Consider the following 49,307-nt stretch of genomic DNA (forward strand, 5'->3'; position numbering starts at 1 on the left):
GCCGGCCCGACGCGGTCGACCCCTCGGGGACGTACGGCGGGCTGTACCAGTTCGACACCCGCACCTGGCACGGCCTCGGCGGCAAGGGCCGCCCCCAGGACGCCTCGGCGGAGGAACAGACGTACCGGGCGAAGAAGCTGTACATCCGGCGGGGGACGAGCCCCTGGCCGCACTGCGGGGCGAGGTTGCGGGGCTAGGGGCACCCGGGCCGAGTCCTCGGCCGCGGGCGCCTGGCGAACCCGGCACCCGCACCCCCGTACCCTTGTCCCGTGAGCAGCCCCACCCCCGACTCCCTCCTCGGCCCCGCCGACATCCGCGAGCTCGCGGCAGCGCTCGGTGTCCGTCCCACCAAGCAGCGCGGCCAGAACTTCGTGATCGACGCCAACACGGTCCGCCGTATCGTCCGTACCGCCGAGGTCCGCCCCGACGACGTGGTCGTCGAGGTCGGCCCGGGGCTCGGCTCGCTCACCCTCGCGCTGCTGGAGACCGCCGACCGCGTCACCGCCGTGGAGATCGACGACGTACTCGCCGCCGCCCTCCCCGCGACCATCGCCGCGCGCATGCCGGACCGCGCCGACCGCTTCGCGCTGGTCCACTCCGACGCGATGCACGTCACCGAGCTGCCCGGCCCGGCGCCGACGGCCCTGGTGGCCAACCTGCCGTACAACGTCGCCGTCCCCGTGCTGCTGCACATGCTCGACACCTTCCCGAGCATCGAGCGGACGCTGGTGATGGTGCAGGCCGAGGTCGCCGACCGGCTCGCCGCCGCGCCCGGCAACAAGGTGTACGGCGTGCCGTCCGTGAAGGCCAACTGGTACGCCGACGTGAAGCGGGCCGGGGCCATCGGGCGCAACGTCTTCTGGCCCGCGCCGAACGTCGACAGCGGACTGGTGTCCCTGGTGCGGCGGGCCGAGCCGATCAAGACCACCGCCTCCAAGGCCGAGGTCTTCGCCGTCGTCGACGCGGCCTTCGCGCAGCGCCGCAAGACCCTGCGGGCCGCGCTCGCCGGCTGGGCCGGGTCCGCGGCGGCGGCCGAGGCGGCCCTGGTCGCGGCCGGGGTCTCGCCGCAGGCGCGCGGCGAGTCGCTGACCGTCGAGGAGTTCGCACGGATCGCGGAGGCCGCGTCATCGCGGGGGGCGGCCCGCGCACCCCGGAACCAGGAGAGCGGCAAGTGAGCGTCACGGTCCGTGTCCCCGCCAAGGTCAACGTGCAGCTCGCGGTGGGCGCCGCCCGCCCCGACGGGTTCCACGACCTGGCCAACGTCTTCCTCGCGGTCGGCCTGTACGACGAGGTGACGGTGACCCCCGCCGACGAACTCCGGATCACCTGCGAGGGCCCGGACGCCGGACAGGTGCCCCTCGACGACACCAACCTCGCCGCGCGGGCCGCCATCGCCCTCGCCGGGCGAAGGGGCATCGAACCGAAGGTCCACCTCCACATCGCCAAGGACATCCCCGTCGCCGGTGGCATGGCGGGCGGCAGCGCGGACGGCGCGGGCGCGCTGCTCGCCTGCGACCGGCTGTGGGGTACGGGTGCGTCGCGGGCGGAACTCCTCGCCATCTGCGCCGAGCTGGGCAGCGACGTGCCGTTCAGCCTGGTGGGCGGGGCGGCGCTAGGGGTCGGGCGCGGCGAGCGGCTCACGGCCCTGGAGGTAGGCGGCACCTTCCACTGGGTGTTCGCGATGGCCGGGCGGGGGCTGTCGACGCCGGCGGTCTTCCGCGAGTTCGACCGGCTGGCCGAGGGGCGGGAGATCCCGGAGCCGGTGGCGTCGGCGGAGCTGCTGGAGGCGCTGGCGAAGGGGGACGCGGACGCGCTGGCCGCCGCCGTCTCGAACGACCTTCAGCCCGCGGCGCTGTCGCTGTTCCCGGAGCTGGCGCAGACGCTGGAGGCGGGACGCGGGGGCGGTGCGCTGGCCACGCTGGTCTCCGGGTCGGGCCCGACCACGGCCTTCCTCGCGCGGGATGCCGACGCGGCGGAGAAGGTGGCCGAGGCCCTGCGGGCGTCGGGGACGTGCAGGGCGGTGCGGGTGGCGGCGGGGCCGGTGGCGGGGGCGACGGTGCTCTGACGGCTGGACACCTCAGAGGGAGTCGATCTCCGTCAGGTCGATGTCGATGTCGAACGGGACGGAGACCTTCAGCCGGTCGTGATGGATTCCGGTGACCGTGTAGCTCTTGGTCAGCGGATCACGCTCGTACACGTAGACGACCGGCCGCTCCTCCTCTCCCACCATCTCCACGAGCCAGAAGTGGTCGATCCCCGCGGCGGCGTACTTGCGCGGCTTGGTGTCACGGTCGCGTGACTCCGAATCCGGCGAGACCACCTCCACGGCGAGGACGACATCGGCGGCCGGGAACGACGTCTGGCTGCGGCTGGCTACCGCCTCAGAGCGGAGCACGGAGACGTCCGGCTCGGGCCCGTTCTTGCGGTCGATGACGACGGTCATCTCGCGGCGGACCTTGAAATTCGTAGGCACTGTACGGCGGAGGCCACTCACCAGCAGGTCGATGACAATGCTGTGGAAATCCCGCTGCGGGCTCACGAAGACCAGGCTCCCGTCGATCAACTCGGTGTGCGGCGGGAGGCCGGGCAGGGTGAACAGGTCGTCCACGGTCCAGCCGTCCGCCGGAGGCACCGGCCACCGCGAGGTCGGCTCGTCGTCGGGCGCAGCGGCCTCGGAGATCGGCTCGGCAGTCATGGTTCCTCCCATGGACGGGATCCTGCGGCCTGCCTTCCCACCGTAGCGGCCCTTTCCCGATCACGTCATCACAAAGAGTGACAACCCCCTCGCGCCCCGCCCCCACCCCCGCAGGCCCTACGCTAGAAGGCTGACCCACGCGGCGGAGCCGCACGTCGAAACAGCCCCGCGCACAGGAGTGAAATGGCCGTCAACCTGGTCAATGTCGAGAACGTCAGCAAGGTGTACGGCACCCGTGCCCTGCTGGACGGTGTCTCGCTCGGTGTGCAGGAAGCGGACCGGATCGGAGTCGTCGGACGCAACGGCGACGGCAAGACCACCCTCATCCGGATGCTCGCCAAGCTGGAGGAGGCCGACACCGGACGCGTCACGCACTCCGGCGGACTGCGGATCGGCGTGCTCACCCAGCACGATTCCCTCGACCCCGAGGCCACCGTGCGGCACGAGGTCATCGGTGACATGGCGGACCACGAGTGGGCCGGGAACGCCAAGGTCAGGGACGTACTGACCGGGCTGTTCGGCGGGCTGGACCTGCCGGGCTTCCCGAAGGGGCTGGACACCGTCATCGGTCCGCTGTCCGGCGGCGAGCGGCGCCGTATCGCGCTCGCCAAGCTGCTCATCGAGGAGCAGGACCTGCTCGTCCTGGACGAGCCCACCAACCACCTCGACGTCGAGGGCATCGCCTGGCTCGCCCGGCATCTGCAGAACCGGCGCTCGGCGCTGGTGTGCGTGACGCACGACCGGTGGTTCCTGGACCAGGTGTGCACGCGCATGTGGGACGTGCAGCGCGGTGACGTGTACGAGTACGAGGGCGGCTACTCGGACTACGTCTTCGCCCGTGCCGAGCGCGAGCGGATCGCGGCGACCGAGGAGACCAAGCGGCAGAACCTGATCCGCAAGGAGCTGGCGTGGCTGCGGCGGGGCGCCCCCGCCCGGACCTCCAAGCCGCGCTTCCGCGTGGAGGCCGCCAACGAGCTGATCGCGGACGTGCCGCCGCCCCGGGACAGCAGCGAGCTGATGAAGTTCGCCTCCTCCCGGCTCGGCAAGACCGTCTTCGACCTGGAGGACGTCACCGTGCAGGCCGGGCCGAAGGTGCTGCTCAAGCACATCACCTGGCAGCTCGGCCCGGGTGACCGGATCGGTCTCGTCGGGGTCAACGGCGCCGGGAAGACCTCGCTGCTGCGCGCCATGGCGGCCGCGGCCCGCAGTGGGGGCGAGGAGCAGCCGGCGGGCGGCCGGATCGCCGTCGGCCGGACCGTCAAGCTCGCCTATCTCTCCCAGGAGGTCGCCGAACTCGACCCGGCCTGGCGGGTGCTGGAGGCCGTGCAGCGGGTCCGGGAGCGCGTCGACCTCGGCAAGGGGCGCGAGATGACGGCCGGGCAGCTGTGCGAGACGTTCGGCTTCACCAAGGAGAAGCAGTGGACGCCGGTCGGGGACCTCTCCGGTGGTGAGCGGCGGCGGCTCCAGCTGCTGCGGCTCCTGATGGACGAGCCCAACGTCCTCTTCCTGGACGAGCCCACCAACGACCTCGACATCGAGACCCTCACCCAGCTGGAGGACGTCCTCGACGGCTGGCCCGGCTCGATGATCGTCATCTCCCACGACCGGTTCTTCGTGGAGCGGACGACGGACCGGGTGTTCGCCCTCCTCGGCGACGGCACGCTGCGGATGCTGCCGCGCGGCATCGACGAGTACCTGGAGCGGCGGCAGCGGATGGAGGAGGCGGTCGCCACGCAGGCCGCCGCCGCGGCGCCCAAGCCGGTCACGCAGGAGAAGAGCGCCGCCGACCAGCGTGCCGCGAAGAAGGAACTCCAGAAGATCGAGCGGCAGTTGGACCGGATCTCCGAGAAGGAGTCCAGGCTGCACGCCCAGATCGCCGACAACGCCACCGACTTCGCGAAGGTCGCCGAACTCGACGCCCAGTTGCGGGAACTCGCCGGTGAACGCGAGGAACTGGAGCTGCGCTGGCTGGAACTGGCGGAGGACGCCTGATCCCTGACGCCCGCTCGCGGAAGGGGCGCGTGCTCCGGGTGAAGGGGGCGTGAAGGCGCGTCACGGCGGCATCACGGGCCGGTCGTCCCTTGGGAACAGGGGAAGGCACGGCCCCGTGTGCTGTCTGTACCGGGTGATAGAAAGAGCCGTCTGAGAACTGTCTGAGAACGACCTTGAGTCCGTCACGAACCTCAGGGCGTGGCTAAAAATCAGTGAACGAGGGGGAAGAGCGCTGATGACCCAGCCGCCCAACCAGCCGCCGCACGGCGGATTCGGACCACCGCAGGACGAGCCGCCCGGCGCCCGGCCTCCACAGGACCAGCCTGCGCAGGCCGGCGGTTTCGGCCCGGCCCCGCAGACGCCGCCGGCACAGGGCGGTTTCGGTGCCGCCCCCCAGAACCCGCCGGCGCAGGGCGGTTTCGGTGCGCCCCAGCCGCCCGCCGGTCCTCCGCAGCAGCCCCCGCAGCCCCCGCCGGGCTACGGCTATCCGCAGCAGCCCCAGCAGCCGGGCCTGTACGGCTCCGCCCCCGGTCCCTACGGCTACCCGCAGCAGCCCGGCCCGTACGGCGCCCCGCAGCCCGGCTACGGCCACCCGCAGCAGCCGCCGTACCCGGGCATGCCCGGCGCCGCGCCCGGCGGGCCCTTCGGCGGAAAGCCGGCCTCCCGGAAGAAGACCGCGCTGATCATCGGGTCCGCGGTGGCCGCGCTGCTCGTCATCGGCGGCACGGTGTTCGCGGTCACCGGCAGCGACAGCGGCGGCAAGAAGAAGCCGGTCGCCCAGCAGAGCGACGACTCCAGGAACTCCGCCACCGCCTCGCCGACCACGTCCGGCGGCGGCGAGGACCCCGAGAACCTCAACAAGGACCGCCGGCCCGGCGAGGCGAAGGTGCTCTGGTACAAGCCGGCGCCGGACGCCCCGGCCTCCGGCGCCGACGCGCCCGGCATGTGGATCACCGGCGACACGGCGGTGAAGGCGGCCTACAAGCAGGTCTTCGCCTTCCGCACCGGTGACGGCGGCACCGCCTGGGCGCCGCTCGCCCTCCCGCAGAAGATCTGCGCGGTCACCCCGCGGAAGTCGGCCGACGACAAGATCGTCGTGGCGTACATGAGCGGCGGCGGCGACCGCGCCAAGTGCAACCAGCTCCAGCAGCTCGACCTGCGCACCGGCGCGAAGGGCTGGAGCACCGAGGTCGCCGACGGCGGGCTGTTCGACAGCGCGCTCACCGTCGAACTGACGGTCAGCGGCAGGACGTTGATGGTGGGCCGTTCGCAGTCGGGCACGGCGTACGACATCGACAGCGGCAAGAAGCTGTACGACAAGAAGAAGTACGGCGCGGCCTGCTTCCCGGCCGCCTTCGCGGGCGGCACCGGCCGGCTGATCCAGGTGGCCTCCTGCGGCGCCGGCACCGCCAAGGAGCACGAGGAGATCCAGGAACTCGACCCGGCGACCGGCAAGGTGCGCTGGACCCAGACGGTCAAGAAGGGCTGGGAGGTGACCCGGACCTACTCGGTCGACCCGCTCGTGGTCTACCTGACCAACCGGGACAAGAAGACCTGGAACATCTCCACGTTCACCAAGGACGGCAAGTTCCGCTCCGAGGTGAAGGTGAACGAGAAGTTCGCCCCCCGCTGCGGCTGGGCCGTCCTCGAACGCGAGTTGCAGGGCTGCCAGGGCGTCGCGGTCGACGCCGACACGCTCTACCTGCCCACCGACTCCACCGTCAGCGCCAACGAGATCGTCGCCATCAGCCTGTCCGACGGCAAGGCGAAGTGGCGGGTCAAGTCCCCGGTGGACCAGCCGATGGCACCGGTGAAGGTCGAGGGCGGCAAGCTCATCGCGTATGTGCAGCCGTCGTACGACGCGGGCGGCCAGGTGGTGTCGGTGCCGGTCACCGGCTCCTCCCACAGGACGACCAGGCTCCTGCAGAACCCGCAGGGCGCCGCCGAGGTCGAGGACACCTTCTACGACGGGGTCGTCGACTGGACCGACGGGCGGTTCTTCATCTCCTCGGGCCGGCTGTCCGGCGACGACGACTCGAAGGAGAAGCTCATGATGGCCTTCGGCAACTGAGCCCGGCGCACCGCCCCGGCCGGCCCCCGTGCCGGCCGCGGTCCGTCCTTCCCGAGTCCCCTGCGCCGTACGGCCTTCCCAGCGTCACCGAGGTACCCGCGCCATGACACAGCCGCCCCCGCCACCCCCGAACCAGCCGCCGGCGCAGCCCCCGCAGCCGGGCTACGGCTATCCGCCGGTCCCGCCCCCGCAGCCCTCGCAGCCGCCGCAGCCCGGTTACGGCTACCCCGGCGCGCAGCACAACCCGTACGCGCAACAGCCCCCCGCCCCCACCGCCCCGCAGCCCCTCGGCTACGGCGCCCAGCCGCACAACCCCTACGCCCAGCCCACGCAGCCGGTGCAGGGCATGCAACCGGGCTACGGCTATCCGGGCCAGGGACAGCCGCCGACCGTGCCGATGGCGCCCCAGCCGGGGGCGGGCGGCGGCGGGCGGAACAACACCGTGCTGTTCATCGTCGTCGCGGCGGTCGTCGCCATCGCGCTGATCGTCGGCGGCGGCATCTGGTACGCCAAGTCCTCCGGGGACGACGGCAAGCACCACGACACGGCGTCTTCCGGCGGCTCGAACGACAAGGGCTCCGGGGGTACGACCGGCGGTGGCGGCAAGGAGAAGGTGCCCGCCGACCCGGCCTCCCGGCTGCTCTTCGGGGTGCCGCTGCCCAAGGCGGACGACACGGTCAGCACCGCGGGCTCGTGGCTGACGGACACGGTGTACGCCAAGAGCGGCATCGCGAAGATCGTCGGCTACGACCCGGCGAAGGGCACCGAGCTGTGGACGATCAAGCTGCCCGGCCCGGTCTGCGCGGCCGGCAAGCACGTCGACGACCACGGCCGGACGGCGATCGCCTTCCAGCCGAGGATGCCGGAGAAGGGCTCCTCCGCGGGATGCAGCCAGGTCGCCGCGATCGACCTCACCGCGGGGAAGAAGCTGTGGACGAAGTCGGTCAAGTCCGGTGACTACCCGGTCACGTTCTCCAATGTGACGGTCGCTCAGCACACCGTCGCCGTCGGCGGGTCCGACGGCGGCGCCGCGTTCGACATCGAGTCCGGCAAGACGCTGTGGCAGCCGAAGCCGGACGACACCTGCTACGACGAGGGGTACGGCGGCGGCACCAGGCTGGTCGCGGTGCGCAAGTGCGGCGAGTACGACGACCCGCAGCTGAACATCCAGACCATCGACCCGGTCAGCGGCAAGGTGATCTCCGAGTACAAGATGCCGGACGGTGTCGCGTACGCCTCCGTCGTCTCCACCGACCCGCTGGTGGTCGCGGCCGACGTCGGCCAGAGCGCGGGCGACGGCAGCGGTGTCTCGGACTACTTCTCCATCGACGACAGGACCGGCAAGCTGCTCGCCCGCATCCCGGCACCCGGCGACACCTACGGGGGCCGCTGCGACGGCACCACCCGCATCGAGGACTGCCGGCAGATCGTCGCGGGCAACGGCAGGCTGTACCTGATGACCGAGGCGCACGACGGCAAGGGCGAGTACACCCGGACCAACGAGATCGTCGCCTTCGACCTGAAGACCGGCAAGCCGACCGGCCAGCGCGCCGAGGCCGGCGACGGCTACACGCTCTCCCCGCTGCGCATGGACGGCGGCAACCTGCTCGCCTACAACGCGCCGCCCTACAACAAGGGCGGCCAGGTCGTCAGCATCGACGGCGGCTCGTTCAAGGTGACCAAGCTGCTGGAGAACCCCGCCACGAAGAACGTGCGGGACTCCGAGGTCAACCTGCTGCCGGAGTACGCGGAACTCCGCTTCGGCAAGGGCCGGCTGTACATGTCCGCCGTCTTCGCCAAGGAGCGGGACATGTCGTCGTACAGCAAGGAGTACCTCGTGATGGCGTTCGGCACGGACGGCTGATCCGCAGGCCTCACCCGAATGAGTGACTTGCCGAGAAGTGCCCCGGATTTCATCGATCCGGGGCACTTCTCATGAAGAGGGGCAGCGCGACGTCGAACAAGCGTGTAGCTTCCGGGGGCATGAAGGGCGGGGTTGCCGGGGGGACTGGGGGGTTGCTCTATGGGAGTGCGGCTCATGGTCGTGGACGACCATCGGCTGCTCGCGGAGGCGCTGGCGTCCGCGCTCAAGCTGCGCGGGCACCGGGTGCTCGCCGCCGCGGCGCCGGCCGCGGGCGCGGCGGACCTCGTGATCGCGCGGGCGCCCGAGGTGTGCCTGCTGGGTACGGCGGCACCGGCCGAGCCGGGGATCTTCGACCCGGTGGTCAAGATCAAGCGGGAGCGTCCGCAGGTGGCGGTGCTGGTGCTGGGGCCGGTGCCGTCACCGCGCGGGATCGCGGCGGCCTTCGCCGCGGGGGCGTCGGGGTACGTGCGGCACGACGAGCGGATCGAGGGCGTCGAGCGGGCCATCATGAAGGCCCGGGCCGGTGAGGCGGCGGTGGCTCCGCAACTGCTCCAGGGGGCCTTCGGCGAACTGCTGAATCCGGCCGCGCAACCCGATGACGAGGCCCAGCGGCTGCTGGAGATGCTGACGCCGCGGGAGGTCGAGGTGCTGGTGCGGGTCGCCGACGGCGAGGACACGCGGCGGATCGCGGCGGGGATGGGCATCGCACCGAGCACGGCGCGTACGCATGTCCAACGGGTGCTGATGAAGCTGGGGGTGGGGTCCAGGCTGGAGGCGGCGGCCCTGGCCGCCCGCACAGGCCTGCTGGACCGCGCGGGCCCCTTGCGGGGCGCGTCCGCCGACTAGGCGCCGGTGCTGGTGCGCCCCGAAGGGGCGCGGGGAACTGCGCAACCAGCCCCCGCGCGCCCGCAGTCGGAAACGGCGCTACTCGCCGGCCCGCTCTTCCGGCGAACCCTCCAAAGGAGCCGGCGGAGTGGGCCGCAGCTTCAGCCAGGCCAGGAAGAAGATGCCCAGGAGCAGCATGCCGATCCCGGTCCACAGGTTGATGTTCACGCCCTCGGCCTTGTCGATCGCGGCCTGCGAGTCGGTGATCCCGGTGATCGTGACGATGACGCCGTAGACCACGAAGAGTCCGCCGATGATGCGTCGCAGGTCGAAGATGCGTGCCGCGGTCGCCGACTTGGTCTCCAGCTCGGAGACCTCCCGCAGGACGTCCTGCTCGGTGTAGTGCAGCGGACGACGAGCCTTCTCGGGGTGCTCAGGATGCTCGGTCATGGTTCCTCGATCCTCCCGCGTCAGAACGAGAACGGGATGTAGCAGGCGGCGGCCAGCACGACCGCGCCCCAGCCCAGCAGGGCCGGCTTGCGGTACCACGCGTCGTCGCCTTCGGCGGGCGGTTCGGACATGCCGGGGGAGCGGGTGCCGTAGACCAGGCCCTGCAGCTCCTCCACCGGCTTCGGCTTGGTGAACAGGGACACCGCGACCATCACCACCGCGCCGGCGACGAAGCCGGCGATGGCGGAGACGAAGTTGGCGCCCTGGTCGGAGGGGATGGAGATGATGTCCTTCTTGTAGAGGACGAAGTAGTTGACCATCGCGGTCACGGTGCCGGCGAGCAGGCCCCAGAAGCCGGACTTCGCGGACGCCCGCTTCCAGAACATGCCGACGATGAAGACGACGAACATCGGCACGTTGAAGAAGGAGAACAGCGTCTGCAGGTAGCTCATGATGTTGGAGAACGAGGACGCCAGGAACGCCGTACCGACGGAGGCGCAGACGCCGATCGCGGTGATCAGCCGGCCGAAGCGGACGTAGTAGCCGTCCTCGCGCCCCCGCACCACGTACTTCGCCCAGATGTCGTTGGTGAACACCGTGTTGAAGGACGACACGTTCGCCGCCATGCCCGCCATGAAGGCGGCCAGCAGACCGGTGACGGCGATGCCGAGCACGCCGTTGGGCAGCAGCTCCTGCATCAGGAAGGGGATGGCGTCGTTGTACTGGTAGCCGGAGCCCGAGGTGCCGAACTTCGGGACGATCGCGGCGGCGACCAGGCCCGGGATCATCACCAGGAAGACGATGAAGATCTTGGGGTAGGCCGCGATGAGCGGCGTGCGCTGACCCGCCGAGAGGTTCTTCGCGGACAGGGCGCGCTGCACCTCGGCGAAGTTGGTGGTCCAGTAGCCGAAGGAGAGGACGAAGCCGAGGCCGAGGACGATGGTCAGCCAGTTGGCGCCGAGCGGGTTGGCGTGCCCGATGCCGGTGCCGCCCCAGGCGGTGGTGAAGTCGGCGCCGTGGGCGGCGGTGAGCTTGTCGGTCAGGCCGCCCCAGCCGCCGACCTTCTTCAGGCCGAGGATCGTGATCGGGATGAGCGCGGCCAGGATCACGAAGAACTGGAGGACCTCGTTGTAGATCGCCGAGGACAGGCCGCCCAGGGTGATGTACGCGAGGACGAACGCGCCGGCGACGACGATGGCGACCCACTGCGGCCAGCCGAGCAGGGCCTCGACGACGATCGCCAGGGCGTAGAGGTTGACGCCCGCGATCAGGATGGCGGCGAACGCGAACAGGATGGAGCTGAGCAGGTGGGCGCCCCGGTCGAAGCGCAGCAGCAGGAACTCGGGGACCGAGCGGACCTTGCTGCCGTAGTAGAAGGGCATCATCACCAGGCCGAGGAAGACCATGGCGGGGATGGCGCCGATCCAGTACCAGTGGACGGTGTAGGCGCCGTACTGGGCACTGTTCGCGGCCATGCCGAGGATCTCGGTGGCCGCCAGGTTCGCCGAGATGAAGGCGAGGCCGGTGATCCAGGCGGGCAACGAGCGTCCGGAGAGGAAGAAGTCGAGGCTCGTCTTGACCGAGCGGCGGGCCGCGAAGCCGATGCCCAGGACGACGACGAAGTAGATCGCCAGGATCGTGTAGTCCAGCCAGTTGGTGGGGAGCCGTAGCTCCGCCGCCAGATAGGTGGGGGCGTATGTGGGGGTTTGCATGAGAACTCGCTTCGTTGCGCGAACTGATCCAGAGCGGAACCTACGCCGCCGTGTTCGATATTTGAACACTCCAGCTGGTGTTCTTTGTTTGATTGTGATCGACCGAGGTGTTGTGGAGTTGTGGTCTGTTATGTTTGTTTGTGTTGAGTGATTGGGTGCGGACACACCCGTAGGGCCCGAACAAGGAGTCCGGCGTGAAGAAGACCTCGACCCGGCTGGCCGACGGTCGTGAGCTGATCTACTACGACCTGCGGGACGACACCGTGCGCGACGCGGTCGACCGGCGCCCGCTGGACCGTACGGTCACCACGTCCGAGATCCGCCGCGACCCGCTGCTCGGCGACTCGGTCGCCGTGGCCTCGCACCGCCAGGGCCGCACCTACCACCCGCCGGCCGACGAGTGCCCCCTGTGCCCCACCCGCGGCGACCGGCTCAGCGAGATCCCGGACTCCTCGTACGACGTCGTCGTCTTCGAGAACCGGTTCCCCTCCCTCGCCGGCGACTCCGGCCGCTGCGAGGTCGTGTGCTTCACCTCCGACCACGACGCCTCCTTCGCGGACCTGAGCGTCGAGCAGGCGCGACTGGTGCTGGACGCGTGGACGGACCGCACGTCGGAGCTGTCGCATCTGCCCTCCGTCGAGCAGGTGTTCTGTTTCGAGAACCGCGGTGCCGAGATCGGTGTGACCCTCGGCCACCCGCACGGACAGATCTACGCCTACCCCTTCACCACCCCGCGCACCGCGCTGATGCTCCGCTCGCTCGCCGCCCACAAGGAGGCCACCGGCGGGGAGAACCTGTTCGACGCCGTCCTGGAGCGGGAACTCGCCGGCGAGCGGGTCGTCCTTGAGGGTGAACACTGGGCGGCCTTCGTGCCGTACGCGGCGCACTGGCCGTACGAGGTCCACCTGTACCCGAAGCGCCGCGTGCCCGATCTGCTGGCCCTGGACGAGGCGGCGCGCACAGAATTCCCCCAGGTCTATCTGGAACTCTTGAGGCGTTTCGACCGGATCTTCGGCGAGGGTGAGCCTCCGACGCCGTACATCGCGGGCTGGCACCAGGCCCCGTTCGGCGCGCTGGAGGAGTTCGACGGTGTCACGCGCGACGACTTCGCGCTCCACCTCGAGCTTTTCACCATCCGCCGTACTTCCGGCAAGCTGAAGTTCCTCGCGGGTTCCGAGTCCGGCATGAGCGTGTTCATCAACGACGTGCCGCCGGAGCGCGCGGCCGAGCGACTGCGAGAGGTAGCGAGTTCATGAAGTACCTGGTGACGGGTGGCGCGGGATACGTCGGCAGTGTCGTGGCGCAGCACCTGCTGGAGGCCGGCCACGAGGTCACCGTCCTCGACAACCTCTCCACCGGCTTCCGCGCGGGCGTCCCGGCCGGCGCGGCCTTCATCGAGGGCGACATCCGCGACGCCGCCAAGTGGCTCGACCCCTCCTTCGACGGCGTGCTGCACTTCGCCGCGTTCTCGCAGGTCGGCGAGTCGGTGGTGAAGCCGGAGAAGTACTGGGACAACAACGTCGGCGGCAGCATGGCCCTGCTCGCCGCGATGCGCGAGGCCGGCGTCCGCAAGCTGGTCTTCTCCTCCACCGCCGCCACCTACGGCGAGCCGGAGCGGACCCCGATCCCGGAGACCGCCCCGACGCGGCCCACCAGCCCCTACGGCGCCTCCAAGCTCGCCGTCGACCACATGATCACCGGCGAGGCGCACGCGCACGGCCTGGCGGCGGTCTCCCTGCGCTACTTCAACGTGGCCGGCGCGTACGGCGCGTACGGGGAGCGGCACGACCCGGAGTCGCACCTCATCCCGCTGGTCCTCCAGGTCGCCCAGGGCCGCCGCGACGCGATCTCCGTCTACGGCGACGACTACCCGACCCCCGACGGCACCTGCGTCCGCGACTACATCCACGTCGCCGACCTGGCCGAGGCCCACCTGCTGGCCGTCCGGGCCGCCACCCCGGGCGAGCACCTGATCTGCAACCTCGGCAACGGCAACGGCTTCTCCGTCCGCCAGGTCATCGAGACCGTCCGCGAGGTCACCGGCCGCCCGATCCCCGAGGTGGTGGCCCCGCGCCGGGGCGGCGACCCGGCGGTCCTGGTCGCCTCCGCGGACACCGCCCGCGAGAAACTGGGCTGGAACCCGACCCGCGCGGATCTCGCGGGCATCGTCGCGGACGCGTGGGAGTTCGCGCAGAGCATCACAAGGGAGCACTAGTGGGCGCACAGCAGGTCGCGGAGCGCTTCGCCGAGCTGTACGGGGCCGGACCGGAGGGCGTGTGGGCGGCGCCCGGCCGGGTCAACCTGATCGGTGAGCACACCGACTACAACGACGGCTTCGTCATGCCGTTCGCGCTGCCGCACCAGGCGGTCGCCGCGGTCTCCCGCCGCGACGACGGCGTCCTGCGCCTGCACTCGGAGGACGTCGAGGGCGGGGTCGTGGAGCTGCGGCTGGACGCCCTCGCCCCTCAGACCGACCCGGAGTGGACGGCGTACCCGGCGGGCGTGGTCTGGGCCCTGCGCGAGGCGGGGCACGAGGTGACCGGCGCCGACATCCACCTGTCCTCGACGGTCCCGACGGGCGCGGGCCTGTCCTCGTCGGCCGCGCTGGAGGTCGTGATCGCCCTGGCGCTGAACGACCTGTACGACCTCGGCCTGCAGCGCTGGCGGCTGGCCCGCCTGTGCCAGCGCGCCGAGAACGTCTACGTCGGCGCGCCGACCGGGATCATGGACCAGACGGCGTCGGCCTGCTGCGAGCAGGGCCACGCGCTCTTCCTGGACACCCGGGACCTGTCCCAGCAGCAGATCCCCTTCGACCTCGTGGCCGAGGGCCTGCGCCTGCTGGTGGTCGACACCCAGGTCAAGCACGCCCACAGCGGCGGCGAGTACGGCAAGCGCCGGGCCGGCTGCGAGAAGGGCGCGGCCCTCCTCGGCGTCGACGCCCTGCGGGACATCCCCTACGACGGCCTGGACGCGGCCCTCGCCCGCCTCGGCGACGAGGAGGAGGTCATCCACCTGGTCCGCCACGTGGTCACGGAGGACGAACGGGTCGAACGCACCGTCGCCCTCCTGCGCGCCGGCGACACCCGCGCCATCGGCCCGGTCCTCACCGAGGGCCACGCCTCCCTGCGCGACGACTTCCGCATCTCCTGCCCGGAGCTGGACCTGGTCGTCGACACGGCCCTCGCCGCCGGCGCCCTGGGCGCCCGCATGACGGGCGGCGGCTTCGGCGGTTCGGCGATCGTCCTGGCGGAGGCGGCCGACGTGGACACCCTGACCAAGGCGGTCGAAGAGGCCTTCGCGGCAGGGGGCTTCAAGGCCCCACGGGTCTTCGAGGCGGTCCCGTCGGCGGGGGCCCGGCGGCTGGTCTGAGTACCCGTCAGCCCAGCCTCTTCGTGAGGGTGTACTCCGTGATCCCCGGCGGGTAGCCGGGGATCACGCCGACCACCTCGTAGCCCTGTTTCCGGTAGAACTCCGGGGCCTGGAAGTCCCAGGTCTCCAGGCGGGACGCCGTGCAGCCGCGATCGGTCGCGGCGATGCGTTCCGCCTCCGCCAGCAGGCGGGTGCCGAGACCCGCGCCGCGGTGTACGGCGTCCACCCACAGGTAGGTGACGTGCAGCCAGGTCGTCCAGGTGTGGCCGACCAGGCCGCCCGCCAGGCCGCCGGCGGTGTCCAGCGCCCAGACGTGGAGGGGCGTGTCGCGTTCGCCGGGCGTGCCGCGCAGCGCGGCGAGGACCGGGGACGCCGCCGTGTTGGTCTCCCGCAGCCGCGCGCGGAGCAGATCACGTCGGTCTTTGTCGACTTCCGCCTCAATACGAAACATGCGGCACACCATAAACGCGCCGGACGGCCAGTTCTGCAATTCGTCTTCCGCTGCGTGCTCCCATCCGTACTCTGTGGAGCAGCACCGGTGGGGGCCGGTGCCGCTCAGGGGGCGAGACAGGCGGGTACGGCGCCCGCGGTGGGGGTAGCAGTGTCCGCAACGGCGGCGGCCGTGCGGCGCGCGTCCTCTGTCCGCGGGTGTCGTACCCGCGCCGGTCGTCGTTCTCCGGATCCTTTCCGGGTATTTCCGGACCGGCCAATTCCGGAGCTTTCCGGACCTTGGGTATCCCCTGCTCCACGCGGAGCCTGGGGAAGGGGGTTACGTGGTTCGCATCCGAGTCCTGGTCGTGGACGACCACCGCATCTTCGCCGAGTCGCTCGCCGCCGCCCTGGCCGCCGAGCCCGACGTCGACGTCTCCGCCGCCGGCAGCGGCCCGGCCGCGCTGCGCTGCCTGGAGCGCGCGGCCGGCGAGGGCCGGCGCTACGACGTCCTCCTGGTCGACGCCGACCTGGGCGGCCGGCTGCCCGGCGCCCGCCCGGCCGTGCCGGTGCAGGAGGGCGACGAGGAGGGCCTGGTCGACGGGATCTCGCTCGTCACCGGGGTCCGGGCCGCCCACCCCGCCGTACGGATCGTCGTCCTCGCCGAGAAGGACGACCCGCGCCGCGCGGCCCTCGCGCTCCAGGCCGGGGCGTCCGGCTGGGTCGCCAAGGACTGCTCGCTGTCCCGGCTGCTGACGGTGATCCGGGGCGTGCTGCGCGACGAGACGCATCTGCCGCCCGCGCTGCTCACCGGCGTGCTGAAGGAGCTGACGGCGGCGCGCAAGCACCGCACCGAGAGCGAGCGGCTGGTGGAGTCCCTCACCCCGCGCGAGCGGGAGGTGCTGCGCTGCATGGTCGCCGGACTCGGCCGCAAGGCCGTCGCCGAGCGGCTGTTCCTCTCCCCGCACACCGTCCGCACCCATATGCAGAACGTCCTCGGCAAGCTGGGCGTCCACTCCACGCTGGCCGCCGTCGCGCTGGCCCGGCGGGCCGGGGTGGGGCCGGTGGACCTAACCGGGGATGTTGTCGAACGGGGCGGTCAGCTGGCGTAGCAGGCCGGCCAGTTCGGCGCGCTGGGCGCGGGACAGTTCGGCGAGGATCGCCCGCTCCTGCTCCAGCAGGCCCGCCAGCGCCTGGTCCGCGCGGTCGCGGCCGGTGTCGGTCAGCCGGACCAGCACGCCCCGCCGGTCGCTGGGGTCGGGCAGCCGCTCGACCAGGCCCTTCTTCGCCAGCCGGTCGATGCGGTTGGTCATCGTGCCCGAGGTGACCAGGGTCTGCGTGAGCAGCTGGCCGGGGGAGAGCTGGTACGGCGTGCCCGCGCGTCGCAGCGCGGTCAGCACGTCGAACTCCCAGGGCTCCAGCTGGTGCTCGGCGAAGGCGAGCCGGCGGGCGCGGTCGAGGTGCCGGGCGAGTCGGCTCACCCGGCTGAGCACTTCCAGCGGCTCCACGTCGAGGTCCGGACGCTCCCGGCGCCACGCTGCGACCAGCCGATCGACCTCGTCCTCCATGGAGATCAGTGTAGTGGTTGTGTCGACGTGAAGTCTCTTGATGTCGAGTCTCTTGACATCGAGAGAAGTTGGCGGGGACAGTGGGGGCATGACGACGCCCAGCTGGGACCCCGCCCAGTACCTCCGCCACGCGGGTCACCGGGCCCGCCCCTTCGCCGACCTCCTCGCCCGGATCCCGGGCCTGCCCGGCGACGCGCCCCGCATCGCCGACCTCGGCTGCGGCCCCGGCAACGTCACCGCCCTGCTCGCCGAGCGCTGGCCCACCGCCCGCATCACCGGCTACGACAACTCGCCCGAGATGCTCGACAAGGCCCACGTCGACCACGCGGGACCCACGGCCGGGGGCGGCCGGCTCGACTTCGCCCACGCCGACGTGCGGACCTGGACACCCACGGAGCCGTACGACCTGATCGTCTCCAACGCCACCCTCCAGTGGGTGCCGGGCCACGCCGACCGCTTCGCCGACTGGATCGCCGCCCTCCCACCCGGCGGCACCCTCGCCTTCCAGGTCCCCCACAACATCGACGCCCCCCTGCACGCCCTGATGCGCGACCTCGCCGGCACGCCCCGCTGGCGGCACCGCCTCGCCGACGTCCTGCGCCGCACGGACTCCGTGCACACCCCCGGCACCTACCTCGACCGCCTCACCCGCCTCGGCTGCGCGGCCGACGTGTGGGAGACGACGTACTTCCACGTCCTCCAGGGCGAGGACCCCGTCCTCGACTGGGTGAAGGGCACCGGCCTGCGGCCCGCCCTGACCGCTCTCGCCGACGACCCCGAGGAACGGGACGCCTTCCTCACCGCGTACCGGGACCTGCTGCGCGAGGCCTACCCGAGCGCACCGTACGGCACGGTCCTGCCGTTCCGGAGGCTGTTCGCGGTGGCCGTGAAGGAGGCCTGAGCACCCTCGTCGCCCCCGGCCCGCTCCACCCGGGGATCCAGCACGGCTTCCGGCCCGCGAAGAAGGCCCACCCCGGGCTGCGGCACGGGACATCGAAGCCCGCGCGGCCCGCCTCACCGCGCTCGGCGCGCCCGTCACCTGGGACGACGGGCGCTCAGCTCTTGCGGTGCCCGATCAGACGCGGCTTCTGCTCCAGGCCGTCCAGGCCGTGCCACGCCAGGTTCACCAGATGGGCCGCCACCTCCGCCTTCTTCGGACGGCGCACGTCCAGCCACCACTGGCCGGTCAGCGCGACCATGCCGACCAGCGCCTGGGCGTAGAGAGGGGCGAGCTTGGGATCGAAGCCGCGCGACTTGAACTCGCGGCCCAGGATGTCCTCCACCTGGGTGGCGATGTCCGAGATGAGGGACGCGAAGGAGCCCGTGGACTGGGGGATGGGGGAGTCGCGGACCAGGATGCGGAAACCGTCCGTGTACTCCTCGATGTAGTCCAGGAGGGCGAACGCGGCCTGCTCGCACAGCTCACGCGGGTGGCCGGCCGTCAGCGAGCTGGTGACCATGTCCAGCAGCCGCCGCATCTCGCGGTCCACGACCACCGCGTACAGCCCCTCCTTGCCGCCGAAGTGCTCGTACACCACCGGCTTGGACACCCCGGCCTTCGCCGCGATCTCCTCCACCGACGTGCCCTCGAAACCCTTGGCGGCGAAGAGGGTGCGACCGATCTCCAGCAGCTGCTGGCGGCGCTCGGCACCGGTCATACGCGTCCGGCGGGCCCGCCGCTGCTTGTCGTTGCCTGAGGTGCTGCTGGAGTCGGTCGCCACGGCGTCAATCATGCCGCCTCGGCCGTCTCCCTCCCGCGCCGGGAGCCGCCTTCCCCGGTGTCACGGCGTGAATCGATACGCGAGCGTGACGGCCAGCGCACGTCGTACGCCCAGCCGAGCAGCTCGAACCAGCGGATGAAGCGGGCCGAGGAGTCGACCTGCCCGCGCATCACACCGTGCCGCGCCGAGGTCGGGTCGGCGTGGTGCAGGTTGTGCCAGGACTCCCCGCAGGACAGCACCGCCAGCCACCACACGTTGCCCGAACGGTCGCGCGACTTGAACGGCCGCTTGCCGACCGCGTGGCAGATCGAGTTGATCGACCAGGTCACATGGTGCAGCAGCGCCACCCGGACGAGCGACCCCCAGAAGAACGCGGTGAACGCGCCCCACCAGGACATCGTCGCCAGACCGCCGATCAGGGGCGGCAGCCCCAGGGACACGGCCGTCCACAGGACGAACTGGCGCGAGATCGCCCGCATCGCCGGGTCCTTGATCAGATCCGGCGCGTACTTGTCCTGCGGGGTCTGCTCCTCGTCGAACATCCAGCCGATGTGCGCCCACCACAGGCCCTTCATCAGCGCCGGAACCGTCTCGCCGAACCGCCACGGAGAGTGCGGATCGCCCTCCGCGTCGGAGAACTTGTGATGCTTGCGGTGATCGGCCACCCAGCGCACCAGCGGGCCTTCGACCGCCAGCGAACCCATGATCGCCAACGCGATCCGCAGCGGCCGCTTCGCCTTGAACGAACCGTGCGTGAAGTACCGGTGGAAACCGATCGTGATGCCGTGGCACCCCAGGAAGTAGAAGAAGACCAGCAGGCCCACATCGAGCCAGCTCACCCCCCAGCCCCAGGCCAGCGGCACGGCCGCCACCAGTGCCAGGAACGGCACGGTGATGAACAGGAGCAGCGTGATCTGCTCGATCGAACGCTTCTGCTCGCCGCCCAGCGTGGCGGAGGGAGGGGGTGTGTCGGTGGCCTTACGGGCTTCTTCGATCACATCGGAACTTGAGGTCATGCGCGTCCCCTGTGGGGTCGATGGTCGAGGCAGATGCCGGGCCGCGGTGACCGTACGGGAGTCGACGGTACTTCCCTACGGTTCCGTAACCTACGGCGTCGTAAGTATGGCAGCGTGTCGCGCGGCGGCAAGAGCCCCAGAGCCAGCGCGTCCACATGGCCACCTATCCTTGGACTCGGTCGGACAGCGCGGTCCGCTGAAGTTTCCTTCCCGGACCCTCCGGCCCGTATGCGGCACCCGCCGTGTGTGACAGCCGGTCGGGTTCCCTCCCAGACGAGCTTCAACACTGCAAGGAGCCGCACCTGTGAGCAGTGCCGACGACCAGACCACCACGACCAGCAGCGAGCTGCGCGCCGACATCCGCCGGCTGGGTGATCTCCTGGGGGAGACCCTCGTCCGGCAGGAAGGCCCCGAGCTCCTCGAACTGGTCGAGAAGGTCCGCCGCCTCACCCGCGAAGACGGTGACGCCGCCGCCGAGCTGCTGCGCGGCACCGAACTGGAGACCGCGGCCAAGCTGGTCCGCGCCTTCTCCACCTACTTCCACCTCGCCAACATCACCGAACAGGTGCACCGCGGCCGCGAACTGCGCGCCCGGCGCGCCGCCGAGGGCGGCCTGCTCGCCCGCACCGCCGACCGGCTCAAGGACGCCGACCCCGAGCACCTGAGGCAGACCGTCCAGAACCTCAACGTCCGCCCGGTCTTCACCGCGCACCCCACCGAGGCCGCACGCCGGTCCGTCCTCAACAAGCTCCGGCGCATCGCCGCGCTCCTGGACACCCCCGTCCTCGACACCGACCGCCGCCGCCACGACGTCCGCCTCGCCGAGAACATCGACCTCGTCTGGCAGACCGACGAACTGCGCGTCGTACGCCCCGAACCCGCCGACGAGGCCCGCAACGCGATCTACTACCTGGACGAGCTGCACGCCGACGCCGTCGGAGACGTCCTGGAGGACCTGACCGCCGAACTGGAACGCGTCGGCGTCAAGCTCCCCGACGACACCCGCCCCCTCACCTTCGGCACCTGGATCGGCGGCGACCGCGACGGCAACCCCAACGTCACCCCCCAGGTCACCTGGGACGTCCTCATCCTCCAGCACGAACACGGCATCAACGACGCCCTGGAGACGATCGACGAACTGCGCGGCCTGCTCTCCAACTCCATCCGCTACACCGGCGCCACCGAAGAGCTGCTCGACTCCCTCAAGACCGACCTGGAACTGCTCCCCGAGATCAGCCCCCGCTACAAGCGCCTCAACGCCGAGGAGCCCTACCGGCTCAAGGCCACCTGCATCCGGCAGAAGCTGGAGAACACCAAGCAGCGCCTCGCCAAGGGCACCCCGCACGAGGAAGGCCGCGACTACCTCGGCACCGGCGAGCTGCTGAAGGACCTGCGGATCATCCAGGCCTCCCTGCGCGAGCACCGCGGCGGCCTGTTCGCCGACGGCCGCCTCGCCCGCACCATCCGCACCCTGGCCGCCTTCGGCCTCCAGCTCGCCACCATGGACGTCCGCGAACACGCCGACGCCCACCACCACGCCCTCGGCCAGCTCTTCGACCGGCTCGGCGAGGAGTCCTGGTGCTACGCCGACATGCCCCGCGAGTACCGCGCCAAGCTCCTCGCCAAGGAACTGCGCTCCAGAAGGCCGCTCGCCCCCACCCCGGCCCCCGTCGACGCCGCCGGACAGAAGACCCTCGGCGTCTTCGAGACCGTCAAGCGCGCCCTGGAGGTCTTCGGCCCCGAGGTCATCGAGTCCTACATCATCTCCATGTGCCAGGGCGCCGACGACGTCTTCGCCGCCGCCGTCCTCGCCCGCGAGGCCGGACTGCTCGACCTGCACGCCGGCTGGGCCAAGATCGGCATCGTCCCCCTCCTGGAGACCACCGACGAGCTGAAGGCCGCCGACACCATCCTGGAGGACATGCTCTCCGACCCGTCCTACCGGCGCCTGGTCGCGCTGCGCGGCGACGTCCAGGAGGTCATGCTCGGCTACTCCGACTCCTCCAAGTTCGGCGGCATCACCACCAGCCAGTGGGAGATCCACCGCGCCCAGCGCCGGCTGCGCGACGTCGCCCACCGCTACGGCGTACGCCTGCGCCTCTTCCACGGCCGCGGCGGCACCGTCGGCCGCGGCGGCGGCCCCTCCCACGACGCCATCCTCGCCCAGCCCTGGGGCACCCTGGAGGGCGAGATCAAGGTCACCGAGCAGGGCGAGGTCATCTCCGACAAGTACCTCATCCCCTCCCTCGCCCGGGAGAACCTGGAACTGACGGTGGCCGCGACACTGCAGGCCTCCGCCCTGCACACCGCCCCCCGCCAGTCCGACGAGGCCCTCGCCCGCTGGGACGCGGCCATGGACGTCGTCTCCGACGCCGCGCACGCCGCCTACCGCCGCCTGGTCGAGGACCCGGACCTGCCGACGTACTTCCTGGCGTCGACGCCGGTGGACCAGCTCGCCGACCTGCACCTGGGCTCCCGGCCCTCGCGCCGCCCCGGCTCCGGCGTCTCGCTCGACGGCCTGCGCGCCATCCCCTGGGTGTTCGGCTGGACCCAGTCCCGGCAGATCGTCCCCGGCTGGTTCGGCGTCGGCTCCGGCCTCAAGGCCCTGCGCGAGGCCGGCCTCGACACCGTGCTCGACGAGATGCACCAGCAGTGGCACTTCTTCCGCAACTTCATCTCCAACGTCGAGATGACCCTCGCCAAGACGGACCTGCGGATCGCCCAGCACTACGTCGACACCCTCGTCCCCGACGAACTCAAGCACGTCTTCGACACCATCAAGGCCGAACACGAGCTGACCGTCCGCGAAGTCCTGCGGATCACCGGCGAGCAGGAACTCCTGGACGCCCAGCCGGTCCTCAAGCAGACCTTCGCCATCCGCGACGCCTACCTGGACCCCATCTCCTACCTCCAGGTCGCCCTGCTCAAGCGGCAGCGAGAGGCCGCCGCGGCCGGCACCGACCCCGACCCGCTGCTCTCCCGCGCCCTGCTCCTCACCGTCAACGGCGTGGCGGCGGGCCTGCGCAACACCGGCTGACCCGCTGACAGGAAAGGGTGCCCCCGAGGTCGTACGACCCCGGGGGTACCCTCTTTCGCCCACCTCACTGCAACGCCGCGAACGCCGCCGTCAGCAGCACCGCCCCGGACAGCCCCAGCACCCACGCCGCCCGGACCAGCCGCATCCCGCCCGCCACCACCACCGAGGCCAGCAGCAGCGCCCCGCCCAGCGGCACCCAGGCGTACAGGATGCCCGCCGGGCCCGAGCGCACCGCCTCCCCGGTACCGGGCTTCAGCACCACCGCGTACGTCGCCCCCGTACGCACCGCCACGGACTTCTCGATCTCCACGCGCGCGCGTGGCCGCGCCCCCGCCGACGCCGGCGTGAACGGCCCCGTACAGGTGCCCCCGGCACACCGCGTCACCTTCACCGTGCCGGACTCACGCCCCTTCGCCAGCATCACGTGCTGGGCGGTCCCCCAGGACCCCCGCACCCCGGCGAACAGAATCAGCGCGGCGAGCGCACCCATCGCCGCGACCCGCCCGAACCGCAACGCGGACACGGACGCCTGACGAGCGGTACTGGCTGAGGCAGGCATGGCCGGGATCATTGGCCATATCCGTACGACCGGTCAACTCCCCGCAGGGCCAAGCCCGGACAAGTCAGGAGTTGTACGCGCTCTGCGCCCGCTCCAGCCCCTCCGTCACCAGACACTCCACCGCGTCCGCCGCACGGTCCACGAACCAGTCCAGCTCCTTGCGCTCCGCCGAGGAGAAGTCCTTCAGCACGAAGTCCGCCACCTGCATCCGACCCGGCGGCCGGCCGATCCCGCACCGCACCCGGTGGTAGTCCGGCCCCATCGCCTTCGTCATCGACTTCAGACCGTTGTGCCCGTTGTCACCGCCGCCCAGCTTCAGCCGCAGCGTCCCGTAATCGATGTCCAGCTCGTCATGGACCGCCACGATGTTGCCCACCGGAACCTTGTAGAAGTCCCGCAACGCGTTCACCGGACCACCGGACAGGTTCATGTACGACATCGGCTTGGCCAGCACGACCCGGCGGCTGCCCGGTCCCGCCGGACCGATCCGCCCCTCCAGCACCTGCGCCTGCGCCTTGCCCGCCCGCTTGAACTTCCCCCCGATCCGCTCCGCGAGCAGGTCGGCCACCATGAAGCCGACATTGTGCCGGTTCATGGCGTACTCCGGCCCGGGATTGCCGAGCCCGACGATCAGCCAGGGATCACTGGCGGCGGTGGTCACGTCCATGTCTCCTTGATACGCGCCAGCCGCCGCTCCCCGCGAGGGAAGCAGCGGCTGACCAGTTGACGACGACGGCGAGGATCAGGCCTCGGCGCCCTCACCCTCGGCGGCCTCACCCTCGGTCTCCTCGGCCTGCGCGGCCAGGACCTGCAGGACGACCGTGTCCTCCTCGACGGCCAGCGTGGTGCCGGACGGGAGGGGGATGTCCTTGGCGAGGATGGAGGCACCGGCCTCCAGGCCCTCGACGGAGACGGTGACGGACTCGGGGATGTGCGTGGCCTCGGTCTCCACCGGCAGCGCGTTCAGAACGTGCTCCAGCAGGTTGCCGCCCGGCGCCAGCTCACCCTCGGTGTGGACGAAGATCTCGACCGTGACCTTCTCGCCCCGCTTGACCAGCTGGAGGTCGACGTGCTCCAGGAAGCCCTTCAGCGGGTCGCGCTGCACGGCCTTCGGGATCGCCAGCTCGTTGGTCTTGCCGTCGATGTCCAGCGAGATCAGGACGTTCGGCGTACGCAGCGCCAGCAGCAGGTCGTGGCCCGGCAGGGTCAGGTGCAGCGGGTCGGAGCCGTGGCCGTACAGAACGACCGGCACCTTGTTGTCACGGCGGATGCGGCGGGCCGCACCCTTGCCGAACTCGGTGCGGGTCTCGGCGCTGAGCTTCACCTCGGACATATGGATCACTCCTCGTAGGAACTCGGAACGGACGTGGTCACCCGGCCACGAACGGCCTGCTACGAAGAGCGCGTCGATAACGGACCGCCGTATTCGCACCACGCGAGTACGGCCTCCCTCGCCGAGCAACTGCGTCAGTTTACTCAGAGGGGGAGGCCGTACCCAAAACGATCACAACAGGGGCTGCACCACGGGGTGCAGAAACCTCACTGCTCGTCGAAGAGGCTGGTCACCGAGCCGTCCTCGAACACCTCACGCACCGCACTCGCAATCGTCGGAGCGATCGACAGCACCTTGATCTTGTCCAGATCCGCCGCCAGCTCACCCGGCGTCGGCAGCGTGTTCGTGAACACGCACTCACTCACCCGCGAGTTCTTCAACCGATCGGCCGCCGGACCCGACAGCACACCGTGCGTCGCCGTCACGATGACATCCTCCGCACCATGCGCGAACAGCGCGTCAGCCGCCGCGCAGATCGTGCCACCCGTATCGATCATGTCGTCCACCAGGACACACACACGACCCTTGACCTCACCCACGACCTCGTGGACGGTCACCTGGTTCGCCACATCCTTGTCACGCCGCTTGTGCACGATCGCCAGCGGCGCACCCAGCCGGTCACACCACCGGTCCGCCACCCGCACCCGGCCCGCGTCCGGCGACACCACCGTCAGCTTCTCCCGGTCCACCTTCCCGCCCACGTAGTCCGCCAGCAGCGGCAACGCGAACAGGTGGTCCACCGGACCGTCGAAGAAACCCTGGATCTGATCCGTGTGCAGATCCACGGTCAGGATGCGGTCCGCACCCGCCGTCTTCATCAGATCCGCGATCAGACGCGCCGAAATCGGTTCACGACCCCGGTGCTTCTTGTCCTGCCGCGCGTAACCGTAGAACGGCACGATCACCGTGATCGACCGCGCCGAAGCACGCTTCAGCGCATCGATCATGATCAGCTGCTCCATGATCCACTTGTTGATCGGAGCCGTGTGGCTCTGAATCAGGAAGCAGTCCGCACCACGAGCCGACTCCTGGTAACGAACGTAGATCTCACCATTCGCGAAGTCGAAGGCCTTCGTCGGGACGACCCCGACACCCAACTGCTGGGCGACCTCCTCGGCAAGCTCGGGGTGGGCGCGGCCGGAGAAGAACATCAACTTCTTCTCGCCGGTCGTCTTGATCCCGGTCACAGCACAGTCTCCTCAGAGGTTGTCTCAACCAGCCGGCTGCTCGACGACCTCTCGGCTGGGCGTGAGAGGCCGAATCAGCTGGTAAGGGTGCAGGGTGCACACATGCGGATGTGCACTTATCACGGTACGCCGTGTCCGGCGCACGCGTTTCCGGTCAGTCCTCGTTCTCACCCCGCCGGGACCTCGCCTCGGCCGCCTTCGCCGCCGCGCTCCCCGGCCGCTTCCGGGCCACCCAACCCTCGATATTCCGCTGCTGACCACGGGCCACGGCCAGCGAACCGGGCGGCACATCCTTCGTGATCACCGACCCGGCGGCGGTGTACGCACCGTCCCCGACCGTGACAGGAGCCACAAACATGTTGTCCGCACCCGTCCGGCAATGCGACCCCACCGTGGTGTGATGCTTGTCCTGACCGTCATAGTTCACGAACACGCTCGCCGCGCCGATGTTCGTGTACTCACCGATCCTCGCGTCCCCGACATACGACAGGTGCGGCACCTTCGTACCCTCCCCGATGGACGCGTTCTTCGTCTCGACGTACGTCCCGATCTTGCCCTTCGCACCCAACCGGGTCCCCGGCCGCAGATACGCGTACGGCCCCACGGACGCCTGCGGCCCCACGACAGCCCCGTCGGACACCGTGTTGTCCACCCGCGCCCCCGCACCCACCTTGGTGTCCTTCAGCCGGCTGTTCGGCCCCACCTCGGCACCCTCACCCAGATGCGTCGACCCCGTCAGCTGCGTCCCCGGATGCACCACCGCGTCCCGCTCGAAAGTGACGGTCACATCGACCCACGTGGTCGCCGGATCGACGATCGTGACCCCCTCCAGCATCGCCCGCTCCAGCAGCCGGTCGTTCAGGATCCGCCGCGCCTCCGCGAGCTGCACCCGGTTGTTGATCCCGGCGATCTCACGATGGTCGGCCGCCACCGAGGCCCCCACCCGGTGCCCGGCCTCCCGCAGGATCCCCAGCACGTCCGTGAGGTACTCCTCACCCTGGCTGTTGTCCGTCCGCACCTTCTTCAGCGCGTCCGCCAGCAGCTGCCCGTCGAACGCGAACACACCGCTGTTGATCTCCCGGATCGCCCGCTGGACCTCGGACGCGTCCTTGTGCTCCACGATCGCCGTGACGGCACCCGTCGCCTCGTCCCGCACGATCCGGCCGTAACCGGTCGCGTCCGGGACCTCGGCCGTCAGCACGGTCACGGCGTTGCCGTCCGCGTGGTGCGTCTCGGCGAGCCGCCGGAGCGTGCCGGCGGTGAGCAGCGGGGTGTCCCCGCACACGACGACGACGGTCCCGTCGACGGACCCGCCCAGCTCCTCCAGGCCCATCCGCACCGCGTGCCCGGTGCCGTTCTGCTTCGCCTGCACGGCGGTCCTGGTGGCCGGGTCGATCTCGGCGAGATGCGCGCTGACCTGCTCACGGGCGTGGCCCACCACGACGACCAGGTGTTGCGGCTCCAACTCACGGGCGGCGGCCAGCACATGTCCGACCAGGGAACGGCCGCAGATGTCGTGCAGGACCTTCGGTGTGGCCGACTTCATACGGGTGCCCTCACCCGCTGCGAGAACGACGACGGCGGCCGGGCGGATGGCGCTCACGGGGTTGCCCTTCGGCTGTGGGTGGGTGGGGGTGACAGCCGCAGGATACCGGGGCGGGTTGGGGGGGACATGAGCGCGGGCCCTGACGGTGGTGTTGCCGGTCAGGGCCCGAACTGGGCATGTGCTCCCGGGGGAGGACTCGAACCCCCATGATCAGAACCAAAATCTGACGTCTTGCCCTTAGACGACCCGGGATTACCGCTATGTCCGATTCTCTCGATCGGTCGCGGTGGCAGCCCCTACTATGCCGTACCACCAGCCTTCGATGCGACGGTACAGCTCGGCGCTCTGCCGGACCGTGATGACGAGGCAACCTCGGTAGCTCTCGCTGGTGTTCTTCCGGACCGTCTTCGGGTTGTGCCGTTTGAGGGTTGTCTTGCCGAAGCTGCCGCGGTCGGCTTCGACGAGGTCTGCCCAGTACCGCTCGGCGCCTTGCACGTCGGCCGATTCGTGGATCATTACGCGGTAGCTCACCGTGTCGCGCTCCACCTGGAGCAGGTCGAGCCAGGCAAGGAACAGGCGGATCATGCCGGGGTCACTGTTGACGAACGCGACCCGCTCACGTCGGGCGTGGGGTTTGTCCTTGGTGCCCTCGGCCCAGTAAAGCGCGATGCCGGCGATGAACAGGTCGCGATCGGAGATGTCGCCGATTTCCGCTGTGGCGGCTGCTTTGGTCTGGCGTCGTTTCTCGTCGCGGACTGCCAGCTCGTGCTCCCACCGCTTGCGGGCTGCGAGCTTTGCCTGTTCGGTCGGATCGAGCCGCTCCGGCCGCGGCAGATCCCGTACCCACAGCGACACGGAACTCCGTGAGCACCCCAGCTCCGCCTCGATCCGGTCGTACGTCCAGCCCTGGAGCCTCAGCTCTCGTGCCCGTGCTCGCAGGTCGTCCTTGGCCCTCGGGCGCTTCGTCCAGTCCGGTGGCGGCTCACCCTTCACCAGTTGGTTGAGGATGTCGTTGTTGTAGACCTTCAGCTCGTCGCGGATCTGGCGGAGGCTGTGGCCCGCCCGGCGGAGGGCCACCGCCCGCTCCCGCAGGCCCTCGAAGTCGGCGTACTTGCCGAGTGAATGTGCCATATGCATACCGTCCGGACGGAATGTTGGGTTCCGGGGTCGAACGGGAGAGGTTCACCAGTTCGAGGGATACCGGGTGGTTTCGAGGTCGTTCGGTTACCGAGTGTGGCGTGTGGTGGTAGGCGAAAGTCACCGGAAATGCCGTACCCCTCGCCCGTAGGCTGGAGGCATGACCACGACGGGGGAAGACCACGAGAGGGCGCTGACCGGCCCTTGGTGGTGGGTGAGGCGGCGTAGCGCGGTGTTCGACGGGGCGCTGGCGCTGGTGTCCGCGACGGAGTGTGCGGCGGAGGGGATTCCGTTCGCGCGGGACGCGGGGATCCCGGCGTCCGTGGGGATCGTGTTCGGTCTGCTCGCCGGTTCGGTGCTGTTGGTGCGCCGGAAGTGGCCGATCGCGGTGGTGCTGGTGGCGATCGCGATCACGCCTGCCCAGATGGGTTTCCTGATGGGGGTGGTCGGGCTGTACACGCTGGCGGCGGCGGAGCTGCCGCGGCGGATCATCGGGGTGTTGGCGGGGATGTCGCTGCTGGGGACGGCGGTGGTGACGTTCGTGCGGGTGCGGCAGGACATGTCGCGTGGGGATCTGACGCTGGGTGACTGGTTCGTGCCGTTCGCGGCGGTGACGACGGCGTTGGGGCTGACGGCTCCGCCGGTGTTGCTGGGTCTGTATGTGGGGGCCCGGCGGCGGTTGATGGAGAGTTTGCGGGAGCGGGCGGACTCGCTGGAGCGGGAGCTGCAGTTGCTCGCGGAGCGGGCGGAGGAGCGGGCCGAGTGGGCGCGTAGCGAGGAGCGGACGCGGATCGCGCGGGAGATGCATGACGTGGTCGCGCATCGGGTGAGTCTGATGGTGGTGCATGCGGCGGCGTTGCAGGCGGTGGCGCGGAAGGACCCGGAGAAGGCGGTGCGGAATGCGGCGCTGGTGGGGGACATGGGGCGGCAGGCGTTGACGGAGTTGCGGGAGATGCTGGGGGTGCTGCGGGCGGGGGAGGACGTGGTCCGGCGTGCGGCGTCGGCGCCGTTGGCGGCGGTGGGGATGGCGGCTGCGGCGGCGGCTTCGCGGGTGGCCGAGGCGGAGGGGTCCGGGGAGGGGCCGTGTCTGTCGGAGCTGGATGAGTTGATCGGGCAGTCGGCCGCCGCGGGGATGGTGGTGGATCTGTCGGTCGAGGGGGAGGTGCGGTCGTATGCGGCGGAGATCGAGCAGACGGCGTACCGGGTGGTGCAGGAGGCGTTGACGAACGTCCACAAGCACGCGGCGGGTGCGAAGACGCATGTGCGGTTGGCGCATCGGGTGTCGGAGATCGCGATGCAGGTGGAGAACGAGCCGCCGCCGGAGCCGGCGTCGGCGTCGGCGGCGGGGTTGCCGTCGGGTGGGAACGGCCTGGTGGGGATGCGGGAGCGGGTCGTGGCGCTGGGTGGGGTGTTCGTGTCGGGTCCGACGGACGCGGGTGGTTTCCGGGTGTCGGCGGTGATTCCGGCGGCGTAGGGTTGGGGTGACCTTGTCCTGGTGGGGGCATGCAGGGGGCAGGTCGCCGGGTTTCCGGGCCCGGGCCGGGGGGTGAGCCGTGGCGTGGGGGATTCTGCTCGGTCTTTGCTGTGTGGTGACGGGGGTCGCCGGCTGGTTCTTCCGTCGGGCGTACCGGCGCTGTGTGGAGGCGCCGGTGGGCGCGTGGCCGGAGGGTGTGGAGCTGGGTCTGTACGAGGTGGCGTTCCTGTCGGGCAGGGGTGAGTACGTCGCGCGGACGGCGATGGCGTCGATGCTGCTGGGTGGGCGGTTGTCGGTGCGGGACCAGGTGGTCTCGATCACTGATCCGGTGCCGAGGGACGCGGTGGAGGCGGCTGTGATCGGGGTGATCGGTGTGCGGCCGCGGCGCCGGGTGTGGCGGCGGATGGACCGGTTGGTGAGGCGTCCGGCGATCGATGCGGTCGGTGACCGGCTGGCGGAGTGGGGGCTGGTCGACGGCAGTCCGTCGCGGGGGCGGGCGTTCGATGCGGCCGACTTCCTGTTGTGGGTGGCTCACTGGGTGTCGGGGTTGCTGGGGGTGGCGGCGGTGGCTGTCGCGGTGGCGGGGGACGGGCCGGTGTGGGTCGTGTCGGCGGTCGTGGTGGTGGTGATGGTCGTCGGTGTGCGGGCTCATCGTCATGAGGGCGTGGGGTCCGGGTGGCTGTCGGAGGCGGGGCGGGCGGCGCTTGCCGCGCATGAGGCCCGGTTGCCCGGTGGGGTGTGGGCGCCGGAGGGGAACGATGGGCTGCGCGGGGAGGCGGCCGTGCGTCTGGGGAAGGCGGCTCGTGGGTGGATGTACGACGAGTTGGGGTGTCTGGAGGACGCGACGAAGTGGCCTTCGTCGGGGTCCGCGGCCCCCGGCTACGACGACCCGCCGGGGCTGGGCGGGCTGTAGGGGCGCGGGTGCCGTCCGGCGGTGGGGCGGGCGGGCGCCGGGGTGTGGGTCGGCGGTGGGGCGCGCCGGGGTGGTCGTGAGGCGGTGGCACGTGCGGTGTGCCGTCCGGCGGGGTGCCGGGGTGCCGGGGTGCCGGGGTGCCGGGGTGCCGGTGTGCCGGGGTGCCGGGGTGCCGGCATGGCGGCGGGGGCGTTCCGGGGCGGTGATGAGGCGGTGGCACGCGCGGGGTGTCGTCCGGCCGTGGCGCGCCGGGGGCAGTCGGCGGTGTGTGCCGGGGTGGTGGTCGGCCGTGCTGGCGCGGTGGCGGCCGGCGGTGTGACCTGTGCCGGGGGCCGGTCGGCCGTGATGCGTGCCGGTGTGTCAGCCGGCCGTGAGGCGGACCGGTTGGATGCCGGTGATGAGGGTGGACAGGGCGTGGTCGATGTCGGGGCCGAGGTACCAGTCGCCGGTGTGGTCGATGGTGTAGACGCGGCCTTCGGCGTCGATGGCGAGGAGGGCGGCGGTGTCGGTCTCCTCGCCGAGGGGGCTGAGTTCGGTGCCGAGGGCGCGGCCGAGGTCGCCGAGGGTGCGGGCGTGGTGGAGGCCGTGCAGGGGGTCGACGTGGAGGCCGGCGGGGGCGATCTGGCGGCCGGGGCCGGTGGGGGTGATGCTCAGGCCGCCGAATTCGGCCCAGGCTTCGACGGCGGCGGGGAACACGGTGTGCCGGTGTCCGGCGGGTGAGGTGTGTTCGCGCAGGGCGTCGGCCCAGATCTCGGCCTGCTTTATGTCCCAGCGTCCGGGTTGCCAGCCGGCGGCGCGCAGGGCGGCGTCGACGGGTACGGGGAAGCGCGTGGTGGACGTGCGGTCGGGGTGCATCTGCCCTTCGATCGTCGTGCGTGCTGGTGGTGCTGGTGGTGGCGGGGGGTCAGCCGTCGGTCGCGGTGGGGTCGACGATGCGGACGCCGAAGTGGGCGCTGAGCGCGGTGCAGGCGCGGCAGGGGGCGGCGAAGCTGCCGTGGAGGGGGTCGCCGTCCTCGCGTATGCGGCGGGCGGTGAGTTTGGCGTGTTTGAGGGCTTTGCGGGCTTCGCCGTTGGTCATGGGTCTGCGGGCGGCGCGTTTGCTGCGGGCGGCGTCGGCGGCGGCGATGTGCCGGGAGATGAGGATGGTTTCGGCGCAGCGGCCGGTGGAGCGGTCGCGTTGGTCGCTGGTGAGGGTGTCGAGGAAGTCCTGGACGAGGGGGTGCAGGGCCGGGGGCTGGTCGCCGCGGGCGGCGGTGCCGGTGAGGGTGGCGCCGCGGACGGAGAGGGCGGCGGCGACGGTGGGCAGGATGCCGTCGCGGCGGTGCCGGAGGGCGGGGGCGGGGGGTGTGTCGGTGCCGCTCCAGTCGATGCGAGGGTCGCCGGCCCGCACGTCGGTACCTCCGGTCCGCAGAGTGTTCATGGTCGTTCTTCCCTCCCCGGGCATCCCCCCGAAGGACACAGGGTGCCAAATGCCGTGGCTGGTGGGGAAGCTGGGGCGGTGCGACACGCCCGTGTCCGGGCGGGCTGTGACGGTGGGGTGACGGCTGGTCACGGTGGCGTGGGAGGGGTGTCGGTGGGTGTCGGGGGGTGTCGGGGGGTGGGGACGCGGTGGGCCGGTGACCGGGGTTGGCGTACCGCATAGGCTGTCGCCATCCGCGATCGACACCGCCGTTCAGGCCAGAGAGAACGCCGCAGGGGGCAACCGCCATGACGACAGGTCGGCTCGGGCTGGGGACACCGCCCAGCGGCCAGGCCGGTGGACAAGCCGCGCCGCCGAACGCGGCCTACGCCGGGCAGGTCGTGCACTTTCCGGATCCGGTCCGGGCGGCACGTCACCCGAGAGGGGTACGGGTCGATGAGCGGGGTTACCCGGATTTCTCGCCGTACGCGCGCGTGGCGGTGGAGATCGCCGAGCCGCCGGAGGGTTTCGGGGTCGACGAACTGCGGCTGACGGACTGTGTGTCGGCGAACGCGGCGCTCGCGGCGGCGGGGCACGAGTTGTGGGACACGGTGCCGGATGTGGCGACGCCGCACGGCTGGACGTGGCATCACGTGGCGGGTACGCGGCGGCTGGAGCTGGTGCCGGTCGAGGTGAAGGCGCTGCTGCGGCATCACGGCGGGGTGGCGACGGCGCCGGTGGACCACGGCAAGCGCGGTACGCGGCCGTTGCAGGATGCGCGGCCGGCGCATTTCGGGCTGCCGAAGTCGGGTGTGGCGGTGACGGAGGCGCAGGTGCAGGGGGTCGAGGAGGATCTCGGCTACCGGCTGCCGGGCGCGTACCGCTCGTTCCTGAAGGCGGCGGGTGGCTGCGCGCCGGTCGGCACGGCGCTGGACGCCGGGTTGGGGCTGCTGCTGGACCAGCCGTTCTTCACGGTGCGGGACGAGGCCGCGGTCAATGACCTGGTGTACGTGAACAAGTGCCTGCGCGATCATCTGACGAAGGACTACCTCGGTGTGACCTTCGTGCAGGGCGGGCTGCTCGCGGTGAAGGTGAGGGGCGAGCGGGTCGGTTCGGTGTGGTTCTGCGCGTACGACGATGTGCGGGACGTGGATCCGTCGTGGTCGCCGGCGGAGCGGGTGGAGCGTCTGCTGCTGCCGTGCGGTGACGACTTCGACGCGTTTCTGTCCCGGCTGGCCGGGAGTCCGCCGGAGTTGGAGACGGTGGCCCATCTGATGTTGGACGGCGGTTTCGCCCGTGTCGTCCCGGTGTCTTCCGGCTCGGCGTCTTCCGGCCCGGTGGGGGAGTGAGCTGCAGGCGATGGTGACGTACGCGCAGGCGCAGGAGCGCGCCGAGGAGTGGATCAACGGTGACGTGCCCGCGTACCAGCACCGTGAGGTGCGGGTGCGGGAGTTCGAGCTGGGGTTCGTGGTGTGGGGCGAGGACCGGGCGGAGGGCCCGCGTTCGGACGCGGGCGGCCAGCGGCTGGTCATCGCCCGGGACAGCGGGGAGGCGACGCTGTGGCCCGCGCTGCCGGTGGGTGAGGTGATCCGCCGGTACGAGGAGGAGTACGGCCGCGCCGACGAGCCGCGGGACGCGGTGCCGGCGCCTGCTTCCGCGCGGTTGGACCTGAACCAGACGTCGTTCCTGCTGACTCCTCCGGAGTGGTTGCAGGAGGCGGCGGACAAGCTGGGGCTGGGGGAGCGGCGGACGGAGGGGGCGGGTTCGCCGATTCCGGGTGTGGACGCGTCCGCTGACCAGCGTTCGGCTTCCGCTGGTGGGTCGGTCTCTGACGGGGGTTCGGCCGCTGCGGCGTCGGGTGCGGGTTCCTCCGGCGGGGCCGGGCCGGCCGAGACGCAGGCCGGGGTGCCGGCGGGTGCGGATGTGCCCGTGGGGGCCACGCCGTGGGCCGGTACCGACACGAACGCGGGGTCCGGTGAGGACGACCGTTCCGTGCCGCTGCCCGCGACGGTGTTCGCGCCGCCGCTGAATGACGCGGACGAGGCGCCGCGTCCGCCGGCGGTCGCGCCGGACGCGCCGACCGCGCTGATGTCGGGCGGCAGCCGGCTCCCGCCGACGGCGGTCGCGCCGGCGCTCGATCTGCCGGGGGCGCAGGGTGGCGCACCTGGGGCGCCTGTCCCGCCGGGTGCGCCTGGTGTCGGCCAGGGCAACACGCCCCCACCGCCGCCGGGCACGCCGGCGTACGGTCATCCGCACGTTCCGCCGGCCCTGGGCACGCCCCCGGCGGGCGTACCGCCTTACCCGCCGGCGCAGGGCGCTGCGCCCCCGCCCCCCGGTGCGCCGGGCGCCCCGGGGTACGGCTATTCGCAGGCACCGGGCGGTGCGCCGCACGCACCGCGGCCTCCGGCGGCCCCGGGCGCGCCCGCGCGGCGGCTCGCGCCGAACGCGGGGGACATCGCGGACGCCGCGACGAGCAAGGCGGCGCCGCCGAACAAGGGGCGTGGTGGCGTGGGCGCGCCGCCTCCGCCGCCGGGCGCCCCGGGCATGCCGGGCGCGCGCCCGGGGAGTGCGGCGACGTCGCCCGCGCCGGGTGCGCCCGCAGGCGGGTACGTGCCGACGCAGCTCGTGTCGTCGCTCGGGCCGGAGGGTCCTGAGGGGCAGGGCGGTCCGGGGGACGCGGACGGGGCGCAGGCGCCGGGCGGTACGCCGCCGGGCGGTGTGCACCACGCGGCCACGGTCCTGGCCGACCCGAGCCGGCTGGGCGGGACGGCGCCCCAGCCTCCGGGCGCGTCGGGCATGCCGAACCCGCCCGGCGCCCCTGCGGCTCCGGGCGCCCCCGGCATGAACAGCACGCCGGGAGCACCGAACGTGCCGGGAGCACCCGGCGGCCCCGGCACCCCCTCTGCTCACGGTGCCGTGCACCACGCGGAGACCGTCCTGTCCGCTCCGCCGCTGGCCGGGCCGGGCGCGCCCCCACCGCCCGCTCCCGGCACACTCGGCATGCCGGGCGCCCCGGGTATGCCGAACCCGCCCGGTGCCCCCGCGGCTCCTGGCACCCCGGGTACGCCCCCGGCGCCGGGCGCCTCCGCCATGCCTCCCGGCGCTTCGGGTGGTCAGCCGCCCGTGCCGCCGGGCCCCGGCATGCCTCCCGGCGCTCCGGGTGGTCAGCCGGCCATGCCTCCCGGTGCTCCAGGCATGCCTCCGGGCGGCCGGCCGCCCACGCCCCCCGGCATGGCCCCCGGCACCCCCGGCATGCCCCCCAGCGCGCCCGGCGCCCAGCCCCCCATGCCCCCGGGTGGCATGCCGCCGGGTGCCGCCATGCCTGGACAGGCCACGGCGTACGGGTATCCGCAACAGGGGCAGCCGACGGTCGGGCCCGGCTATCAGGCCGTGCTGCGGTACCGCGCGCAGGACGGGTCCGAGCAGCAGTTGATCCGGCGTTCGGCGCCGGGGACGCCGCACCCGGAGTGGCAGATCTTCCACGAGCTGCGGGCCATGAACGTGCCGCCGGACCAGGTGCTGGAGCTGCACACGGAGTTGGAGTCGTGCGAGCTGCCGGGGGCGTACTGCGCGCGGATGATCCGGGAGCAGTGGCCGCAGGCGCGGATCGCGAGCATCGCGCCGTACGGTACGGATCACGCGAGCCGGCAGCAGGGCATGCGGCAGTTGCTGGCGCACCAGGGCGAGTTGCACCAGGTGGCGGACGGTCCCGCGCGGCCCGCGCCGGTGCGGGCGCCGCTGCCGCCGGTGCAGGCCGCGCCGCCGGTGCCCCCGGAGGGGATCGCGCAGGAGCTGGCCGGGGCGTTCGGGCCGGGGATCTTCCGGTTCGAGCAGCAGGCGGTGTCCCGGCAGGGTGTGCCGCCGATCGTGGCGCACACGCTGGTCGTGGCGGGGCTGCCGCTGGACATGGGCCCGTTCTTCTGGGCGCAGGCGCAGCCGGGCCGTCCGGTGCCGACGCTGGCGGAGCTGGCGGCGGAGCGCGGGGTGCGGCCGGCGGCGGACGCGGGGTCGTACCTCGTCATGGGCACCGACTTCGGCAAGGCGATCTGTGTGCAGTACGGGACGGCGAACATCGTGGCCGTGCCGGTGGAGGCGGGCCCGGGCGGTGCGCCGGTGCCACCGCAGTTCGTGAACACCGGGCTGCCGGAGTTCACCCGGTGTCTGGCGCTGCTGGGCCGGATGTGGCGGCTGCGGTACGGGCTGAACCAGGAGCAGGCGGGCCGCTGGACCGTCGACTTCCAGGCGCAGCTGGCCGCCCTCGATCCGGCGGCGCTCGGTTCGCCGGAGAGCTGGTGGTCGGTGCTGCTGGAGCAGATGTGGGACGGGCTGTTGTAGCGCTGTCGCCGCCCGGACGCCGGGTGTGAGCATTCGGGCCCCGCACGTGCGCGTGCGGGGCCCGGCGCGTTGTCCGTCAGGGGGGCCGTTCGGAGCATCGGCGTGACGTGCCTGCGGAGTGTCGCGTTATGAACAGTTACTTCCCATCCATAAAGATATGCGCGAAATCATCCTGTCGTGCAGGTCCGGTGGAGAGGGGTCCCCAGGGTGAGCAGCGCATCGATGCCACCGCACGGCTTCGCGACGGTCCGGGGGCGTGGCTACCGTCCCGACCAGGTCGAGGCGTACCTGGAGGCGCTGTCCGAGGACCGGGACGCCGCCTGGGAGCGTGCCGCCCGGCTGACCGTGCTCGCCAAGGACATGGGGGCGGAGGCCGCGCGGTTGCGGGAGGCCGTCGCCCAGCTCTCGCCGCAGACGTACGACACGCTCGGGGAGCGCGCCCGGCAGCTGTACCAGTTCGTGCTTGATGAGGCCGCTGACCTGCGGGAACGCACCCGGCGCGAAGCTGAGGAGGAGGTCGCGCGGGCCGAGGCGGACGCCGAGCGGATCCTGCGGGAGGCGCAGGAGGCGGCGGACGCGGTCCGCGCGGAGGCGGACGAACGCGCCCGTCAGTGGCTCCTGGGCGTGCAGGCCGAGGCCGACGGTATCCGTGTGGGCGCCCGGCGCGCGGTGAAGTCGGGGCGCAGGGAGGCGCTCGCGGAGTTGCGTGAGGCGCGCCGGCGTACCGACGGCATGCTCGCCGAGCAGTCCCGGGAGCACGCCGCGCGCTGGGCGCAGGCCGAGCGGGAGGAGGCCGAGCGGATGGCGGCGCTGGACGCCGGGCACGCCGGACGGGCGAGCCGGGCCGAGGCCGCGCTGGCCGAGGCCGAGCGTGCCCTCGCGGAGGCCGAGGAGTACGCGCGCCGCTCCCCGGAGGAGGCACGCGCGCGTGCCGCCGAGATCATCGCCGAGGCGCGCGCGCAGGAGGAGCGCATCGCCGGGGAGACGGAGCGGGTGCTGCGCGAGCACGGCGAGCTGTGGGACGACATGCAGGCGCACATGGACTCCGTGCGCGACAGCCTCATCTCGCTGACCGGCAGGGTGGTCCTGGAGTAGCCGTCCGCCCGGCGAACGTGCCGGTGCTCCCGTCAACTCCCCTTCCGTACCGCCCCCGCCAGGATCCGTCCCTCCACCGCCTCGTACTGGCGCCGCTGCCGCTCCGCCTTGGCGCGGCCCGACAGGACCGTGCCGAGCCAGCCGAAGAGGAATCCGGCCGGGATGGAGACGATGCCGGTGGTGGTGAACGGGAACCAGTTGAAGTCGGCGCCGGGGAACGCGGAGACGGGCGACCCGGAGACGAGGTTGGTGCCCGGCATGAGCAGCAGCACGGTCAGCGAGCCCCCGATCAGCGTGCCCAGCAGCCCGCTGCGGGTGTAGCGGCGCCAGAAGAGGCCGTAGACCAGGGCGGGGGCGAGGGCGGAGGCCCCCAGGCAGAAGGAGAGCGTGACCAGGGGCTGCAGGCTGTGGTGCTGCACCAGGGTGGCCAGCAGGATCGTCGGCACCCCTGTGGCGAGCGCCGAGACGCGGGCCAGGGTCATCTCGCGGCGGGCCGGCATCTCCTGCACCCGGGCCGCGAACACGTCGTGCGCGAGGGAGTTGGCGCAGGCCAGGATCATCCCGGCCACCGAGGCGAGCAGGGTCAGGAAGAGCGCGGTGGTGACCAGGGTGAACAGGAAGGTCTCCGCCGTCGACACGTCGGCGCCGAACACCGCGCGCGAGCCCATCAGGTAGGCCGTGTTGCCCTGCGCGTCGGCCGTGGAGATCGCCGTACGCCCGAGCAGGGCCGTGGCGCCGAACCCCACCACCGTGATGACGAGGACGAACAGGGCGACCAGCGAGACCGCCCAGGACATCGAGCGGCGCACCTGGCGGGCGCTGGAGGCGGTGTACATGCGCATCGTGATGTGCGGCAGGCAGGCGCCGCCGAGGACGACGGTCAGCTGTGAGGCGATCATGTCGATGCGGCCCGTGGGTGTGGTGCCGAACTCCAGCCCGGAGCGCAGGAAGGCCGGCCCGGCGCCGCTCTGCCGTGCGGCGGCGGTGAACAGGGCGCCCGGGTCCCAGTCGAAGCGGCGCAGGACCAGGAGGGCGACCACGGCGCCCGAGCCGACCAGCAGCACGATCTTCAGGATCTGGATGAGCGCGGTGCCCTTCATGCCGCCGATCGCTGCGTAGGCGATCATGAGGAGGCCGAGTCCCACGACGCATCCGGTCTTCAGGGACTCGTTGGTGAAGCCGAGGATGAAGGCCATCAGCTGCCCGGTTCCGGCCAGTTGGACGAGCATCAGCGGCAGGAGCGCGGCGATGGTCACCGCGCAGGCCGTGATGCGTACGCAGCGGCCCGGCAGCCGGCGGGCGAGGGCGTCGCCCATGGTGAACCGGCCCGCGTTGCGCAGGGGTTCGGCCAGCAGGAACATCAGCAGCATCAGCGACAGGGCCGTGCTGAGGGCGAGGACGACACCGTCGTAGCCGCACAGGGCGATCACTCCGCCGGTGCCGAGGACGGTGGCGGCGGAGATGTAGTCGCCGGCGATGGCGAGGCCGTTGCGCAGCGGGGACAGGGAGCCGTAGCCGGTGTAGAACTCGTCCAGGTCGTCCCGGTCGGGGCCGGTCATCACGCACAGCAGCAGGGTCACGGTGGCGGCCGTGGAGAACGCGACCAGGGACATGGTCTGCGCGGAGTCGCTGAAGCCGGTGGACGCCGCGCCGGCGGCGGCCGTCATCGGGTCGCTCCGCGCCGCGCGTCGAGTTCGGCCTGCCTGCGGATGCGGTCGGCGAGCGGATCGACGTGCCGGCGCGCGGTGTGCTCGTACAGGGCGATCGCCAGCCAGGTGACGGGGAGTTGGAGGAGGGCGAGCAGCAGTCCGGCGGGGATGCCGTCGGCGACCGTGCGCGTCATGACGCCGGGCGCGTACGCGGACAGGACGAGGAACAGCGTGAAGTAGCCCAGCGCGGTGAGCGTGGCGGTGCGCCGCTGCCAGCGGTAGGCGCTGCGCAGCACGCGCAGGTCGCTGTGCCGGCCGAGGGGGTCGCGCGGCGCCCGGCGGACCGCCCGCGCCGGTTCGGGCGGCGCGGGCGGCTGCCAGGGGTAGGTCGGCCGCGCCGGGTGCGACGGCTCGGACGGGTGCGGGGAGTACGAGGGGCCGGGTGAGGGGGACGGGTGCGGCGGGTCGTAGGACATCCCGGGGCTCCTTGCGTGGCTCGGGTCCGTGGCGGCGGACCGCAGGGAGGTGGGGGAGCTGGGCCACGCACGCTACTCGCGAGGTGCGGGCCGCGCGGCGTTTTCACCGAACTGGCCGGTCGGTATGCGCTTTCCCCGGGGAAACGGGTCCGACCTGGGGTGTTACCCGCGTTAACCCGCCGGGTTCAGTCCTGGAGCACCGGGAACCGCCGGGGCGCCACCACCAGCAGCACCACGAAGGCCAGGGCCGCCGCGCCCGCCGCCCCGAGGTAGACCGCGTGGACCGCGCCGGCGATGGCCCGCCGGGTCGCCTCGGGGGGCGTACCGGCGTCCAGCGCGCGCGTGACGGAGTCCAGGTCGCCCGCCCCGCCCAGCCGCGCGGCCAGTACGCCGTTGGCGACGGCGCCGAACAGGGACGCGCCGAGGGTCTGGCCGGTCTGCCGGCAGAACAGCACCGACGCGGTCGTGGTGCCCCGCTCCGACCAGCCCACGGTCGACTGCACCCCGACGATCAGCGGCAGCTGGAACAGCCCCAGCGCCCCGCCCAGCAGCAGCATCAGCAGCGTCGGCTGCCACCACGACCCGGGATACGGCAGGAACGGGAACGCGCACAGGATCAGCGCCGCCAGACCGATGCCGACCAGCGCCGTGTCCCGGAAGCCGATCCGCCGGTAGACGTGCTGGCTGAGCGCGGCCGACACCGGCCAGCTCAGCGTCCACACCGACAGCACGAACCCGGCGGCCACCGGAGCCAGCCCGAGCACCGACTGCGCGTACGTCGGCAGGAACACGCTCGGCGCCACCATCAGCAACCCCAGCGCGCCCAGCGCCAGATTGACGGCCGCGATCGTCCGGCGCCGCCACACCCAGCCCGGGATGATGGGCTCCGCGGCCCGCCGCTCCACCCCCACCACCACGGCGACCAGCACCAGACCCGTGCCGAACAGGGCCAGCGACGGCGCCGACAGCCACGGCCACGCCACTCCGCCCTGCACCAGCGCGGTCAGCAGCACCCCGCCGCACGCGAATACCGCGAGCGCGCCGGCCCAGTCCACGCGCGCCTGGCGCGCGTTCTCCCGCTCCGGCTCGTGCAGATGACGCACGATCAGCCACAGGGCGGCGGCGCCGATCGGCAGGTTGACCAGGAAGATCCAGCGCCAGTCGGCGTAGGCGGCGAGCACCCCGCCGAGCCCGGGACCGGCCACCGCGGAGACCGCCCACACCGTGGACAGCTTGGACTGGATCTTCGGGCGCTCCGCCAGCGGGTACAGATCGGCGGCCAGCGTCTGCACCGTGCCCTGCAACGCCCCGCCGCCCAGGCCCTGCACGATCCGGAACGCGATCAGCGCCCCCATGTTCCAGGCGACCGCGCACAGCAGCGAGCCCAGCAGGAACACGGCCGCGCCCACCACCAGCACCGGCTTGCGGCCGAAGGTGTCGGACAGCTTGCCGTACACGGGGAGCGTGACGGTGACGGCGAGCAGATAGCCGGAGAACAGCCACGAGAAGACGGAGAACCCGCCGAGGTCGCCGACGATCTGCGGTACGGCCGTGGAGACGACGGTGGAGTCGAGCGCGGCCAGTGCCATCGCCAGCATCAGCGCGGCGACCACCGCGCCGCGCCGCCGGGTGTCCTGCCGCCGGCCGGCTCCGCCGCGTATCGCCGGTGTCGTACTCCCCACCGCACACCCCTCCCGTGGCCCCTGTCGGACGCTACCCCGTGCCCCCTGCACGTATCACCGGGACGACAGCTTCCCACGGCGGGCCGGGCTTGACCCTGACGCGGCGGAAGGGTGGAGGCTTTCCGCGCCGAAGGGTGGAGGGGACCCCGAGAACGGCTCCACCCGGCGGTGGAGCACCCCTAGGGGTTCCTCCGTACTACGGCTCGGGGAGGGTTCGTCCCGGCGGAGGACGAGACAGGCCGGGGGTGTTCCTTAACCTGGCTTTACGCCGCTGGGGGGCGGCGGACCGCACCGGCGGGGGTGGGGATTACCCCCCGGAAAGACGGGGCTTCGCACCAGCGCGCGACGCCCCCGCCGACCGCGAGACTCATCGGCGTACCCAGGACGACCGCCCGGAACCCGGGCACTGCGCACCGATCTGCCAACCGATAGAGGAGACATACCGTGACATCGGCTGTGACCATTCCCAGGCACGGGGGCACTGGAGGGCCTACGGCCGTTGCCGCGCGGGCGCGGCAGGTCGTGAAGGCGTACGGGTCCGGTGAGACCCGTGTCGTCGCCCTGGACCACGTCGACGTGGACATCGCCCGCGGCCAGTTCACCGCGATCATGGGCCCCTCCGGGTCCGGCAAGTCGACCCTGATGCACTGCCTCGCCGGCCTCGACACGGTGACGAGCGGTCACATCCACCTGGACGAGACCGAGATCACCGGCCTGAAGGACAAGAAGCTCACCCAGCTGCGCCGGGACCGGATCGGCTTCATCTTCCAGGCGTTCAACCTGCTGCCGACGCTGAACGCGATCGAGAACATCACGCTGCCCATGGACATCGCCGGCCGCAAGCCCGACCGGGCCTGGCTGGACCGCGTGGTGGAGACCGTCGGGCTCGCCGGGCGCCTCAAGCACCGCCCCACCCAGCTCTCCGGCGGCCAGCAGCAGCGCGTCGCCGTGGCCCGCGCGCTCGCCGCCCGCCCGGAGATCATCTTCGGGGACGAGCCGACCGGGAACCTGGACTCCCGCGCGGGAGCCGAAGTCCTGGGCTTCCTGCGCCGCTCGGTGGACGAACTCGGCCAGACCATCGTCATGGTCACCCACGACCCCGTGGCCGCCTCCTACGCCGACCGCGTGCTCTACCTCGCCGACGGCCGGATCGTCGACGAGATGTACCAGCCGACGGCCGACCAGGTCCTGGACCGCATGAAGGACTTCGACGCCCGGGGGCGCACGTCATGACCGTGCTGAAGACCTCCATGCGCAACTTCCTCGCGCACAAGGGCCGCATGGCGCTGTCGGCGATCGCGGTCCTGCTGTCGGTGGCGTTCGTGTGCGGCACGCTCGTGTTCACCGACACGATGAACACCACCTTCGACAAGCTGTTCCAGGCCACGTCCTCCGACGTCCAGGTCAGCGCCAAGGGCTCCTCCGACACCGGGGAGACCACCTCCCGCACCGGCAAGCCGCCCGTGCTGCCCGCCTCCGTGGTCGGGGAGATCCGCGAGGCCCGGGGCGTCAGGTCGGCCGAGGGCACGGTGTTCTCCACCTCGGTCACCGTCATCGACGCCGACAAGGACAAGCTGTCGCCCACCAGCGGCGCGCCCACCATCGTCGGCAGCTGGAACGGCAACGACGCCCGCACCATGGAGATCACCTCCGGTACGGCGCCCAAGGGCCCGGACCAGGTGATGGTCGACGCCGACACCGCCGACAAGCACCACCTCAAGCTCGGCGACGAGATCGGCCTGATCACCGCCGTCGGCACGCACCACGCGCGCGTGTCCGGCGTCGCCGCCTTCAAGGTCACCAACCCCGGCGCGGCGATCTTCTACCTGGACACCAGGACCGCCCAGCAGACCCTCGTCGGCCGGACCGGCGTCTACACCGACGTCAACGTCATGGCCGCCGAGGGCGTGACCGACGCGCAGCTGAAGAAGAACGTCACCGCCGTCCTCGGGCACGACTACAAGGTGCAGACCGCCAAGGAGGTCGCCGACGCCAACCAGAAGGACGTCCAGAGCTTCCTGAACGTCATGAAGTACGCGATGCTCGGCTTCGCCGGGATCGCCTTCCTCGTCGGCATCTTCCTGATCATCAACACCTTCTCCATGCTGGTCGCCCAGCGCACCCGCGAGATCGGCCTGCTGCGCGCCATCGGCTCCTCCCGCAAGCAGGTCAACCGGTCCGTACTGGTCGAGGCGCTGCTGCTCGGCCTGCTCGGCTCGGTGCTCGGCGTCGGCGCGGGCGTCGGCATCGCGATCGGCCTGATGAAGCTCATGGGCCGGATGGGCATGAACCTGTCCACCGACGACCTCACCGTCGCCTGGACCACCCCCGCGATCGGCCTGCTCCTCGGCGTGGTCGTCACCGTCCTCGCCGCCTACCTGCCCGCCCGGCGCGCCGGCAAGGTCTCCCCGATGGCCGCCCTGCGCGACGCGGGCGCCCCGGCCGACGCCAAGGCCGGCGCCGTCCGGGCCGTGATCGGCCTGCTCCTGACCGCCGCCGGCGGCTGGTGCCTGTACACCGCCGCCACCGCCGACCAGGCCAAGACCGGCTCGGGCTGGCTGGGCCTGGGCGTGGTGGCCACACTCATCGGCTTCGTCGTCATCGGCCCGCTGCTCGCCGCCGGACTGGTCCGCGTCCTCGGCGCGGTCATCCTGCGGATCTTCGGGCCCGTGGGCCGCATGGCCGAGCGCAACGCGCTGCGCAACCCGCGCCGCACCGGCGCCACCGGCGCCGCCCTGATGATCGGCCTCGCCCTGGTGGCCTGCCTGTCGGTGGTCGGCTCCTCCATGGTGGCCTCGGCCACCGACCAGCTGGACAAGACCGTGGGCACGGACTTCATCATCCAGGGCGACCAGGAGTACAACCTGATCAAGCCGCAGATGGTGGAGAAGATCAAGGACACACCCGGCCTGGAGCGGGTCACCGAGTACAAGCTCCTGGACGCGTCCCTGACCACGCCGGACGGCCGGGTCTCGAAGAAGGAGACCATCAACGCGGCCGACCCGACCTACGTGCAGGACCTGCGCACCGAGACCGTCGCCGGTGACCTCGCCGACGCCTACAAGCCCGACTCGATGTCCGTCTTCGAGGGCTTCGCCGAGGACCACGGCATCAAGCTCGGCTCCACGGTCGCCGTCCACTTCGAGGACGGCCGCACGGCGAAGCTGACCGTCCGCGCGATCACCAGCGACGAGGTCGTCGTCGACAAGGGCGCCATGTACGCCTCCATCGCCACCGTCGCCAAGTACGTCCCGGCCGACCGGATGCCCCTCGACCAGCTGATGTTCGCCACCGCCAAGGACGGACAGGAAGCCGCCGCCTACAAGGCGCTGAAGTCGGCACTGCGCGACGACCCGGCGCTGACCGTGCGCGACCAGACCGACTACAAGCAGGCGCTGAAGGACCAGATCGGCCAGCTGCTGAACATGATCTACGGCCTGCTGGCACTCGCGATCATCGTCGCGGTCCTGGGCGTGGTCAACACCCTGGCCCTGTCCGTGGTCGAGCGGACCCGGGAGATCGGCCTCATGCGGGCCGTCGGCCTCTCCCGCCGCCAGCTGCGCCGCATGATCCGCCTGGAGTCCGTGGTGATCGCCGTCTTCGGCGCCCTGCTGGGCCTCGGCCTCGGCATGGGCTGGGGCGCGACCGCCCAGAAGCTCCTCGCCCTGGAGGGCCTGAACGTCCTGGAGATCCCCTGGCCGACGATCACCGGCGTCTTCATCGGCTCGGCCTTCGTGGGCCTGTTCGCCGCGCTGATCCCGGCGTTCCGCGCGGGCCGCATGAACGTCCTGAACGCCATCGCGACGGACTAGCGGACCAGCCGCGCGGGCGGAGCCGACGGCCACCGCATACGGGGGTTGCGGGGGTGGACCCGGTGCCGGGGAGTCCTGGGGGACTTCCCGGCACCGGGTTTCCGCGCTGTGCGGTCGCCCGGGGTTGTCCACAGCCCCCCGCACCGCCGCCCACGCCGTCGTACGCTGGACAGCCCCGGCCCGTCACACGAGTCGGGCCCTTCGTGTTGCCGACCCCCTGGACGGAAAGCCCCTCCATGAGCCTGCACGGTCTGCTCGACGCCGTAGTCAAGGACCCCGCCCTCGAGGAAGCGATCAGGGCGGCGGCGGACGGCAACCGCCCGCACGTCGACCTCGTCGGCCCCCCGGCCGCCCGCCCCTTCGCGATCGCCGCCCTGGCCCGTGAGGCCGGCCGCCCGGTGCTGGCGGTCACCGCGACCGGCCGGGAGGCCGAGGACCTGGCCGCCGCCCTGCGCTCCCTGCTGCCCGAACAGGGCGTCGTGGAGTACCCCTCCTGGGAGACCCTCCCGCACGAGCGGCTCAGCCCCCGCAGCGACACCGTCGGCCGCCGCCTCGCCGTGTTGCGCCGCCTGGCCCACCCCCGCCCCGACGACCCCGAGACCGGCCCGGTCTCCGTCGTCGTGGCACCCGTGCGGTCCGTGCTCCAGCCGCAGGTCAAGGGCCTGGGCGACCTGGAACCGGTGGCCCTGAGGACCGGCCAGACCGCGGACCTGAACGACGTGGTCGAAGCCCTCGCGGCGGCGGCGTACGCGCGCGTGGAGCTGGTCGAGAAGCGCGGCGAGTTCGCCGTGCGCGGCGGCATCCTGGACGTCTTCCCGCCCACCGAGGAACACCCCCTGCGCATCGAGTTCTGGGGCGACGACGTCGAGGAGATCCGTTACTTCAAGGTCGCCGACCAGCGCTCCCTCGAAGTCGCCGAGCACGGCCTGTGGGCGCCGCCGTGCCGCGAGCTGCTGCTCACCGACGACGTCCGCGCCCGCGCGCGTGCCCTCGCCGAGGAGCACCCGGAGCTGGGCGAACTGCTGAACAAGATCGCCGAGGGCATCGCGGTCGAGGGCATGGAGTCCCTCGCCCCCGTCCTGGTGGACGACATGGAGCTGCTGCTCGACGTCCTGCCCAAGGGCGCCATGGCCGTCGTCTGCGACCCGGAGCGGGTCCGTACCCGCGCCGCCGACCTCGTCGCCACCAGCCAGGAGTTCCTCCAGGCGTCCTGGGCGGCCACCGCCGGCGGCGGCGAGGCCCCGATCGACGTCGGCGCGGCCTCCCTGTGGTCCATCGCCGACGTCCGCGACCGCGCGCGCGAGCTGGACATGATGTGGTGGTCGGTGTCCCCGTTCGCCGCCGACGAGGAACTGGACGCGGACACCCTCAAGCTCGGCATGCACGCCCCCGAGACCTACCGCGGCGACACCGCGCGGGCCCTCGCCGACACCAAGGGGTGGCTCGCCGACGGCTGGCGCACGGTGTTCGTCACCGAGGCCCACGGCCCGGCCGCCCGCACGGTGGAGGTCCTCGGCGGCGAGGGCATCGCCGCCCGCCTCGACAACGACCTCGGCGAGCTGAGCCCCTCCGTGGTGCACGTCTCCTGCGGCTCGATCGAGTACGGCTTCGTGGACCCGGCGCTCAGGCTCGCCGTGCTCACCGAGACCGACCTGTCCGGCCAGCGTGCCGCCGGCCGAGACGGCACCCGGATGCCGGCCCGCCGCCGCAAGACCATCGACCCGCTCACCCTGGAACCGGGCGACTACATCGTCCACGAGCAGCACGGCGTCGGCCGCTACATCGAGATGGTGCAGCGCACCGTGCAGGGCGCCACCCGCGAGTACCTGGTCGTGGAGTACGCGCCCGCCAAGCGCGGCCAGCCCGGCGACCGGCTGTACATCCCGACCGACCAGCTGGAGCAGATCACCAAGTACGTCGGCGGCGAGGCACCCACCCTGCACCGCCTCGGCGGCGCCGACTGGACCAAGACCAAGGCCCGCGCGAAGAAGGCCGTCAAGGAGATCGCCGCCGACCTGATCAAGCTCTACAGCGCCCGCATGGCCGCCCCCGGCCACGCCTTCGGCACCGACACCCCCTGGCAGCGCGAGCTGGAGGACGCCTTCCCCTACGCCGAGACCCCGGACCAGCTCACCACCATCGCCGAGGTCAAGGAGGACATGGAGAAGTCGGTCCCCATGGACCGCCTGATCTGCGGCGACGTCGGCTACGGCAAGACCGAGATCGCGGTGCGGGCCGCCTTCAAGGCCGTACAGGACGGCAAGCAGGTGGCCGTCCTCGTCCCCACGACCCTGCTGGTCCAGCAGCACTTCGGCACGTTCTCCGAGCGGTACGGACAGTTCCCGGTGAACGTGCGGGCCCTCTCCCGCTTCCAGACCGACACCGAGGCCAAGGCCGTCCTGGAGGGGCTGAAGGACGGCTCGGTGGACGTCGTCATCGGCACCCACCGCCTGTTCTCCTCGGAGACCAAGTTCAAGGACCTGGGCCTGGTCATCGTCGACGAGGAGCAGCGCTTCGGCGTCGAGCACAAGGAGCAGCTGAAGAAGCTCCGCGCCAACGTCGACGTCCTGACCATGTCGGCCACGCCCATCCCGCGCACCCTGGAGATGGCGGTCACCGGCATCCGAGAGATGTCCACGATCACCACGCCCCCGGAGGAGCGCCACCCGGTGCTCACCTTCGTCGGGCCCTACGAGGAGAAGCAGATCGGCGCCGCCATCCGCCGCGAACTGCTGCGCGAGGGCCAGGTCTTCTACATCCACAACCGCGTCGAGTCCATCGACCGCGCGGCGGCCAGACTCCGCGAGATCGTCCCCGAGGCACGCATCGCGACGGCCCACGGCCAGATGTCGGAGTCCGCGCTGGAGCAGGTGGTCGTCGACTTCTGGGAGAAGAAGTTCGACGTCCTCGTCTCGACCACGATCGTCGAGTCCGGCATCGACATCTCCAACGCCAACACGCTGATCGTGGAGCGCGGCGACACCTTCGGCCTGTCCCAGCTGCACCAGCTGCGCGGCCGGGTCGGCCGGGGCCGCGAGCGCGGCTACGCGTACTTCCTGTACCCGCCGGAGAAGCCGCTGACGGAGACCGCGCACGAGCGCCTGGCGACGATCGCCCAGCACACCGAGATGGGCGCGGGCATGTACGTGGCGATGAAGGACCTGGAGATCCGCGGCGCCGGCAACCTGCTCGGCGGCGAGCAGTCCGGGCACATCGCGGGCGTCGGCTTCGATCTGTACGTCCGCATGGTCGGCGAGGCCGTCGCGGACTACCGGCGGCAGCTGGAGACCGGCGGGATCGAGGAGGAGCCGCCGCTGGAGGTCAAGATCGAGCTGCCGGTCGACGCGCACGTCCCGCACGACTACGCGCCCGGCGAGCGCCTGCGCCTGCAGGCGTACCGCTCGATCGCCTCGGCCAACTCCGAGGAGGACATCAAGGCCGTCCGCGAGGAACTCACCGACCGCTACGGCAAGCTGCCCGAACCGGTGGAGAACCTGCTGCTGGTGGCCGGGCTGCGGATGCTCGCGCGGGCGTGCGGCGTCGGCGAGATCGTCCTGCAGGGCACCAACATCCGGTTCGCGCCGGTGGAACTGCGCGAGTCGCAGGAGCTGCGGCTCAAGCGGCTCTACCCGGGCACGGTCATCAAGCCCGCCGCGCACCAGGTGCTGGTCCCGCGCCCGAAGACCGCGAAGGTGGGCGGCAAGCCGCTGGTCGGCCGCCAACTGCTGGCCTGGGTCGGCGAGTTCCTGACGTCGATCCTTGGTTAGCCGGTGAGGGACGGGGGCCGGGGTGCGCGTGCGGATCGGTGAGCCGGCCGAGGCGACCGAGGCGACCGGGACGGCACCGCGCGCCCTGCGCCACTAGGTCCTGTCGTCAAACTCCCGTCTGCCGCGCGACGCCATGCACGCACTCTCGCCGCACCGGGCCCCGACCCAAGTACATCCAGTACGAGGGCCGGGGC

General features: G+C 71.7%; 39 protein-coding genes and 1 tRNA gene (1 of these 40 running past the window's edge). 21 read left to right on the forward strand and 19 right to left on the reverse strand.

Features of this window, described 5'->3' with window-relative positions; all coding sequences use genetic code 11:
* The 3 genes from AB0L21_RS03585 to AB0L21_RS03595 form a co-directional block, all read left to right on the forward strand.
* Positions 1 to 197, forward strand: the 3' portion of a protein-coding gene (locus AB0L21_RS03585; protein ID WP_365702568.1) for a ubiquitin-like domain-containing protein. 1,174 nt of this gene lie to the left of the window's left edge; only the last 197 of its 1,371 coding nucleotides appear in the window; the start codon falls outside the window, past its left edge; it ends in the stop codon at positions 195 to 197.
* Between the two features lie 72 nt (positions 198 to 269).
* Positions 270 to 1,175: a 16S rRNA (adenine(1518)-N(6)/adenine(1519)-N(6))-dimethyltransferase RsmA gene (gene rsmA, locus AB0L21_RS03590; RefSeq protein WP_365781986.1), complete on the forward strand. Its 906-nt coding sequence runs from the start codon at positions 270 to 272 to the stop codon at positions 1,173 to 1,175.
* Entirely contained in the window at positions 1,172 to 2,065 is an 894-nt protein-coding gene (locus tag AB0L21_RS03595; RefSeq protein WP_365781988.1) for a 4-(cytidine 5'-diphospho)-2-C-methyl-D-erythritol kinase, read from the forward strand. Before rsmA ends, AB0L21_RS03595 begins: the two co-directional genes overlap by 4 nt.
* A gap of 12 nt (positions 2,066 to 2,077) precedes the next feature.
* Here the strand turns inward: AB0L21_RS03595 and AB0L21_RS03600 are convergent, their stop codons facing one another.
* Positions 2,078 to 2,695: a Uma2 family endonuclease gene (locus AB0L21_RS03600; RefSeq protein WP_365703341.1), complete on the reverse strand. Its 618-nt coding sequence runs from the start codon at positions 2,693 to 2,695 to the stop codon at positions 2,078 to 2,080.
* A gap of 183 nt (positions 2,696 to 2,878) precedes the next feature.
* On the opposite strand from AB0L21_RS03600, the gene AB0L21_RS03605 reads away from it, so the two are divergent.
* From AB0L21_RS03605 to AB0L21_RS03620, 4 genes are all read left to right on the forward strand, one after another.
* Positions 2,879 to 4,687, forward strand: a complete 1,809-nt coding sequence (locus AB0L21_RS03605; RefSeq protein WP_365781990.1) for an ABC-F family ATP-binding cassette domain-containing protein — start codon at positions 2,879 to 2,881, stop codon at positions 4,685 to 4,687.
* Positions 4,688 to 4,922: 235 nt separating this feature from the next.
* Complete coding sequence (locus AB0L21_RS03610; RefSeq protein WP_365781992.1) at positions 4,923 to 6,758, forward strand: PQQ-binding-like beta-propeller repeat protein; 1,836 nt, start codon at positions 4,923 to 4,925, stop codon at positions 6,756 to 6,758.
* A 103-nt stretch (positions 6,759 to 6,861) separates the two neighbouring features.
* The gene (locus AB0L21_RS03615; protein ID WP_365781994.1) at positions 6,862 to 8,622 is read left to right on the forward strand and encodes a PQQ-binding-like beta-propeller repeat protein; all 1,761 of its coding nucleotides are present in this window, start codon (positions 6,862 to 6,864) and stop codon (positions 8,620 to 8,622) included.
* A 159-nt stretch (positions 8,623 to 8,781) separates the two neighbouring features.
* Positions 8,782 to 9,468 carry a response regulator transcription factor gene (locus AB0L21_RS03620; RefSeq protein WP_365703333.1) on the forward strand — a complete coding sequence of 229 codons (687 nt, stop codon included), beginning with the start codon at positions 8,782 to 8,784 and terminating at the stop codon, positions 9,466 to 9,468.
* A gap of 78 nt (positions 9,469 to 9,546) precedes the next feature.
* Here the strand turns inward: AB0L21_RS03620 and AB0L21_RS03625 are convergent, their stop codons facing one another.
* Both AB0L21_RS03625 and AB0L21_RS03630 read right to left on the reverse strand, forming a co-directional pair.
* On the reverse strand, positions 9,547 to 9,897 hold the full coding sequence (locus AB0L21_RS03625) for a hypothetical protein (protein ID WP_365703331.1): 351 nt from the start codon (positions 9,895 to 9,897) through the stop codon (positions 9,547 to 9,549).
* Between the two features lie 20 nt (positions 9,898 to 9,917).
* Complete coding sequence (locus AB0L21_RS03630; protein WP_365703329.1) at positions 9,918 to 11,609, reverse strand: sodium:solute symporter family protein; 1,692 nt, start codon at positions 11,607 to 11,609, stop codon at positions 9,918 to 9,920.
* Between the two features lie 194 nt (positions 11,610 to 11,803).
* Here AB0L21_RS03630 and galT point away from each other — a divergent pair, with 194 nt between their 5' ends.
* Genes galT through galK form a run of 3 tightly spaced genes read left to right on the forward strand, consistent with a single transcriptional unit; the run spans position 11,804 to position 14,978 of the window.
* Positions 11,804 to 12,865 (forward strand): galactose-1-phosphate uridylyltransferase, encoded by a 1,062-nt coding sequence (gene galT / locus AB0L21_RS03635; protein WP_365703327.1) that lies wholly within the window; start codon positions 11,804 to 11,806, stop codon positions 12,863 to 12,865.
* Positions 12,862 to 13,824, forward strand: coding sequence for a UDP-glucose 4-epimerase GalE (galE, locus tag AB0L21_RS03640; protein WP_365781996.1), 963 nt, complete (start codon positions 12,862 to 12,864; stop codon positions 13,822 to 13,824). Before galT ends, galE begins: the two co-directional genes overlap by 4 nt.
* Complete coding sequence (gene galK / locus AB0L21_RS03645; protein ID WP_365781998.1) at positions 13,824 to 14,978, forward strand: galactokinase; 1,155 nt, start codon at positions 13,824 to 13,826, stop codon at positions 14,976 to 14,978. Before galE ends, galK begins: the two co-directional genes overlap by 1 nt.
* A gap of 7 nt (positions 14,979 to 14,985) precedes the next feature.
* Here the strand turns inward: galK and AB0L21_RS03650 are convergent, their stop codons facing one another.
* Positions 14,986 to 15,429: an N-acetyltransferase gene (locus AB0L21_RS03650; RefSeq protein WP_365782000.1), complete on the reverse strand. Its 444-nt coding sequence runs from the start codon at positions 15,427 to 15,429 to the stop codon at positions 14,986 to 14,988.
* A gap of 322 nt (positions 15,430 to 15,751) precedes the next feature.
* On the opposite strand from AB0L21_RS03650, the gene AB0L21_RS03655 reads away from it, so the two are divergent.
* Positions 15,752 to 16,519 carry a response regulator transcription factor gene (locus tag AB0L21_RS03655; protein ID WP_365703321.1) on the forward strand — a complete coding sequence of 256 codons (768 nt, stop codon included), beginning with the start codon at positions 15,752 to 15,754 and terminating at the stop codon, positions 16,517 to 16,519.
* Here AB0L21_RS03655 and tamR read toward each other — a convergent pair.
* Positions 16,478 to 16,975 carry a MarR family transcriptional regulator TamR gene (tamR, locus tag AB0L21_RS03660; protein ID WP_069780386.1) on the reverse strand — a complete coding sequence of 166 codons (498 nt, stop codon included), beginning with the start codon at positions 16,973 to 16,975 and terminating at the stop codon, positions 16,478 to 16,480. The genes AB0L21_RS03655 and tamR overlap by 42 nt on opposite strands.
* 88 nt (positions 16,976 to 17,063) lie before the next feature.
* Here tamR and AB0L21_RS03665 point away from each other — a divergent pair, with 88 nt between their 5' ends.
* On the forward strand, positions 17,064 to 17,876 hold the full coding sequence (locus AB0L21_RS03665; protein ID WP_365782002.1) for a trans-aconitate 2-methyltransferase: 813 nt from the start codon (positions 17,064 to 17,066) through the stop codon (positions 17,874 to 17,876).
* A gap of 154 nt (positions 17,877 to 18,030) precedes the next feature.
* Here the strand turns inward: AB0L21_RS03665 and AB0L21_RS03670 are convergent, their stop codons facing one another.
* Both AB0L21_RS03670 and AB0L21_RS03675 read right to left on the reverse strand, forming a co-directional pair.
* Entirely contained in the window at positions 18,031 to 18,708 is a 678-nt protein-coding gene (locus tag AB0L21_RS03670; RefSeq protein ID WP_365703317.1) for a TetR/AcrR family transcriptional regulator, read from the reverse strand.
* The gene (locus tag AB0L21_RS03675) at positions 18,705 to 19,712 is read right to left on the reverse strand and encodes a fatty acid desaturase (protein ID WP_365703315.1); all 1,008 of its coding nucleotides are present in this window, start codon (positions 19,710 to 19,712) and stop codon (positions 18,705 to 18,707) included. The genes AB0L21_RS03670 and AB0L21_RS03675 overlap by 4 nt, the downstream gene beginning before the upstream one ends.
* A 304-nt stretch (positions 19,713 to 20,016) precedes the next feature.
* Between AB0L21_RS03675 and ppc the strand changes: the two genes are divergently transcribed.
* Positions 20,017 to 22,749 (forward strand): phosphoenolpyruvate carboxylase, encoded by a 2,733-nt coding sequence (gene ppc, locus AB0L21_RS03680; protein WP_365703313.1) that lies wholly within the window; start codon positions 20,017 to 20,019, stop codon positions 22,747 to 22,749.
* Positions 22,750 to 22,813: 64 nt separating this feature from the next.
* On the opposite strand, the gene AB0L21_RS03685 is transcribed toward ppc, so the two are convergent.
* From AB0L21_RS03685 to AB0L21_RS03715, 7 genes are all read right to left on the reverse strand, one after another.
* Positions 22,814 to 23,320, reverse strand: coding sequence for a hypothetical protein (locus tag AB0L21_RS03685; protein ID WP_365782004.1), 507 nt, complete (start codon positions 23,318 to 23,320; stop codon positions 22,814 to 22,816).
* 52 nt (positions 23,321 to 23,372) lie between these two features.
* The gene (gene pth, locus AB0L21_RS03690; protein WP_365782006.1) at positions 23,373 to 23,975 is read right to left on the reverse strand and encodes an aminoacyl-tRNA hydrolase; all 603 of its coding nucleotides are present in this window, start codon (positions 23,973 to 23,975) and stop codon (positions 23,373 to 23,375) included.
* Positions 23,976 to 24,050: 75 nt separating this feature from the next.
* Positions 24,051 to 24,641 (reverse strand): 50S ribosomal protein L25/general stress protein Ctc, encoded by a 591-nt coding sequence (locus AB0L21_RS03695; RefSeq protein WP_365703307.1) that lies wholly within the window; start codon positions 24,639 to 24,641, stop codon positions 24,051 to 24,053.
* Positions 24,642 to 24,847: 206 nt separating this feature from the next.
* Positions 24,848 to 25,828: a ribose-phosphate diphosphokinase gene (locus AB0L21_RS03700; protein ID WP_365703305.1), complete on the reverse strand. Its 981-nt coding sequence runs from the start codon at positions 25,826 to 25,828 to the stop codon at positions 24,848 to 24,850.
* A 154-nt stretch (positions 25,829 to 25,982) separates the two neighbouring features.
* Complete coding sequence (gene glmU / locus AB0L21_RS03705) at positions 25,983 to 27,431, reverse strand: bifunctional UDP-N-acetylglucosamine diphosphorylase/glucosamine-1-phosphate N-acetyltransferase GlmU (RefSeq protein ID WP_365703303.1); 1,449 nt, start codon at positions 27,429 to 27,431, stop codon at positions 25,983 to 25,985.
* Positions 27,432 to 27,555: 124 nt separating this feature from the next.
* Positions 27,556 to 27,626: transfer RNA gene (locus tag AB0L21_RS03710), tRNA-Gln, on the reverse strand.
* A 6-nt stretch (positions 27,627 to 27,632) separates the two neighbouring features.
* Positions 27,633 to 28,505, reverse strand: coding sequence for a hypothetical protein (locus tag AB0L21_RS03715; protein WP_365782008.1), 873 nt, complete (start codon positions 28,503 to 28,505; stop codon positions 27,633 to 27,635).
* A 166-nt stretch (positions 28,506 to 28,671) separates the two neighbouring features.
* Between AB0L21_RS03715 and AB0L21_RS03720 the strand changes: the two genes are divergently transcribed.
* Both AB0L21_RS03720 and AB0L21_RS03725 read left to right on the forward strand, forming a co-directional pair.
* On the forward strand, positions 28,672 to 29,985 hold the full coding sequence (locus tag AB0L21_RS03720; RefSeq protein WP_365782010.1) for a histidine kinase: 1,314 nt from the start codon (positions 28,672 to 28,674) through the stop codon (positions 29,983 to 29,985).
* Between the two features lie 79 nt (positions 29,986 to 30,064).
* On the forward strand, positions 30,065 to 30,898 hold the full coding sequence (locus AB0L21_RS03725; RefSeq protein WP_365782012.1) for a TIGR04222 domain-containing membrane protein: 834 nt from the start codon (positions 30,065 to 30,067) through the stop codon (positions 30,896 to 30,898).
* A 360-nt stretch (positions 30,899 to 31,258) separates the two neighbouring features.
* On the opposite strand, the gene AB0L21_RS03730 is transcribed toward AB0L21_RS03725, so the two are convergent.
* Positions 31,259 to 31,753: an SUKH-3 domain-containing protein gene (locus tag AB0L21_RS03730; protein WP_365782014.1), complete on the reverse strand. Its 495-nt coding sequence runs from the start codon at positions 31,751 to 31,753 to the stop codon at positions 31,259 to 31,261.
* A gap of 49 nt (positions 31,754 to 31,802) precedes the next feature.
* The gene (locus AB0L21_RS03735; RefSeq protein WP_365782016.1) at positions 31,803 to 32,318 is read right to left on the reverse strand and encodes a YwqJ-related putative deaminase; all 516 of its coding nucleotides are present in this window, start codon (positions 32,316 to 32,318) and stop codon (positions 31,803 to 31,805) included.
* Between the two features lie 287 nt (positions 32,319 to 32,605).
* Here AB0L21_RS03735 and AB0L21_RS03740 point away from each other — a divergent pair, with 287 nt between their 5' ends.
* From AB0L21_RS03740 to AB0L21_RS03750, 3 genes are all read left to right on the forward strand, one after another.
* On the forward strand, positions 32,606 to 33,646 hold the full coding sequence (locus tag AB0L21_RS03740) for an SMI1/KNR4 family protein (RefSeq protein ID WP_365782018.1): 1,041 nt from the start codon (positions 32,606 to 32,608) through the stop codon (positions 33,644 to 33,646).
* A gap of 10 nt (positions 33,647 to 33,656) precedes the next feature.
* Positions 33,657 to 36,632 carry an SUKH-4 family immunity protein gene (locus AB0L21_RS03745; RefSeq protein WP_365782020.1) on the forward strand — a complete coding sequence of 992 codons (2,976 nt, stop codon included), beginning with the start codon at positions 33,657 to 33,659 and terminating at the stop codon, positions 36,630 to 36,632.
* 207 nt (positions 36,633 to 36,839) lie between these two features.
* The gene (locus AB0L21_RS03750) at positions 36,840 to 37,727 is read left to right on the forward strand and encodes a cellulose-binding protein (RefSeq protein WP_365703287.1); all 888 of its coding nucleotides are present in this window, start codon (positions 36,840 to 36,842) and stop codon (positions 37,725 to 37,727) included.
* A 32-nt stretch (positions 37,728 to 37,759) separates the two neighbouring features.
* Here the strand turns inward: AB0L21_RS03750 and AB0L21_RS03755 are convergent, their stop codons facing one another.
* From AB0L21_RS03755 to AB0L21_RS03765, 3 genes are all read right to left on the reverse strand, one after another.
* Complete coding sequence (locus AB0L21_RS03755) at positions 37,760 to 39,394, reverse strand: cation acetate symporter (RefSeq protein WP_365782022.1); 1,635 nt, start codon at positions 39,392 to 39,394, stop codon at positions 37,760 to 37,762.
* Positions 39,391 to 39,852, reverse strand: a complete 462-nt coding sequence (locus tag AB0L21_RS03760) for a DUF485 domain-containing protein (protein WP_365703283.1) — start codon at positions 39,850 to 39,852, stop codon at positions 39,391 to 39,393. Before AB0L21_RS03760 ends, AB0L21_RS03755 begins: the two co-directional genes overlap by 4 nt.
* A 185-nt stretch (positions 39,853 to 40,037) precedes the next feature.
* A complete protein-coding gene (locus tag AB0L21_RS03765) occupies positions 40,038 to 41,534 on the reverse strand; it encodes an MFS transporter (RefSeq protein ID WP_365782024.1) in 1,497 nt (498 codons plus the stop codon).
* Positions 41,535 to 41,978: 444 nt separating this feature from the next.
* On the opposite strand from AB0L21_RS03765, the gene AB0L21_RS03770 reads away from it, so the two are divergent.
* From AB0L21_RS03770 to mfd, 3 genes are all read left to right on the forward strand, one after another.
* On the forward strand, positions 41,979 to 42,767 hold the full coding sequence (locus tag AB0L21_RS03770) for an ABC transporter ATP-binding protein (RefSeq protein ID WP_365703279.1): 789 nt from the start codon (positions 41,979 to 41,981) through the stop codon (positions 42,765 to 42,767).
* Entirely contained in the window at positions 42,764 to 45,346 is a 2,583-nt protein-coding gene (locus tag AB0L21_RS03775; protein WP_365782026.1) for an FtsX-like permease family protein, read from the forward strand. The genes AB0L21_RS03770 and AB0L21_RS03775 overlap by 4 nt, the downstream gene beginning before the upstream one ends.
* Before the next feature lie 236 nt (positions 45,347 to 45,582).
* Positions 45,583 to 49,113 (forward strand): transcription-repair coupling factor, encoded by a 3,531-nt coding sequence (gene mfd, locus AB0L21_RS03780; protein WP_365703275.1) that lies wholly within the window; start codon positions 45,583 to 45,585, stop codon positions 49,111 to 49,113.
* Positions 49,114 to 49,307 lie beyond the last annotated feature (194 nt).

It is taken from the genome of Streptomyces sp. NPDC052721, assembly GCF_040678315.1.
GTDB lineage: Bacteria > Actinomycetota > Actinomycetes > Streptomycetales > Streptomycetaceae > Streptomyces.

Excerpts from the sequence above, each read along its gene's own strand:
- AB0L21_RS03625 (WP_365703331.1), bottom strand. The coding sequence starts at position 9,897 with ATGACCGAGCATCCTGAGCACCCCGAGAAGGCTCGTCGTCCGCTGCAC.
- AB0L21_RS03755 (WP_365782022.1), bottom strand. The coding sequence starts at position 39,394 with ATGACGGCCGCCGCCGGCGCGGCGTCCACCGGCTTCAGCGACTCCGCG.
- AB0L21_RS03760 (WP_365703283.1), bottom strand. The coding sequence starts at position 39,852 with ATGTCCTACGACCCGCCGCACCCGTCCCCCTCACCCGGCCCCTCGTAC.
- AB0L21_RS03665 (WP_365782002.1), top strand. The coding sequence starts at position 17,064 with ATGACGACGCCCAGCTGGGACCCCGCCCAGTACCTCCGCCACGCGGGT.
- AB0L21_RS03605 (WP_365781990.1), top strand. The coding sequence starts at position 2,879 with ATGGCCGTCAACCTGGTCAATGTCGAGAACGTCAGCAAGGTGTACGGC.
- AB0L21_RS03610 (WP_365781992.1), top strand. The coding sequence starts at position 4,923 with ATGACCCAGCCGCCCAACCAGCCGCCGCACGGCGGATTCGGACCACCG.
- AB0L21_RS03615 (WP_365781994.1), top strand. The coding sequence starts at position 6,862 with ATGACACAGCCGCCCCCGCCACCCCCGAACCAGCCGCCGGCGCAGCCC.
- AB0L21_RS03740 (WP_365782018.1), top strand. The coding sequence starts at position 32,606 with ATGACGACAGGTCGGCTCGGGCTGGGGACACCGCCCAGCGGCCAGGCC.
- AB0L21_RS03695 (WP_365703307.1), bottom strand. The coding sequence starts at position 24,641 with ATGTCCGAGGTGAAGCTCAGCGCCGAGACCCGCACCGAGTTCGGCAAG.
- pth (WP_365782006.1), bottom strand. The coding sequence starts at position 23,975 with ATGGACGTGACCACCGCCGCCAGTGATCCCTGGCTGATCGTCGGGCTC.
- AB0L21_RS03715 (WP_365782008.1), bottom strand. The coding sequence starts at position 28,505 with ATGGCACATTCACTCGGCAAGTACGCCGACTTCGAGGGCCTGCGGGAG.
- AB0L21_RS03670 (WP_365703317.1), bottom strand. The coding sequence starts at position 18,708 with ATGATTGACGCCGTGGCGACCGACTCCAGCAGCACCTCAGGCAACGAC.
- mfd (WP_365703275.1), top strand. The coding sequence starts at position 45,583 with ATGAGCCTGCACGGTCTGCTCGACGCCGTAGTCAAGGACCCCGCCCTC.
- AB0L21_RS03720 (WP_365782010.1), top strand. The coding sequence starts at position 28,672 with ATGACCACGACGGGGGAAGACCACGAGAGGGCGCTGACCGGCCCTTGG.
- AB0L21_RS03600 (WP_365703341.1), bottom strand. The coding sequence starts at position 2,695 with ATGACTGCCGAGCCGATCTCCGAGGCCGCTGCGCCCGACGACGAGCCG.
- AB0L21_RS03650 (WP_365782000.1), bottom strand. The coding sequence starts at position 15,429 with ATGTTTCGTATTGAGGCGGAAGTCGACAAAGACCGACGTGATCTGCTC.
- AB0L21_RS03735 (WP_365782016.1), bottom strand. The coding sequence starts at position 32,318 with ATGAACACTCTGCGGACCGGAGGTACCGACGTGCGGGCCGGCGACCCT.
- AB0L21_RS03685 (WP_365782004.1), bottom strand. The coding sequence starts at position 23,320 with ATGATCCCGGCCATGCCTGCCTCAGCCAGTACCGCTCGTCAGGCGTCC.
- AB0L21_RS03745 (WP_365782020.1), top strand. The coding sequence starts at position 33,657 with ATGGTGACGTACGCGCAGGCGCAGGAGCGCGCCGAGGAGTGGATCAAC.
- AB0L21_RS03630 (WP_365703329.1), bottom strand. The coding sequence starts at position 11,609 with ATGCAAACCCCCACATACGCCCCCACCTATCTGGCGGCGGAGCTACGG.
- galE (WP_365781996.1), top strand. The coding sequence starts at position 12,862 with ATGAAGTACCTGGTGACGGGTGGCGCGGGATACGTCGGCAGTGTCGTG.
- AB0L21_RS03775 (WP_365782026.1), top strand. The coding sequence starts at position 42,764 with ATGACCGTGCTGAAGACCTCCATGCGCAACTTCCTCGCGCACAAGGGC.
- AB0L21_RS03620 (WP_365703333.1), top strand. The coding sequence starts at position 8,782 with ATGGGAGTGCGGCTCATGGTCGTGGACGACCATCGGCTGCTCGCGGAG.
- AB0L21_RS03730 (WP_365782014.1), bottom strand. The coding sequence starts at position 31,753 with ATGCACCCCGACCGCACGTCCACCACGCGCTTCCCCGTACCCGTCGAC.
- tamR (WP_069780386.1), bottom strand. The coding sequence starts at position 16,975 with ATGGAGGACGAGGTCGATCGGCTGGTCGCAGCGTGGCGCCGGGAGCGT.
- AB0L21_RS03675 (WP_365703315.1), bottom strand. The coding sequence starts at position 19,712 with ATGACCTCAAGTTCCGATGTGATCGAAGAAGCCCGTAAGGCCACCGAC.